The sequence below is a fragment of the Wenxinia marina DSM 24838 genome (genome assembly GCF_000379485.1).
GTDB classification, from domain to species: domain Bacteria; phylum Pseudomonadota; class Alphaproteobacteria; order Rhodobacterales; family Rhodobacteraceae; genus Wenxinia; species Wenxinia marina.
Genome location: NZ_KB902283.1, coordinates 56221 through 113891, shown reverse-complemented (window position 1 = coordinate 113891; position 57671 = coordinate 56221). Strand labels below are relative to the sequence as shown.

At 70.0% G+C, this 57671-nt stretch carries 48 protein-coding genes and 1 pseudogene (2 of these 49 only partly in view); 23 read left to right on the top strand and 26 right to left on the bottom strand.

Annotation, left to right across the window (positions count from 1 at the left end):
• The 3 genes from A37W_RS0107320 to A37W_RS0107310 all read left to right on the top strand — a co-directional run.
• Nucleotides 1-1303 carry the 3' portion of a sensor histidine kinase gene (locus A37W_RS0107320; protein WP_018302378.1) on the top strand. Its footprint begins 137 nt before the window's first position, so the window shows 1303 of its 1440 coding nt (coding positions 138-1440); its start codon lies off the left edge, out of view; its stop codon occupies nt 1301-1303.
• 38 nt (nt 1304-1341) lie between these two features.
• Nucleotides 1342-1962 carry an autoinducer binding domain-containing protein gene (locus tag A37W_RS0107315; RefSeq protein ID WP_018302377.1) on the top strand — a complete coding sequence of 207 codons (621 nt, stop codon included), beginning with the start codon at nt 1342-1344 and terminating at the stop codon, nt 1960-1962.
• Between the two features lie 214 nt (nt 1963-2176).
• On the top strand, nt 2177-3265 hold the full coding sequence (locus A37W_RS0107310; protein WP_018302376.1) for a TRAP transporter substrate-binding protein: 1089 nt from the start codon (nt 2177-2179) through the stop codon (nt 3263-3265).
• A gap of 78 nt (nt 3266-3343) precedes the next feature.
• Here A37W_RS0107310 and A37W_RS0107305 read toward each other — a convergent pair whose 3' ends face one another.
• From A37W_RS0107305 to A37W_RS0107275, 7 genes are all read right to left on the bottom strand, one after another.
• Nucleotides 3344-4726: a TRAP transporter large permease gene (locus A37W_RS0107305; RefSeq protein ID WP_018302375.1), complete on the bottom strand. Its 1383-nt coding sequence runs from the start codon at nt 4724-4726 to the stop codon at nt 3344-3346.
• Nucleotides 4726-5292, bottom strand: coding sequence for a TRAP transporter small permease subunit (locus A37W_RS0107300; protein ID WP_018302374.1), 567 nt, complete (start codon nt 5290-5292; stop codon nt 4726-4728). The genes A37W_RS0107305 and A37W_RS0107300 overlap by 1 nt, the downstream gene beginning before the upstream one ends.
• A gap of 232 nt (nt 5293-5524) precedes the next feature.
• Nucleotides 5525-6556, bottom strand: coding sequence for an ABC transporter substrate-binding protein (locus A37W_RS0107295; RefSeq protein ID WP_018302373.1), 1032 nt, complete (start codon nt 6554-6556; stop codon nt 5525-5527).
• Nucleotides 6557-6595: 39 nt separating this feature from the next.
• Complete coding sequence (locus A37W_RS0107290; RefSeq protein ID WP_026198347.1) at nt 6596-7402, bottom strand: ABC transporter permease; 807 nt, start codon at nt 7400-7402, stop codon at nt 6596-6598.
• Entirely contained in the window at nt 7395-8294 is a 900-nt protein-coding gene (locus tag A37W_RS0107285; RefSeq protein WP_018302371.1) for an ABC transporter permease, read from the bottom strand. The genes A37W_RS0107290 and A37W_RS0107285 overlap by 8 nt, the downstream gene beginning before the upstream one ends.
• Nucleotides 8295-8298: 4 nt before the next feature.
• Nucleotides 8299-9408 (bottom strand): ABC transporter ATP-binding protein, encoded by a 1110-nt coding sequence (locus A37W_RS0107280; RefSeq protein WP_018302370.1) that lies wholly within the window; start codon nt 9406-9408, stop codon nt 8299-8301.
• A gap of 66 nt (nt 9409-9474) precedes the next feature.
• Nucleotides 9475-11151: an amidohydrolase gene (locus A37W_RS0107275; protein WP_018302369.1), complete on the bottom strand. Its 1677-nt coding sequence runs from the start codon at nt 11149-11151 to the stop codon at nt 9475-9477.
• Between the two features lie 206 nt (nt 11152-11357).
• On the opposite strand from A37W_RS0107275, the gene A37W_RS0107270 reads away from it, so the two are divergent.
• A complete protein-coding gene (locus A37W_RS0107270) occupies nt 11358-11627 on the top strand; it encodes a DUF1289 domain-containing protein (RefSeq protein ID WP_018302368.1) in 270 nt (89 codons plus the stop codon).
• A gap of 83 nt (nt 11628-11710) precedes the next feature.
• Here the strand turns inward: A37W_RS0107270 and A37W_RS21170 are convergent, their stop codons facing one another.
• Entirely contained in the window at nt 11711-12520 is an 810-nt protein-coding gene (locus A37W_RS21170; protein WP_018302367.1) for a helix-turn-helix domain-containing protein, read from the bottom strand.
• 140 nt (nt 12521-12660) lie between these two features.
• Between A37W_RS21170 and A37W_RS21165 the strand changes: the two genes are divergently transcribed.
• The 5 genes from A37W_RS21165 to A37W_RS0107240 all read left to right on the top strand — a co-directional run bounded on the left by A37W_RS21165 (nt 12661) and on the right by A37W_RS0107240 (nt 19594).
• Nucleotides 12661-14211: an ABC transporter substrate-binding protein gene (locus tag A37W_RS21165; protein WP_157236469.1), complete on the top strand. Its 1551-nt coding sequence runs from the start codon at nt 12661-12663 to the stop codon at nt 14209-14211.
• Between the two features lie 69 nt (nt 14212-14280).
• Complete coding sequence (locus tag A37W_RS0107255) at nt 14281-15225, top strand: ABC transporter permease (protein WP_018302365.1); 945 nt, start codon at nt 14281-14283, stop codon at nt 15223-15225.
• A gap of 4 nt (nt 15226-15229) precedes the next feature.
• A complete protein-coding gene (locus A37W_RS0107250; protein WP_018302364.1) occupies nt 15230-16108 on the top strand; it encodes an ABC transporter permease in 879 nt (292 codons plus the stop codon).
• On the top strand, nt 16109-18163 hold the full coding sequence (locus tag A37W_RS21160; RefSeq protein WP_018302363.1) for a dipeptide ABC transporter ATP-binding protein: 2055 nt from the start codon (nt 16109-16111) through the stop codon (nt 18161-18163).
• A gap of 6 nt (nt 18164-18169) precedes the next feature.
• Nucleotides 18170-19594, top strand: a complete 1425-nt coding sequence (locus A37W_RS0107240) for a C69 family dipeptidase (RefSeq protein WP_018302362.1) — start codon at nt 18170-18172, stop codon at nt 19592-19594.
• Between the two features lie 50 nt (nt 19595-19644).
• Here the strand turns inward: A37W_RS0107240 and A37W_RS0107235 are convergent, their stop codons facing one another.
• Both A37W_RS0107235 and A37W_RS0107230 read right to left on the bottom strand, forming a co-directional pair.
• A complete protein-coding gene (locus A37W_RS0107235; protein ID WP_026198345.1) occupies nt 19645-20118 on the bottom strand; it encodes a DUF427 domain-containing protein in 474 nt (157 codons plus the stop codon).
• Nucleotides 20119-20204: 86 nt separating this feature from the next.
• Nucleotides 20205-21227 carry a substrate-binding domain-containing protein gene (locus A37W_RS0107230; RefSeq protein WP_018302360.1) on the bottom strand — a complete coding sequence of 341 codons (1023 nt, stop codon included), beginning with the start codon at nt 21225-21227 and terminating at the stop codon, nt 20205-20207.
• 117 nt (nt 21228-21344) lie between these two features.
• Here A37W_RS0107230 and A37W_RS0107225 point away from each other — a divergent pair, with 117 nt between their 5' ends.
• The 9 genes from A37W_RS0107225 to A37W_RS0107185 all read left to right on the top strand — a co-directional run bounded on the left by A37W_RS0107225 (nt 21345) and on the right by A37W_RS0107185 (nt 32365).
• On the top strand, nt 21345-22376 hold the full coding sequence (locus A37W_RS0107225; RefSeq protein ID WP_018302359.1) for a Gfo/Idh/MocA family protein: 1032 nt from the start codon (nt 21345-21347) through the stop codon (nt 22374-22376).
• Nucleotides 22373-23305, top strand: a complete 933-nt coding sequence (locus A37W_RS0107220; protein ID WP_018302358.1) for a sugar phosphate isomerase/epimerase family protein — start codon at nt 22373-22375, stop codon at nt 23303-23305. Before A37W_RS0107225 ends, A37W_RS0107220 begins: the two co-directional genes overlap by 4 nt.
• A gap of 79 nt (nt 23306-23384) precedes the next feature.
• The gene (locus A37W_RS0107215) at nt 23385-24392 is read left to right on the top strand and encodes a LacI family DNA-binding transcriptional regulator (protein ID WP_018302357.1); all 1008 of its coding nucleotides are present in this window, start codon (nt 23385-23387) and stop codon (nt 24390-24392) included.
• A gap of 126 nt (nt 24393-24518) precedes the next feature.
• On the top strand, nt 24519-25745 hold the full coding sequence (locus tag A37W_RS0107210) for an ABC transporter substrate-binding protein (RefSeq protein WP_018302356.1): 1227 nt from the start codon (nt 24519-24521) through the stop codon (nt 25743-25745).
• A 124-nt stretch (nt 25746-25869) separates the two neighbouring features.
• Nucleotides 25870-26772, top strand: a complete 903-nt coding sequence (locus A37W_RS0107205; protein ID WP_018302355.1) for a carbohydrate ABC transporter permease — start codon at nt 25870-25872, stop codon at nt 26770-26772.
• A complete protein-coding gene (locus tag A37W_RS0107200) occupies nt 26769-27596 on the top strand; it encodes a carbohydrate ABC transporter permease (protein ID WP_018302354.1) in 828 nt (275 codons plus the stop codon). The genes A37W_RS0107205 and A37W_RS0107200 overlap by 4 nt, the downstream gene beginning before the upstream one ends.
• Nucleotides 27593-28657 (top strand): ABC transporter ATP-binding protein, encoded by a 1065-nt coding sequence (locus A37W_RS0107195; RefSeq protein WP_018302353.1) that lies wholly within the window; start codon nt 27593-27595, stop codon nt 28655-28657. Before A37W_RS0107200 ends, A37W_RS0107195 begins: the two co-directional genes overlap by 4 nt.
• A gap of 25 nt (nt 28658-28682) precedes the next feature.
• Complete coding sequence (locus A37W_RS0107190; RefSeq protein WP_018302352.1) at nt 28683-30593, top strand: glycoside hydrolase family 127 protein; 1911 nt, start codon at nt 28683-28685, stop codon at nt 30591-30593.
• 218 nt (nt 30594-30811) lie between these two features.
• A complete protein-coding gene (locus A37W_RS0107185) occupies nt 30812-32365 on the top strand; it encodes a CehA/McbA family metallohydrolase domain-containing protein (protein WP_018302351.1) in 1554 nt (517 codons plus the stop codon).
• Here the strand turns inward: A37W_RS0107185 and A37W_RS0107180 are convergent.
• The 8 genes from A37W_RS0107180 to A37W_RS0107145 all read right to left on the bottom strand — a co-directional run bounded on the left by A37W_RS0107180 (nt 32358) and on the right by A37W_RS0107145 (nt 43174).
• Nucleotides 32358-33314: a formylglycine-generating enzyme family protein gene (locus A37W_RS0107180; protein ID WP_018302350.1), complete on the bottom strand. Its 957-nt coding sequence runs from the start codon at nt 33312-33314 to the stop codon at nt 32358-32360. The genes A37W_RS0107185 and A37W_RS0107180 overlap by 8 nt on opposite strands.
• On the bottom strand, nt 33311-35131 hold the full coding sequence (locus A37W_RS0107175; protein ID WP_018302349.1) for a sulfatase-like hydrolase/transferase: 1821 nt from the start codon (nt 35129-35131) through the stop codon (nt 33311-33313). Before A37W_RS0107175 ends, A37W_RS0107180 begins: the two co-directional genes overlap by 4 nt.
• Nucleotides 35128-37185 carry an ABC transporter ATP-binding protein gene (locus A37W_RS21155; protein ID WP_018302348.1) on the bottom strand — a complete coding sequence of 686 codons (2058 nt, stop codon included), beginning with the start codon at nt 37183-37185 and terminating at the stop codon, nt 35128-35130. Before A37W_RS21155 ends, A37W_RS0107175 begins: the two co-directional genes overlap by 4 nt.
• Nucleotides 37185-38069: an ABC transporter permease gene (locus A37W_RS0107165; protein WP_018302347.1), complete on the bottom strand. Its 885-nt coding sequence runs from the start codon at nt 38067-38069 to the stop codon at nt 37185-37187. Before A37W_RS0107165 ends, A37W_RS21155 begins: the two co-directional genes overlap by 1 nt.
• Nucleotides 38069-39016, bottom strand: coding sequence for an ABC transporter permease (locus A37W_RS0107160; protein WP_018302346.1), 948 nt, complete (start codon nt 39014-39016; stop codon nt 38069-38071). The genes A37W_RS0107165 and A37W_RS0107160 overlap by 1 nt, the downstream gene beginning before the upstream one ends.
• The gene (locus A37W_RS0107155; protein WP_018302345.1) at nt 39016-40563 is read right to left on the bottom strand and encodes an ABC transporter substrate-binding protein; all 1548 of its coding nucleotides are present in this window, start codon (nt 40561-40563) and stop codon (nt 39016-39018) included. The genes A37W_RS0107160 and A37W_RS0107155 overlap by 1 nt, the downstream gene beginning before the upstream one ends.
• Before the next feature lie 88 nt (nt 40564-40651).
• Complete coding sequence (locus A37W_RS0107150; RefSeq protein WP_018302344.1) at nt 40652-41881, bottom strand: hypothetical protein; 1230 nt, start codon at nt 41879-41881, stop codon at nt 40652-40654.
• A 144-nt stretch (nt 41882-42025) separates the two neighbouring features.
• A complete protein-coding gene (locus tag A37W_RS0107145; protein ID WP_018302343.1) occupies nt 42026-43174 on the bottom strand; it encodes an ROK family transcriptional regulator in 1149 nt (382 codons plus the stop codon).
• Between the two features lie 155 nt (nt 43175-43329).
• On the opposite strand from A37W_RS0107145, the gene A37W_RS0107140 reads away from it, so the two are divergent.
• The 4 genes from A37W_RS0107140 to A37W_RS0107125 all read left to right on the top strand — a co-directional run bounded on the left by A37W_RS0107140 (nt 43330) and on the right by A37W_RS0107125 (nt 48072).
• Complete coding sequence (locus A37W_RS0107140; protein ID WP_018302342.1) at nt 43330-44304, top strand: extracellular solute-binding protein; 975 nt, start codon at nt 43330-43332, stop codon at nt 44302-44304.
• 65 nt (nt 44305-44369) lie between these two features.
• A complete protein-coding gene (locus A37W_RS0107135) occupies nt 44370-45455 on the top strand; it encodes an ABC transporter ATP-binding protein (RefSeq protein ID WP_018302341.1) in 1086 nt (361 codons plus the stop codon).
• Complete coding sequence (locus tag A37W_RS0107130) at nt 45452-47113, top strand: ABC transporter permease (protein WP_018302340.1); 1662 nt, start codon at nt 45452-45454, stop codon at nt 47111-47113. The genes A37W_RS0107135 and A37W_RS0107130 overlap by 4 nt, the downstream gene beginning before the upstream one ends.
• A gap of 8 nt (nt 47114-47121) precedes the next feature.
• Complete coding sequence (locus tag A37W_RS0107125) at nt 47122-48072, top strand: hypothetical protein (RefSeq protein WP_018302339.1); 951 nt, start codon at nt 47122-47124, stop codon at nt 48070-48072.
• Nucleotides 48073-48133: 61 nt separating this feature from the next.
• On the opposite strand, the gene A37W_RS0107120 is transcribed toward A37W_RS0107125, so the two are convergent.
• From A37W_RS0107120 to A37W_RS0107095, 6 genes are all read right to left on the bottom strand, one after another.
• A complete protein-coding gene (locus A37W_RS0107120; RefSeq protein ID WP_018302338.1) occupies nt 48134-49558 on the bottom strand; it encodes a gamma-aminobutyraldehyde dehydrogenase in 1425 nt (474 codons plus the stop codon).
• Between the two features lie 21 nt (nt 49559-49579).
• Nucleotides 49580-50383 carry an ABC transporter permease gene (locus A37W_RS0107115; RefSeq protein WP_026198342.1) on the bottom strand — a complete coding sequence of 268 codons (804 nt, stop codon included), beginning with the start codon at nt 50381-50383 and terminating at the stop codon, nt 49580-49582.
• 128 nt (nt 50384-50511) lie between these two features.
• A complete protein-coding gene (locus A37W_RS0107110; protein ID WP_018302336.1) occupies nt 50512-51420 on the bottom strand; it encodes an ABC transporter permease in 909 nt (302 codons plus the stop codon).
• On the bottom strand, nt 51413-52408 hold the full coding sequence (locus A37W_RS0107105; protein WP_018302335.1) for an ABC transporter ATP-binding protein: 996 nt from the start codon (nt 52406-52408) through the stop codon (nt 51413-51415). The genes A37W_RS0107110 and A37W_RS0107105 overlap by 8 nt, the downstream gene beginning before the upstream one ends.
• Nucleotides 52398-53561, bottom strand: coding sequence for an ABC transporter substrate-binding protein (locus A37W_RS0107100; protein WP_018302334.1), 1164 nt, complete (start codon nt 53559-53561; stop codon nt 52398-52400). The genes A37W_RS0107105 and A37W_RS0107100 overlap by 11 nt, the downstream gene beginning before the upstream one ends.
• Nucleotides 53562-53662: 101 nt before the next feature.
• Nucleotides 53663-54571 (bottom strand): LysR family transcriptional regulator, encoded by a 909-nt coding sequence (locus A37W_RS0107095; RefSeq protein WP_018302333.1) that lies wholly within the window; start codon nt 54569-54571, stop codon nt 53663-53665.
• A 274-nt stretch (nt 54572-54845) separates the two neighbouring features.
• Between A37W_RS0107095 and A37W_RS0107090 the strand changes: the two genes are divergently transcribed.
• Nucleotides 54846-55724, top strand: a complete 879-nt coding sequence (locus A37W_RS0107090; protein WP_018302332.1) for a hypothetical protein — start codon at nt 54846-54848, stop codon at nt 55722-55724.
• Nucleotides 55725-55934: 210 nt separating this feature from the next.
• On the opposite strand, the pseudogene A37W_RS21150 reads toward A37W_RS0107090, so the two are convergent.
• Both A37W_RS21150 and A37W_RS0107080 read right to left on the bottom strand, forming a co-directional pair.
• Nucleotides 55935-56285 (bottom strand): annotated as a pseudogene (locus A37W_RS21150) (sulfate transporter subunit); the annotation flags it as partial.
• A gap of 85 nt (nt 56286-56370) precedes the next feature.
• A protein-coding gene (locus A37W_RS0107080) for an NAD(P)/FAD-dependent oxidoreductase (protein WP_018302330.1) crosses the window boundary here: on the bottom strand, nt 56371-57671 show its 3' portion. Its footprint extends 4 nt past the window's final position; 1301 of the gene's 1305 nt are visible here — the last part of the coding sequence; its start codon lies beyond the right edge, outside the window; it ends in the stop codon at nt 56371-56373.

The window sequence follows — 57671 nt, the reverse complement described above, 5'->3', positions numbered from 1 at the left end:
GGTCCTCGCGGCCGCGTACTTCGACACGCTGGTCGCGCTGCTCTGCTACGTCTTCGTCCTGTTCACGGAATTCCTGGACGAGCGGCTGGGGCGGTTCGCGAGGTCCTGGGACGGCGAGGATCCCGTCATGGGGCGGCGGATCCTGAGACGGATCGCCTTCAACACGGTCCTCAGCGCGATCGGCGTCTGCTCCTTCGTCATCAGCATCGCCATCCAGCAGACGTCCGGGGGGCATTTCACGCCCCTGTTCATCCTGTTCTCCGCATCGCTCTTCGCGGCGATGTACAACAGCCAGATACTGAGCATCCTGATCCTGCGCCTGTCGATCTACCTCGCGGGATTCGTGTTCGTCGCCTTCCTCGACGTCTTTCGCTATGCCCCGCCCCTGAAATCGACGGTCTGGCTGGAATTCTTCACGATCATCTTCGTCATCTACTTCCTGATCGACATCTCGTGGAAGTTCTACCTCGGCTACCGGCGCAACCTCGAGCAGATGAAGCTGGTCGAGAAGGAGGCCGAGCTGGCCCGCGCCGCGCTCGCGGTGAAGTCGCAGTTCGTCTCGGTCGTCAGCCACGAGCTCCGGACCCCGCTGACGTCGATCAAGGGGTCGATCGACCTCATCAATTCCGGCGCCGTGGGAGAGCTTCCGCAGAAGGCGCGCTCGCTGCTCGAGATCGCCGGTCGAAACAGCCACCGGCTGGCCCTGCTGATCGACGACCTGCTCGACCTGCAGAAGATGGAAGCCGGCGAGATGTCGTTCCGATTCGAGCCTCTCGACGTGCACGCGACGATTCACGAGGCCATCGAATCAACCTCCGGCTTCGCGACGAAGCTGGGCATCCATGTGCAGACCGAGCTGGAGGCGCCCGGATGCACGATCATGGGCGATCGCAACAGGTTGGTGCAGGCGCTGCAGAACCTGCTGTCGAACGCCATGAAGTTCTCGAACGAGGGCGGGACCGTGACGGTGAGTGCCAGGCCCATCGGATCGCGGGTGCGCGTCTCCGTCAGGGACAGGGGGGTGGGCATTCCCGAGGGCGCCGAGGACCGGGTCTTCGGCAAGTTCACCCAGGTCGATTCGTCCGAAAAGCGGAAGGTGGGCGGCACCGGCCTCGGTCTCAACATCACCAAGCAGATCGCCGAGCGTCACGACGCCACGATCGAGTACGAGAGCGAGTTGGGGACGGGCACCGTCTTCTACATGGAGTTCAACCGAGTGACCGGCAGCGAAGCTCCCGAAGAGGTCCCCGTCAGGCCGCAGCCTGCGCGGTTGACAGTCGCAAGCGCAGTCGGAACACAATGAGTGTGCGCCCCTCGTTCCAGCAATCCGGATCCGGCCCCGTGAGCGGCGAGCCGGAGAACCTGAACATCCAGGCCGAGCTGGCACGGCTCGAGCCCTATGCGGAGGCCGGCTACTACCTGGCCCTGCATTTCCGCTTCACGTCGCCTCTGATGTTCTTCCAGACATTCGACCAGGCATGGATCCGGCACTATGCCGAGGAAGGCTACGTCCTGCGCGATCCCATGGTCGCCTGGTCCTACGCCAACTCTGGAGCGACGCGGTGGAGCGACGGAGAGATCGCCGACCCTTACGGCATCATCGACCAGGCGCGGTCCTTCGGCCTCAAGCACGGGGTCACCATCTCCTGCGGGCCCGTCCAGTCGCGCACCGTGTGCTCGGTCGCGCATTCGAACCGGGAATTCACGGACGACGAGATCGCCGAGATGCGGACCATCGTGAGCGACCTGCACTCGCTCACCGAACCGAAGAGCCAGATGACCAAGGCGCAGATCGAGGCGTTGAGGCTGATCGCAGACGGGCATCGCCACGCCGCTGCGGCCCACATGCTCGGGATCTCGGAGTCGGCGCTGAAGGTCCGCCTGTCGTCCGCGCGGCAGCGGCTGATGGCGCGAACCACCCCCGAGGCCATACAGCGCGCCAAGAGCCTGAACGTGCTCTAAGACGGCCCGCCCGCGTCACTCGTGTACTGCCCTAGCGGAGTGTGCCGGCTCACGGCCCGGCCGGCGATTGCCTGTGCGTCCGGGAAGCGGGGCGTCGCCCGATGACGGCCTGCCCGTGGCGGCTGGACTTACCTCGCCGTGGTTGGTTAGGTCCAGCTGATCTCGGGCGGATGTCGCGGCGAGACGAAGTCGGTCTAAATGAGGGAGGAATATCATGGACAGACGCTCATTCATCAGGAGCTCTGCGCTGGCAGGGGCGGGCGCGGCCGCTCTGGCGGCGCCGGCGGTGGCGCAGGGCAACATGACCTGGCGCATGGTCACCACCTGGCCGAAGAACTTCCCCGGCCTCGGCGTCGGCGCGCAGCGCCTGGCCGACCGGATCACCGCCGCCTCGGGCGGCCGGCTGACCGTTCAGGTCTACGCCGCGGGCGAGCTGGTGCCGCCGCTGCAGTCGCTCGACGCCGTCATCGACGGCACCGCCGAGATGAGCCACGGCGCCGCCTACTACTGGCAGAACAAGTCGACCGCGCTGTCGTTCTTCACCGGCGTGCCCTACGGCATGACCTCGCGCGAGCTGACGGGCTGGGTCCGTCACATGGGCGGGCAGGAGATCTGGGACGAGATCTACGACCAGTTCGGCGTGCAGGGCTTCCTCTCGGGCGACACCGGCACCCAGGCCGGCGGCTGGTTCCGCAACGAGCTGACCGGCGTCGCCGACGTCCAGGGCCTGCGGTTCCGCACCCCCGGCCTCGGCGGCCGCGTGTGGGAGCAGCTGGGCGCCACCGTCACCAACATGGCGGCGGGCGAGATCTTCCAGGCGCTCCAGTCGGGCACGCTGGATGCGGCCGAGTTCGTGGGGCCGTACAACGACCTCGCGCTCGGCTTCTACCAGGTGGCGAAGAACTACTACTTTCCCTCCTTCGTCGAGCCCGGCCTCGCGACCGAGCTGGTGGTGGACAAGGCCAAGTACCAGGCGCTGCCGGACGACCTGCAGGCGATCATCCGCGATGTCAGCCAGGCCGAGTACGACATGGTCGCCGCGGACTTCGCCGCGAACGATCCGCGCGCGCTCCAGACGCTGATCAACGAGCATGGCGTGAACGTGCAGCAGTTCCCGGACGAGATCCTTCAGGCCGGCGCGGAGGCCGCGAAGTCGGTCCTGACCGAGCTGCGGGAGTCGAGCGACCCGCTCACCCAGCGCACGGCCGAGAGCTTCATCGAGGCGCTGAACATCATGCGCGTCCGTACCGAGGACACCGACAACGCCTTCGTCCGGGCGCGGGAGCAGTACTTCCAGATCTGATCCGCCGGGATCCGGAACACGGCGAGGGCCGGAGCGAAAGCTCCGGCCCTTGTTCGTTTCAGGAAAGGAGCGCCGGACTCAGAGCCGCGGCAGCCAGGTCACGATCTGCGGGAAGACGAACAGCAGCGCGATCGCCACGATCTGCAGCAGCACGAACGGGATGATGCCGCGGTAGATCGCCGAGGTCGGCAGGTCGTCCGGCGCCACGCCGCGCAGGTAGAACAGCGCGAACCCGAACGGCGGCGTCAGGAAGCTCGTCTGCAGGTTCACGCCGACGATGACGCCCAGCCAGACCGGATCGACGTCGAGCGCCAGCAGGATCGGCGCGGTGATCGGGATCACGATGAAGATGATCTCGAACGTGTCGAGGATGAAGCCCAGGACGAACATGATCGCCATGACCATCAGCACCGCCGCGGTCGTCCCGCCCGGCAGGCTCGACAGGAACGTGTGCACGAGGTTGTCGCCGCCCATCAGGCGGAACACGATGGAGAAGACCGAGGCCCCGAACAGGATGATGAACACCATCGAGGTGATCGTCGCCGTCGCGACGACGGTCTCCCGCAGGACCCGGAACGACATCCGCCAACGCAGCGCGGCCAGCACCATCGACCCGACGGCGCCGACCGAGGCCGCCTCGGTCGGGGTGGCGACGCCGCCGAGGATGGAGCCGAGCACCGCCAGGATCAGGACCAACGGCGGAATCAGCGCCACCGCCACCTCGCGCACGAGGCCCCGGCGCTCCTCCGGCGGGACCGGGGTGGCGGGACAGGAGGTGGGGTCGGTGATCGCCTTGAAGATCACGTAGAGGGTGTAGAGGCCGACCAGCAGGATGCCCGGCAGCAACGCCCCGGCGAACAGGTCGCCGACCGAAACGGGCACCGGGGCGAAGTTGCCCTTCTCCATCTGGACCTGGGCGTTGATGCCGGACAGCATGTCGCCCATGAAGATCAGCACCGTGGACGGCGGGATGATCTGGCCCAGCGTGCCCGAGGCGCAGATCACGCCGGTGGCGAGCCGCGGGTCGTAGCCGGCGCGCAGCATCGCCGGCAGCGAGATCAGGCCCATCGTCACCACGGTCGCACCGACGACGCCGGTCGACGCGGCGAGCAGGGCCCCGACGACCACGACCGAGAGCCCGAGGCCTCCGCGCAGGTTGCCGAACAGCTTGCTCATCGTCAGCAGCAGCTGCTCGGCGATGCGCGACCGCTCCAGCATGACGCCCATGAAGATGAACAGCGGCACCGCGACCAGCACCTCGTTCGACATGAACCCGATGTAGCGGTTGGGCAGGCTGCCGAAGTTCGACGGGTCGAAGACCCCGGCCCAGTATCCGACCAGCCCGAACATCAGCGACACGCCGGCGAGCGTGAACGCGACGGGAAAGCCGAGCATCAGAAAGCCGATGATGCCGAAGAACATGAGCCCCGCGAGGAGCTCTCCAAGGAGAACCGGATCCATCAGTGCGCCGCCTCGGCGCCGCCGCGGGAGCGGTAGCGCAACCCCTCGGGCAGCAGATCCTCGCGTCCGGTCAGCACCAGCACGGATCGCAGCGCGATGGCGATCCCCTGCAGCGCGACGAGGACCGCGAAGACGATGATGAAGGATTTCAGGACGTAGAGAGCGGGCATGCCGCCGACGTTGGACGACCCCTCGAAATAGCTCCACGAGCGGCGGACGAACGGCATCGAGTAGGCGAACACGATCCAGGTGAAGGGCAGCAGGAAGAGGACGACGCCGATCAGGTCGATCGTCGCCTTCCGGCGGACACTCGCCGGACGGTAGAAGATGTCGACGCGGACGTGGTCGTCCCGCAGCAGCGCGAAGCCCGCCACCGCGGTGAACATGGCCCCGTTCAGCCAGACGTAGAGGTCCTGCATCCACAGGTAGCTGACCGAGAAGACGTAACGCTGCACCACAACGGTGAAGCAGACGACGACGATGCCGAGGGCCAGCCACGAGAAGACGTGTCCGATCACCCTGTTGATCGTTGCAATGACCCGGATGGCCGCGGCGATGGCGCGCATGCCCGAAGTTCCTCCCCTTCCGATGCCTGCGCACTTCGCACGATTTCCGGTGCCGGACAATATCGGCCCGATCGGGAGCCGATCTCTCGGTCTGTCGAGCCCTGGGTGACGCCCGGGGCCGCGAGGGGGCCGCTGCCGGAAGATCGTGACGTGAGCTCCGCCAGGTCGGCGACGCGCCCTCCGGTTTCGGAGGGGCACGGCGCCGGGCTCCCGGGGGAGCCCGGCACGCGCGTTACTGGAGCAGCTCGGTCCAGATCTGCGTATGGATGTCGGTCACGTCCTGCGAGCAGGGCTCGCTGAACCGGCCGGCAGAGACGAGGTCCTCGGGCACCACGATCTCGGGCGCGTTGCGCATCTCCTCATCCATGAACTCGGCCGAGCCCTCGACGCCGTTGGCGTACCGGGCGAACTCCGAGATCAGCGCAGCATTCTCGGGCTGGAGGATGAAGTTGACGAACTGCATCGCGTTCTCGGGGTTCTGCGCGTCGGACAGGACGGCGACGTTGTCCATCCAGACCGGATAGCCGGTGCGCGGATAGCCGTAGACGAGGTCGGGGTTCTCGAGCCGGGCCCGCATCGTGGCGCCGTTCCAGTAGATGCCGGCCTCGAGGTCGCCCTGCGCGTAGGCGTCGATCGTCCCGTAATCGAGCGCCAGCCAGTCGGGCTTGGCCTCCATCAGCATGTCGCGGACCTTGCGGAGCAGCTCGGTGTCGGTCGTGCAGCGATCCTCGCCGCCGGCGTAGTAGACGGCGATCGACATCACGTCGACCATCTCGGGGATCACGTTGATCCCCCCTGCAAGCTCTTCCGGCGGGTCGAAGATCAGGCCGGCATCGTTCGGGTCGCCGTCGTAGACCGAGCTGTTCACGATGAGGCCGGTCGTCCCCCAGGCCCACGGCACGGTGTATTCCCGGCCCGGGTCGAAGGCGACGTCCTGCCACTGCGGCGAGATGTTGCCGCGGTCGGTGACGATTTCGGGGTCGAGCGGCTGGATCAGTCCCTCCTCGACGAAGGTCTGCACGTAGGTGTTCGACGGCACGACGATGTCGAACCCGTGCCCGCCCTGGCGGATCCGGGCCAGCGCGGTGTCGTTGCTGTCGTAGTCGGTGATCGTGACCTCGATCCCGGTCTCCTCGGTGAACTTCTCGATCAGCTCGGGGCTCGTGTAGTTGCCCCAGTTGTAGATGTTGAGAACCTCCTGCGCCTGGGCGGCTCCGGCCGTGGCCATGAGCGCGCCCGAGAGGAGTGCGAGTGTCGTCTTCATCCGGATAGTCTCCCTGTTGGTCTGTTCTTGGTCGTCCGGTCAGGCTCCGCGTCGCCGCGACACCAGGAAGAAGGCTGTCACGACGACCAGCGACAAGGCAAGGAAGAGCGAGGCGATGGCGTTCATCTCGGGCGTGACCGCCCGCCGAAGCTGGCCCAGCATGTAGGTGGGCAGGGTATCCTGCCCGGCGGATTTCACGAATTCGGTGATGACCACCGTGTCGAGCGAGATCACGAAGCCCAGCATGAAGCCGGCGGCGATGCCGGGGACGAGAAGGGGCAGGGTGATGTGCCGGAAGGCCTGCACCGGGCTGGCGTAGAGGTCGGCCGCCGCGCGTTCGAGGTTGAGGTCCAGCGTCTCGAGCCGGGCGCGGATCGGCAGGTAGGCGAAGGGGATGCAGAAGGCGGTGTGCGCCGCCACGAGATAGCCCATCCCCATGTACCCGGTCGCCACCTTGATCGAGGCCACGAAGATGAGGAGCGCGATGCCGGTGACGACCTCCGGCACCATGAGCGGCTGGTTGACCAGCGCGTAGATCAGCGTCTGCCCCCGGAACCGGCCGACCCGCGTGGTCCCCAGCGCTGCCAGCGTGGCGAGGACCGTCGCGATCCCCGCCGCCGCGATGGCGAGCCAGAGAGAGCGGATCGAGACGTCCTGCACCTGTTCGTTCGCGAAGGCGGCCCGGTACCACTGCAGCGAAAAGCCCTCCCACTCCGCCTGGGACCGGCCGGCGTTGAACGAGAAGGTGACGAGGATCAGGATCGGCACGTACAGCAGGACGATCGTCAGGATGGCGATCGCGCCGAAGCCGGGAATCCGGCGCACCTCGAAGCTCCGCCTAGCCATTGCGCTGCTCCGGTTCCGCGTTGGCCCACCGCAGGTAGAGGACGAGCGCGGCCACGACGACGATGAGCAGGAGCATCGCCATGGCCGAGCCGAGCGGCCAGTTCCGCCCCTGCCCGAACTGCAGCTCGATCAGGTTGCCGAGCATCATCGTCCGCCCCCCGCCCAGCACCCGCGGCGTCACGTAGGCCCCGATGGCCGGGATGAAGACGAGGATCGACCCCGCGACGAAGCCGGGCTTGACCAACGGGAAGATGACGTGGCGCAGCACCTGCAGCCGCCCGCCGTACAGATCGTACCCTGCCTCGACCAGCCGCATGTCGAGCTTGTCCATCGCGGCATAGAGCGGCAGCACCATCAGCGGCAGGAACACGTAGGCCATGCCGACGAGCACGGCGAAATCGGTGTACATCATCTGGATCGGTTCGCCGATAACGCCGAGCCGGAGCAGGAGGGAATTGATCGTCCCGGTGTTCCGGATCAGCTCCTGTATGGCGAAGGTCCGGACGAGGAGGTTCGTCCAGAACGGGATCGTGATGAGGAACAGCCACAGCGCCCGCCGGTGCGGCGCCCGGGTCGCGATGAACCAGGCCGTGGGAAAGCCGAGGATCGCGCAGATCGCCGTCGTCTGCAGCGACAGCGAGACCGACCGCCAGAACACGACCAGGTGCGCCTCGTTCCAGGTGACGACCTCGGGGTCGAAGATGTCGCGCTTGAAGAACAGCCGGAACCAGGCGTCGGTCGAGGGCTCCCACGCGACGCCGCCCATGTTGCCGGGCGACAGGAACGAGTAGACGAGGACGATGACGAGCGGCCCCGAGGCGGCCAGGACGAGCACCAGCAGCGCCGGGGCGGACAGCAGCCAGTTCCAGAGCGTGCCGCCTCTGCGCCGCATGCCGTCAGTCCTTCAGCACGCGAAGGACGCCGTCGCCGAGCGCCAGCCCGATCCGGTCGCCGGGGGAGGGGTCGGCCAGCTCCCCCGCGTTCTGCCGCCGCAGCACGAAGTCCTGCCCGTCGGTCAGCCGGGCGTGGACATGCGTGTCGGTGCCGAAGAACACGCTGGACGTCACCTCGCCCTGCATCTCGCCCTCGCCCGGGGGCACGAGGCGCGCCTGCTCGGGCCGGATGACGACGGTGACCTTCGCCCCCGGCGCGGGACGGGCCCCCTCGGGCAGGCGGGCCGGCGCGGTCCGGCCGCCCGGTAGTTCGACCTGGGCAGCGCCCGCTTCGACCGAGACGACCGGAACGGTCAGGAAGTTGGTGTCGCCGATGAAGTCCGCGACGAACCGCTCGGTCGGCGCGTGGTAGATCTCGTGCGGGGTGCCCCGCTGCAGGATGCGGCCGGCGCTCATCACGGCAATCCGGTCGGACATCGTCAGCGCCTCTTCCTGGTCATGGGTGACGAAGACGAAGGTGATGCCGGTCTCGGCCTGCAGCCGCTTCAGCTCTCCCTGCATCTCCTTGCGGAGCTTGAGGTCGAGCGCGCTCAGCGGCTCGTCGAGGAGAAGGACCCGCGGATGCGGCGCCAGCGCGCGGGCGAGGGCGACGCGCTGCTGCTGTCCGCCCGACAGTTCGGCGGGCCGCCGCTGGGCCAGCTCCTCCATCCGCACGAGGCGCAGCATCTCGGCCGTCGTGGCCGCCACCTCGGTCCGCGACCGGCCCAGCATCCGCAGGCCGAAGCCGATGTTCTGCGCGACGGTCATGTGCGGGAACAGGGCGTAGTTCTGGAAGACCGTATTCACCTGCCGCTTGTTGGGGCCGAGATGCGCGACCTCCTCGCCCGAGATCCGGACCGATCCCTCGGTCGGGTTCTCGAACCCCGCGATCACGCGCAGCAGGGTGGTCTTGCCGCAGCCCGAGGGCCCCAGGAGGGTGAAGAACTCGCCGCTCCGGATCGTCAGGTCGATCCCCGTGAGCGCGCGGAACGCGCCCGCACCCTGCCCGTAGACCTTGTCGAGGCCGACGATCTCGATCGCGTCCGTCGCGGTGCCGTCCGAGCCGTCCTTCACGCTGCCTCCCGCCCATCGTCACGTCCCAGTCAGGCCCAAGCCCGGCCGCGGATCAAGCCTCTTGCGTCAGGCGGACGCCTCGGCGGCGCTGTCCCAGACGATCCGGCCGCCGCAGATCGTCATCGCGACGGACATGCCGCCGATTTCGGCAGGCGCCGTTTCCTCGATGTCGCCGTCGAGGATGACGAGGTCGGCGAGATGGCCGGGGCGCAGCATGCCCTTGCGGTCCTCCGTATGCTCGGCGAACGCACCGCCGATCGTGTAGCCGGCGAGGACGTCCATCAGCGCCAGCCGCTCGTCCCCGGCCCCGTCGAAGACGGGTCGGGTCAGCGCGGCCTGGATGCAGCGCAGCGGGTTCACGTCGGCGACCGGCCAGTCCGTCGCGAAGGCGAGGCGGACACCCGCCTCGGCGAGGGTCCGGTAGAGATACGCGTCGCCCCACCGCCCCCGCCCGATGACGTCGAGCGTCGGCTGCAGCGGGAAGTCGAGCGCGCCGGGGACGTGGCAGGGCTGGAGCGAGCCGATCACCCCCATCTCGACCATCCGGGGGATATCGGCCCTGTCGATCATCTCGATATGCTCGACCCGGTGCCGGCTGTCCCGCGGGCCGTTCGCGCCCCGTGCCGCCGCATAGCCGTCGAGCACCCGCCGCACGGCGCCGTCGCCGATGGCGTGGACCGCGATCTGCAGGCCCCTGCGGTCGGCCTCGATGCAGGCGGCCGCGAAGGCCTCCGGCGTGAACAGCGGCTCGCCCCGCCATCCGGGCCGGCCGGGATAGTCGTCCAGCCGCACCGCGGTGCCGCTGTCGATCACCCCGTCCATGAACATCTTGACGAAGCCCGAGGACAGCCAGTCGTCATTCCAGTCCCGCGCCATGCCGCTCGCGATCTCCAGATCCGGCGGCTCGCGGTGGTTGCGGTAGTGGAACGGCACGCGGACCCGGGCCGTGAGGTCGCCGCGGTCGCGCAGTTCGCTCAGCACCTCGAGCGTGTAGCGGTTGCCGTCCATGTTCACGAGGCTCGTCAGGCCGTGCCGTGCGCAGTGCCGCAGGCCGCGCGCCATGTGCTCGCAATCCTCGAGAAGCTGGTCGCGGGTGGGCGCCGGGTCCGGCTCGCCCCCCGTCGCGATCCCGGCCTGGACCCGCTGCCCGCCCGACAGCGCCAGGACCGGCGCCTTGGCCTCGAACTCGCGCAGCTCGCCGGTGGCGATGCCGTCCTCGCCCATGACGATCTCGTTGCCGGGGCCGAGCCGGCGCCCCTCCAGGATGCCGGCGGCCCGGAGCGCCGCGGTGTTCGCCCAGCCGGTATGGTGGTCCGCCGCGATCAGCAGGACGGGCCGGTCCGGCAGGATGGCGTCGAGGTCGTGACGGGTCAGCGCCCGCCCGTAGATCGCGTAGTCGCAGCCCTGTCCGGTCAGCAGGGCAAGGTCGGGGTGCGCTTCGGCGAAGGCGCGCAGCGCCCGGCCGAGCGCCTCGGGGCCCTCCACGCCCAGCAGCTGCAGATGCGACAGCTCTGCCCCGCCCATGAAGAGATGCAGATGGCTCTCGACGAACCCGGGCAGCACGGTCGCGCCGCCCGCGTCGACGATCCGGCAGGAGGGCCCCGCAAGGGCCGCGACCTCGGCGTCCGAGCCGCAGGCGATGACGCGGTCGCCCGCCAGCGCCACCGCCTCGGCCCGCGGCGCGGCCGCGTCCATGGTGAGCACGCGCCCGTTCCTGACGACGATCGTCGCGACACGGTCCATCCGGCGCACCCTCCTCTGTTGGCATGACGGCCTCCCCGGGCGGGGTGGCCAGGGCGAAGTCTGACCCTCATCCGGGGAGGGGTCCAGCGCCGTTCGTCCTGTCGAGGCGTCCGCCACGGCCAATCGGTACGGGCCGCGCTAGCCGGACCGGTTCGGCCGCCGACCGTCGGGACCTATGTACGGGACGGAAGGAGGGCCCAGAGGCCATGGCCAAGGTTCAGAGCCCCTGCATCGGTGTCTGCAAGTTCAGGCGCCCCGGACCCGCCGGGACGCACTGCATCGGCTGCTCGATGACAAGGGAGCAGAAGAAGATCGCCAAGACGCTGAAGAAGGGCGCCGCCGCCGAGGCCTTCGTCGCCCTTGTGATCGCTCAGCAAAGCGTCATGGGCGGCTATCGCCACTGGCGCGCGGCCTATCTGAAACGATCGCTGAAGAAGGGCCGGCGGGTGGCGGAGGTGGTGCGCGGCGCGGGGTGACGCAGGCCCGGTGCCCCGGGACGCTCCGGAATGGATTGATGATTGCGACAGCTGCCTACGGTCGCGCCACCCGCGGCGGCGCGTCAGGGCTCCTCGATGTCCAGGACGCACGAGTCGCCGGTCATCCGGTTGTCGATCGCCGCCACGATGTCGCGGCGCAGCGCCGGGTCGTCCGGACGAAAGAGGCCGGTCTGGCGCAGGCCCTTGCGCAGGTCGATGTCCGCGCCGAGATACTCGAGCGCCACGCGCGAGGCGCCGGGTCTGCGGCCGCGGCGGGTCGGGCCGCCGGTCTGGATGCCGACGATGACGTCCAGCCGCGAGCGATAGACCGGGTACAGCGTCATCTGGGTGACCGAGTTGGTGGCGACCGTCTCGTATTCGAACGCCTGCAGGCGGTCCGCGAGTTGGAACAGGATGCCTTCGTACTTGTTCGTCCGCGTCCAGCGCCCCGTGGCCGGATCGTGCAGGATCTCGAGGTTCTTGAAGTAGCCGCGTCCCTCGCGGATCACGACCCGCAGGAGCGAGCGGATCACGTAGCCCTTGTTGCCGAACGAATAGAAGTACCGGAAGTAGTAGCCGGCGTACCGGTCCACCGGCGACGCGTGCGCCAGCACCTTCTCGATATGGCGCAACGGCAGGTCGAGCCGCGACGGCGCCTGCGGCGCGCGCCGCAGGCCGATCAACCGCTCGAACCGGGCCTCGTCCATCAGCATCTCGGACTCGGTGACGCCGAAGAAGTCGCAGATGCGGCGCATGTTGTGCCGGGACGGATAGGCTCCGCCGCTGAGATACTTGTTGAATTGCTGGCGGTTGATCCCCATCCGCCTGCACACCTCCGAGATCGAGCGGTAGTGGCCGCAGGCCAGCGCGAGGTTGGCGGAGAATTCGGACATGCCCCTATCGCATAGTGAAGCTCTTTCGGTGTCAAGTCGCGCAAGACAGCGAAATGGACGGCGCTGCCGGGCTGTTTCATCGTTCCGGGAACAGAAGGAGGCGCCGAAGACGCCTTTCCACCCCAGCAGGAGCGATGACGGTGCGACGGACGATCACGACGAGACGGACATTCCTGGCCTCCGGCGCCGCGCTCGGGGCGATCGGACTGGTGCCCGGCGGGGCAGGCATGGTGCGGGCGCAGGAGGGCCGCGTGCTCAACCTGCGGCTCGAAGGCGACAACGCGATCCTCGATCCGGGCTACATGATCGGCGGAACGGAGGTCGAGGCGCAGAAGCAGTGCCTGCCGTTCCTGGCCGAGTACGTCCGCGACGGCGACACGTTCAGCTGGCAACCGACTCCCTACGTCACGCGGCTGGAATACGCCGACGACACGCACCTTGAGTTCGAGCTGGCCGAGGGCCTGGTCTGGTCGGGCGGCAACGGCACGGTCAGCGCGTCCGACGTGGCCTATTCCTACGCCCGGATGAAGGACAGTGAGTGGTCGGGCTACTTCGACGCGCTCGAGACGGTCGAGGTGACGGGCGAGCGGACCGGCGTCCTCGTCCTCAACAAGCCCTTCGCGCCGTTCATCATGGTCACGCTCTGCCACGGGCCGGGCGCCATCGTCTGCGAGAAGGCGACCGAGGCGGTCGGCGGGCGCTTCACCACCGAGTTTCCGGCGATCTGCGGCCCCTACACCTACAGCCAGACCCCGGGCCAGCGCGCGGTGTTCGAGCGCAACCCCGAATGGACCGGCCCCGCGCCGGGCTTCGACCGCGTCGTCGCCCACGTCATCACCGAGGTGCAGGCCGCCGAACTGGCCTACGAGGCGGGGGAGATCGACTGCACCGAGCTCGGCCCCGACAGCCTCGCCCGCTATACCGAGACGCTGCCGCCGAATACCGCGATCACCACCGCGGGCGAGCTGCAGTATCTGTGGATGGGCATGAACACCCAGCACGAGAAGTTGCAGGACATCCGCGTCCGCCGGGCGATCCAGCACGCGGTCGACGTCGACTCGATCCTCGCCGGCGCGTTCGCCGGCACCTCGCCCAAGTCCTACGGCATCGTCGCGCCAGGCCTCCTCGGCAAGCGCAACGAGACGTCCTACAGCTACGATCCCGCCTACGCGCGCCAGCTGATGGACGAGGCCGGCGTCACGGGGCTGGAGCTGACGCTGCGCACCCTGAACTGGCAGGAGCGGCTGCTGACCGCGCAGATCATCCAGGCCAACCTCGCCGCCATCGGCATCACGGTGAACATCCTGCCGATGGAGAGCGGGCCGTTCTGGGAGATGGGCATGGAAGAGGCCGGGGACACCTGGCAGGACCTGCAGCTGTGGCTGATGCGCTTCGCGACGGTGCCCGACCCCTACGAAGCCACGCAATGGTTCGTATCTGAGCAGGTCGGCATCTGGAACTGGGAGCGGTGGACCGACGAGGAGTACGACCGCCTCTACGAAGAGGGCCTGTCCGAGAACGATCCGGCGAAGCGCGAGGAGATCTACCTGCGAATGCAGCAGATCATGGAGGATACCGGCGCCTACGTCTGGATCAGCCACGACCCCGAGGTCTACGCGCACCGCGCCGACATCGAGATCAACGCCGCTCCGTCGGGCGAGCTGGACTACCACCGCTTCGAGCCCGTCTGAGGATCAGGGTCCCCGCCCGCCGCGGGACGGGGACCCGGCCGCCGCGCAGCGTCGCACCGATCGGATCGCATGGCCTTCTACTTCGTGAAACGTCTGGGCCTGTCCGCGCTCGTCGTCGGGACGGTGCTGCTCGTGCTGTTCTCGCTGCTGCACATGATCCCGGGCAACCCGGCGATCCTGGCGCTGGGGACGCGGGCGACGCCCGAGGCGATCGCGGAATATACCGCGCGCATGCGTCTCGACGAGCCGGTCTGGGTGCAGTTCGTCCATTTCGTCAGCCAGGCCCTGCGGGGCGATCTCGGGGCCGATGTCTTCTCGAACCGCCCGGTGACGGCGGTGATCGGCGACCGGATCGGGTTTTCGCTGGCGCTGATCCTCACCGGAATGGGCTGGGCGGTGCTCCTCGGCGTCCCGCTCGGCTGTCTCGCCGCGGTCCGGCCGCGCAGCTGGGTCGACCGCGTCACCGGCATCCTGTCCGTCGGCACGATCGCGGTGCCCTCGTTCCTCGTCGCGATCTGGTCGCTGCTCCTGTTCTCGCTCCAGCTGCACTGGCTGCCGGCCATCGGCGCGGGCGAGCCGGGGGATCTGTCCGACCAGCTGTCGCACCTGATCCTGCCGGCCTTCGCCATCGGCCTCGGCTGGGTCGGCTACCTGGCCCGGATGGTCCGCGCCTCCATGCTCGAGGTGCTGGGAGAGCCCTACATCCGCTCGGCCCGCGCCTTCGGCCTGCCGCCGCGCCGCATCGTGGGCGGCTACGCCCTGCGCGTCGCCATCCTGCCGACGATCACGCTCATCGGCATGGGCTTCGGCGGGCTGATCTCGTCGGCGGTGTTCGCCGAGATCATCTTCGCGCGGCCCGGCGTCGGGAAGATGATCTTCGACGCGGTCTCGGACCGCAACTTCCCCCTCGTCCAGGGCGGGGTGCTGGTGGCGACGGCGTTCTACATCCTCGTCGTCCTCGTCTCCGACCTCGTCATCGCATGGCTCGATCCCCGTGTCCGCTCCTCCCTCTGACGCCGTGCCCCTTTCTCCCGTCGCCGACGCCGGCGCGCGCCGCGACCGACGCGACCGGCTGCGCCGCTTCCTGTCGGACTGGCAGGCGGTGGTCGGGCTGGCGCTGGTCATCCTGTTCGTGGCGAGCGCCGTCTTCGCGCCGTGGATCGCGCCCTACGACCCGAACGCGATGGATATCCCCGCCCGCATGTCGGGGCCGAGCTGGGCGCACCTCGCCGGAACCGACCAGCTGGGACGGGACACCTTCTCGCGCATCCTCCACGGCGGGCGCGTCGCGTTGCTCATCGCCGCGATCGGGGTGTCGGTGTCGCTGGTGGTCGGCCTGATCCTCGGCATGATCGCGGGGTTCGGGCCGCGCTGGCTGGACAGCCTGCTGCTTCTCGTCTTCGACGGCGTCCGGTCCTTCCCGTCGATCATCCTCGCGCTCGCGACCGTGGCGCTGACGGGACCGAGCCTGACCGTCGTCCTGGCCATCGTCATCATCACGTCGATCCCCGGCTACGCCCGCGTCGCGCGGACCGCGACCCTCGCGTTGCGCCATGCCGAGTTCATCCTCGCCGAGCGGTCGCTGGGTGCGGGGACGACGCGGATCCTCCTCCATCACATGATGCCGAACGTGATCGGCCCCCTGCTGATCCTCGCCGCGATGGACGTGCCGGTCGTCGTGTCGATCGAAGCGGGCCTCAGCTTTCTCGGCATCGGCGTGCTGCCGCCGCGGTCGAGCTGGGGGACGATCCTGAACGAGGGCTACCTTCTGATCCGCGACGCGCCCTGGATGGTGGTGGCGGGCGGCATCCCCCTGATCCTGACGACGCTCGGCTTCACCTTCCTCGGCGAGGCGCTGCGCGACACGTTCGATCCCCGCATGGGGCGCGAGCGCTAGATGGACGACACGATCCTCGACGTCAGCGGGCTGTCGCTCGACTTCCGGACCGGGCGCGGCCGCATCCGGGCCCTGCGCGACGTGTCCTTTCCGGTCCGGCGGGGCCGCATCCTCGGCATCGTCGGCGAGAGCGGATCGGGCAAGAGCACCGTTCTGTGGTCGATCCTCGGCCTGCTCGCCCGCAACGCCGAGGTGACGTCAGGGCGCATCGCGTTCCAGGGACGGGATCTCCTCGGCCTGGACGACGAGGCGCTCAGGGCGATCCGGGGAGAGAAAATCAGCGTCGTCTTTCAGGACCCGATGACGTCGCAGATCCCGGTCCTGCCCTACGCGCGCCAGTTCTCGGACATCCTGTACCGCCGGTCTATGTCGCGGGCCGAGAAGCGGGACGCGGCGGTGGAGCTGCTGCGCCGGGTGGGCATCCCCGACCCCGAGGACCGGATCGACGCCTATCCGCACCAGTTCTCGGGCGGGATGCGGCAGCGGGCGGCGATCGCGATGTCGATGCTGACCGGGCCGAACCTGCTGCTGGCCGACGAGCCGACGACCGCGCTCGACGTGACGATGGAAGCGCAGATGATCGACCTGATGCGCGACCTGCGCGCGGCGTTCGATACCACCATCGTCGTCGTCTCCCACAACCTCGGCCTCATCGCCGAGATGTGCGACGACGTGGTCGTCATGTACGCGGGCGAGGTGGTCGAGACGGGCGAGGTCCGCGACATCTTCCACAACGCCCGCCACCCCTACACCCGCGCGCTCCTCGAATGCGATCCCGCACGGGTGGAGCGGACGGGCGGCCGGCTGCCGGTGATCCCGGGTGACATTCCCGATCTCTCGGCGTCGCTGACGGGCTGCATCTTCGCCGCGCGCTGCCCGCGCGCGATGCCGATCTGCCGCACCGAGACCCCGCCCGACGTGGCACGGGGGACGGGACACGCCAGGTGCCACCTGCTGGAGGGGCCGGGCGCCGACCCGGACTGGCCGCCGCCCGCCGGCGTGGTCGCGGTCGGACGGACCGACCCTCCGCCGGCGGCCGTTCGGCCGAAGCGCTCGGGCGAGCCGCTGCTGGAGGTGCGGGGCCTCAACGTCCGCTTCGGCACGATGGGGCCGATCCGCGCCCGCATCCGCGGCGTGCGCGACCCGTTCGTCGACGCCGTCCTCGACGTCGACCTCTCCGTCGCGCCCGGCGAGACGCTGGCCCTCGTCGGCGAGAGCGGCTCGGGCAAGTCGACGCTGGGCCGGGCGATCCTGAACCTGCTGCCGGTGAACCGCGGTTCGGTCAGCTTCGACGGGCAGAGCGTCGAGAACCGCCCCGAGCGGCGGTTCAAGCCGCTGCGGCGGGACATGGCGATGATGTTCCAGGACCCGGTCGGCTCGCTCTCGCCGCGCAAGTCGGTCCGCGCCCTCATCACGGAGCCGCTGGTGATCCACGGGGCAGGGGGCCGCGACCTGAACGCCGAGGCGGAACGGCTGGCCGACATGGTGCGCCTGCCGCGCAACTTCCTGTCACGCTACCCGCACGAGCTGTCGGGCGGGCAGGCCCGGCGCGTCGGCGTGGCGCGGGCGCTCTCGCTGAACCCCCGGCTCATCATTGCGGACGAGCCGACCGCCGGCCTCGACGTGTCGGTGCAGGGCGAGATCCTGAACCTGATGGCGGATCTCCAGGCCGAGCACGGGCTCGGCTACCTCATCATCACCCACAACCTGCCGGTGGTGCGGCACATCGCGGACCGCATCGCGATCATGTATCTCGGCCGGATGGTGGAGGAGGGGCCGGCGGCCGAGGTGTTCGCCGCGCCGGCCCACCCCTACACCCACGCCCTCGTGAGCGGCGTGCCCTACCCGGACCCCGACCGCCGCCGCCCGCCCTCCAGCGCAATTTCGGGAGAGGTCCCGAGCCTGCTGCGCCGTCCGCCCGGCTGCGACTTCGCCCCGCGCTGCCCCTTCGCCCGCCCGGCCTGCCGCGAGGCCAAGCCGCCGACCGTCCACCTCTCGCCCGAGCGCCGGCATGCCTGCCTGTTCCCGCTCGTGCCTCCCGAAAGACAGAACTGAGCAGTCATGAGTTACGGAATCTACATCGGCCGCAATCACAGTGCGGACGGCCACGCCTGGCTAGCCGGCTACGGGGACGAGCCGTCGAGCCACTGGCTGGAGATCGTCGACCGGGCCGAACACCCGGAGGGCGCGACGATCACCGTCGGCGTCGGCCCGGACAGCGACATGCCCGGCCGCCGGACCGAGATTCCGCAGGCGCGGCACACCGCGCGCCACATGCGGGTCAGCTACAGCTACTACCTGGGCGTGCCGGCGCCGATCACCAACGGCGGCCTCAACGAGCACGGGGTGGCGGTCCGCGACATCTGGTCGACGTCCTCGGACGCGCTGATCGCGATGACGCCGAAGGACCAGACCGGCCCCAACTACTCCGACCTCGCCCGCATCGTGGTGGAGCGGGCGAAGACCGCCCGCGAGGGCGTGGATCTCATCGCCGCGCTGATCGCCGAGCATGGCTATTCCTGCTACGGCGGCAATTCCCACATCATCGCCGATCCCGACGAGGCGTGGGTCGTGATCCAGTTCTCCGGCGGCCTCGGCCTGTGGGTGGCCGAGCGGCTGGGCCCCGACTCGATCCGCGCTTCGCGGCCCGGCTATATCGGTGTCGTGCCGACCGAGCCGGACGAGACGTTCCTCTACCCGCCGCACTTCATCCGGACCGCCGTCGAGCACGGCTGGTACGACCCGGCCGGCGGGGCGCCGTTCGACGTCAACGCGATCTACGGCGACGGCAAGGGGCGGTGGGACGGCATGGCGTGGATCGAGGCGGAGATGCGCGCCCGGGCGGCCGCCGCGCCCCTGACCTTCGCCGACGTCGCTTGGGCGATCCAGACCGAGGTGCTGACCGGCGACACCGCCGGCTACGGTCAGGTCGTGCCGCTGGTGCACCCGGCCCACGACGACCTGCGGACGATGTGGCACGCGCCGGTCGGCCCGGTGACTGCGCCCCTCGTGCCCGTCTTCCTCGGCCAGACCGAGGTTCCGGACGCCTACGCCCAGCACCGCTACCTGACGACGGGCGAGTCGCACCGCTTCCTCGACCGCCGCAAGGAACCGAAGTCCCCCGAGGTCGTCAGCCACGTGCCGCAGGGCATCGAGGTTTCCGACAGCGCGGTATACGAGTTCAAGCGGCTGATGCACCTGGCCTTCCAGGACGACGCCCTCCTCCGCGAGGTCTGGGACCACTGGCGCGGGATGGAGGCCGACCTCGCCGCCGATCTTCCCGCGGTGCTGCGCAGCGCCGAACTCCTCCTCGACGCCGGCGAGGCCACGCTGGCGCGGCGCCTTCTCACCCGCGAGAGCGGCGCCTGGCTGTCGCGCGCGCTGGACGACTGCCACGCGCTCGTCGCGTCGGGTTACGTCCGGCTTCGCCAGAAAGGCAGGCTCAACCGGGCCGGAAAACCCCTGTCCCCGGCGCAGCGCTGGTAGCTGGCTCCCGGGGATGTCCTTGCCTCCCCGATGCCATGGGGGCGGTCGCGTCACCAATGCTCCGTCCCCTGCGCGCCCTTGGGCCGGCCCGTGAGGTTCGCCGTGACCCATCCGCCGTAGAAGTCGCCGTCCTGCGGCAGGACCGGCATGTCGCCGACGAAGCACGCCTCCATGAGGCCGGGATAGAAGGCCAGATGACCGGCGAGATCGGCGAAGCGCGCCGACGGGGACTCGTAGCTCCATGCCGCGCGGCGGGCCGTCACGCCGCCTGAGGTGACGTCGAAGTACCGCGCCACGCCCTTCCACTCGCAGACGCTGCCGCCGGCTGCGGGGTCGAGCCGCGCCCGCACGTCCGCGCGCGGGACGTAGTAGGTCGGCGGATGGTGCGTCTCGAGGACGCGGGGCGCGCGGTCCGTCTCGGCCACCGTCTCGCCGCCGAGTCGGACCACAAGGCGATGGGGGACGGGCTCCAGCCGGGGCGGGCGGGGATAGTCCTGGACGTTCTCGGGGGGCAGGTCGGTCATGGGCGGAAGATAGGCGGCCACCGCACAGGATCGACGGCCCCCAGGAGCCAGGATCGTCGCGAGACGCCCTTCCGCCGCCGGGCCGGTCACTCCGCCGGCGGCGGCCGGACCGAGGCGGCGGGCACGTAGTCCATCGGCCAGACCAGCCTGACGGGATCGGCGGGGCTGACCGCCAGCCCGAGCGCGGCCTCGCCGACCGCCGTCCCGAGCGCCCGCAGATCGAGGGCGAAGCCGGCAAGTTCGGGGCGCAGGAAGCCCAGCTGCGGATTCCGCCGGAAGCCGATGACCGACAGGTCGCGCCCCGGCTCCAGCCCCGCCTCGCCGAGGCGGGCGTAGACGCCCGGCGCCATCATCTCGCTCACCAGCAGCAGCGCCGTCGGGCGGGGATCCATCCCGAGCACCGCCTCCGCGGCCTGCCGCCCGCCGTTCTCGCTGACCGAAAGGCGCAGCATCAGCCCCTCGTGCTCTTCCAGCCCGTGCCGCCGGATCGCGGCGCGATAGCCGTCCATCCAGACGTGGGCGAGGTTCACCTCCTTGCGCGGCGCGACCAGCGCGATGCGGCGATGGCCGAGCGCCGCGAGTTCGGCCACCGCGCGATCGGCGACGCCCTCGAAGTCGAGGTCGATCCACGGCCAATCGCCCGGCGTCCCGCTGCGGCCGAGGGCGAGGAACGGCATCCCTTCCTCGACCAGCATGGCGATCCGGGGGTCCTGCCGCCGCGTCGCGGTGATGACGAGGGCGTCGACCATGCGGCGGCCGACCTGCCGGCGCAGGAACTCGATCGGGTCGTCGGCGCTGCGGCAGGGCAGGAGAACGAGGTCGGTGCCGGCCGCCGAGAACGTCTCCTGCATGGCGTCGATGAGCTGCATGAAGAACGCGTCGCCGGCGAGCGAGGCCGGGCTGCCCGTCTCCAGCACCAGGCCGATCGTGCTGGTCCGGCCCTGCCGCAGCGCGCGGCCGGAATGATTGGGGCGATAGCCCAGTTCGCGCGCCGCCGCGAGGACCCGCTTGCGGGTCGCCGGGCTGACGTCGGCCTTGTCGTTCAGCGCCCGCGAGACGGTGCCGATCGACAGGTCGAGGTGGCGGGCGAGGGCCTTGATGCCGGTCACGCGGGCTCCGTCGTAAACGTTTCCAGAAATGCTTTGACACGCTGCGGACCGCTTGGGTAGCGTCGTAAACGTTTCCGGTGAGTCGAGGAGGACGGCCGGAGCAGGGAGGATACCGTTATGACGCGCGCCGTGATGGCGGGCTGCGGGCAGATGTCCGCGGGGTGGCTGCGCGCCATCCGCGAGACGCCTGCGCTTGCCGACAAGGTCGAGATCGCCGGGTTCGTCGACCTCTCCGCCGGTGCCGCCGAGGCGCGGGCGACCGAGTGGGGGCATGGGGCGAAGGCGGGCACCGACCTCGCCGCGATGCTCGGAGAGACGCGCCCCGACGTCGTGTTCGACATCGTGGTCCCGCCCGCCCGCCTGTCGGTGGTCGAGACCGCCTTCGCCCATGGCTGCGACGTCCTCAGCGAGAAGCCGATGGCGAACAGCCTGGACGAGGCGCGGCGCCTCCTGTCCCTGGCGAAGGAGCAGGGGCGGCTGCACGCCATCGTCCAGAACCGCCGTCACCTGCCAGGCATCCGGCAGGTCCGCGCCCTGATCGAGAGCGGCGAGCTGGGCGAGATCGCCGCCATCCACGCCGACTTCTTCCTCGGCCCGCATTTCGGCGGTTTCCGCGAGGAGATGGAGCACGTCCTCCTCCTCGACATGGCGATCCACACCTTCGACGCTGCCCGCTTCCTCGCCCCGTCCGAGCCGACCCGCGTCTACGCGCAGGAAAGCAACCCCAAGGGGTCGTGGTTCGCCCACGGCGCCAGCGCCAACGTCCTGTTCGACTGCGCTGACGGGTCGTGCATCACCTATCGCGGCTCGTGGGTGGCCGAGGGCGCGCCGACCTCGTGGGAGGCGTCCTGGCGGATCGTCGGCACGAAGGGCTCGATCCTCTGGGACGGCAACCTCGGGATCGAGGGTGCGGTCCGGGACGGCGACGAGGGCTTCTTCCGCGAGGTCCGGCCGGTGCGCCTGCCGCCGGTGCCGGACCTGCCGGCTGAGCAGCATGCGGGCGTGATCCTCGACTTCCTGACCGCCCGGGACGAGGGGCGCGATCCCCTGTCCGTAAACCACGACAACATCAGGAGCCTCGCCATGACGTTCGGCGCGATCCGCAGCGCCGAGACCGGCGCCCCCGTCCAGATCGGAGACACCGCATGAGCGACCCCGCCAAGTCCATCCGCATCGGCACCATGGTCAGCGCCTCCGGCGGCGAGGCCGCGGACCGGATCGCCGAGATCGCGGACCTCGGCTTCGAGAGCTTCGAGCCGTTCTTCTGGCAGACCACGAATGGACAGGACCTGGCCGAGCTGGGCAAACGCTGCCTCGATTCCATCGGCGACCGCGACATCACGATCTCCACCCTCGGCATGTTCGGCAATCCGCTGGAGGACGAGGCGCTGGATCGCGACACGCTTCAGGGCTGGAAGGACTGCATCGACAACGCCCACCATTTCGGCGCGACCTGCGTCGCCGGCTTCACCGGCCGCCTGCGGGGCAAGCCGCTCCCCGACAGCCTGCCGCGCTACCGGGAGGTGTGGAGCGAACTGGCGAAGCGGGCCGCCGACAAGGGCGTGCGGATCGCCTTCGAGAACTGCGCCATGGACGGCAACTGGCAGACCGGCGACTGGAACATCGCCCACAACCCCGACGCGTGGGAGCTGATGTTCAACGAGACGCCGGACGACAATCTCGGCCTCGAATGGGAGCCGTGCCACCAGCTGGTCTACCTGATCGACCCGCTGCCGCAGATACGGAAATGGGCGCCGAAGATCTTCCACGTCCACGGCAAGGACGCGACCGTGCGGTGGGAGGTGATCCGCGAGCACGGCATCTTCGGGAAGGAGCCGTTCGTCTGGATGCGGACCCCCGGCTTCGGCGACAGCAACTGGACCGACATCATCTCCGAGCTGCGGCTGGCTGGCTATTCGGGCGCCATCGACATCGAGGGCTGGCACGACCCGGTCTACCGCGACGCGCTGGAGATGATGGGCCAGATCCACGCGCTGGAGCATCTGAAACGGTGCCGCGGCGGGTCCTTCGTCAACGTCTCCGCCCAGTATGGCGGCGGCGATCCGTCGCTGGCCTGACATGTCGTTCCACTGGCCGTTGACACGAATCGAGAAAACGGTTTTTCTTGCTGGGAAATCGGTTTCTCATAGGCGTTCAATGGCCTCCGCCCCGACCCGTGTCCGCCTCTCCGACGTCGCCGCGGCGGCCGAGGTCAGCGTGGCGACGGCGTCCAAGGCGCTGAACGGCACCGGCCGGATGACGGACGAGACGCGCGACCGGGTTCGGCAGGCGGCCGAGGCGCTGGGCTTCCGGCCGAACGCGATGGCCCGCGCGCTCAGCTCGCAGCGCAGCCTGACCGTCGGCCTCATCACCAACGACAGCTACGGGCGTTTCACCCTGCCGGTGATGTCGGGCCTGTCGGCGGCGCTGGTGGACGAGGGCATCTCGGTCCTGATGTGCAACGTCGAGGACGATCCCGACAGCGCCCGCCGCCACCTCGACACGATGCTGGACAAGCAGGTGGACGGCCTCGTCGTGACCGGGCGGCGGATCGACACGGCCCTGCCGCTCGACCTGTCGGGCGTGACGATCCCGGTCGTCTACGCCTTCACCAAGGGGCCGGACGACGCCGTGACCCTGACAGCCGACGACGCGCAGGGGGCGGGGCTGGCGACCGAGTGGCTGGGCTCCCTCGGCCGCGGGCGCCTCGCCCACGTCACCGGACCCGAGGAGTTCGCGGCCGCGCGCCTGCGCGCCGGGGCATTCGCCGCTGTGGCGGGGCCGGGCGCGCCGGTGCTGCACGGCGACTGGTCCGAGGCGTGGGGGCACGAGGCGGTGGCCCGGCTCTGGGCCGCCGGCGACGGGCCCGACGGCATCTTCTGCGGCAGCGACCAGATCGCGCGAGGCGTCGTCGATGCCCTGCGCGAGCGGGGCGTGGACGTGCCGGGGCAGGTCTCCGTCGTCGGATTCGACAACTGGCAGATCGTGGCCGCCGCCACGCGTCCGCCGCTCACCACCGTCGACATGGGCCTGAACGGGATCGGCCGCGAAGCCGGCCGCCTCGTCCGCGCCCTGGTCGAGGGAGAGGCCGTGGCGCCCGGCGTGCGGCGGCTGCCCTGCCGCCTGGTCGTGCGCGGCAGCTGCGGAGGCACGCCGCCGGCCTGACGGCCGAGAGACATCCCCGGGACCCGGGCGAACCCGGGCGCGGGATCACCGCCGGCCACGGGGAAGAGGAGCCCCGCCCGGCATCACGAGAGGCGGCCCGAGGGGGGCCGCGATTGGGAGGACGACATGAGAACCAACCTGACGACCCTGCTGGGCGGCGCCGTCTCGGCCCTCGCCCTGTCCGGCGCGGCCCTCGCGCAGGAGGACGTGACGATCACCGTCTGGTCGATCGACGGCGCCAACCAGGTCGGCCCGTCCGACACCTTCTCGGCCGATTTCAACGAGCTGGATAACGGGATCACCATCGACTACCGGGTGCTGCAGTTCGACGAGATCGTGAACGAGACGCTGCGCGCCTACGCCACCGGCAACGCGCCCGACATCGTCAGCCTCGACAACCCGGACTTCGCGCTGTTCTCCAGCCGGGGCGCGTTCCTCGACATCACCGACATGGTCGCCGAAAGCGACGTCATCAATCCGGACGTCTATTTCGAGGGGCCGCTCAACTCGGTCATGTGGGACGGCCGCCTGTACGGCGTGGGCAAGTACACCGACACGATCGGCGTGTTCTACAACGCCGACATGCTGGAAGAGGCCGGGCTCGAACCGCCGCAGACCTGGGCCGAGTTCGAGGCCGCCGCCCGCGCGATGGCCGATCCCGAGAACGGCGTCTACGGCGCGACCCTGTCCGCGCGCGGCAACGAGGAGGGGACGTTCCAGTTCCTGCCCGTGATCCAGATGTCCGGCGGCTCCTACGAGAACGTCAACACCGAGGGCGCCCGCGAGTGGCTGACCATGGTGAAGGGCATGATCGACGACGGCGTGATGAGCCAGGACGTGCTCACCCTCGGCCAGTGGGACTCCACCGGCACCTTCAACTCGGGCGACGCCGCGATGGCGATCTCGGGCCCGTGGGAGATCGACCGCATGGTCGAGGACGCCGACTTCGACTGGGGTGTGACGCTGCTGCCGACCTTCGAGGAGGGCGACGAGCGCTCGTCGGCGCTGGGCGGCTTCAACCTCGGGATCCTGTCGACGACGGAGCACCCGGAGGAGGCGTTCCAGGTGCTGGAATACTTCGTCAGCCAGGACCACCGTCTGTTCCCCGAGTTCGGCTACCTGCCGACGCGCGGCGACATCGAACTGCCGGAAAGCGGCATCCCCGAGAAGGACGCCGCCCTCGCCGTGTTCCAGGAGCAGCTGCAGTACGCCCAGCCGCGCGGCCCGCACCCGGACTGGCAGCAGATCTCCAAGGCGATCTACGACGCCGAGCAGGCGGCCCTCACCGGCCAGATGACGCCGGACGAGGCGCTGTCCCAGGCGCAGGCCACGATCGACGGCATCCTGAACTGAGCGGCCGACAGGGGCGGCGGCGCGAAACTCTCCCGGGCCGCGCCTCCGCCCCTTGGCCGACAGACCCCGGACCGGCCTCCGGTCCGGGGACCCCATTCCGCCCGCCCGCTCCCGAGAGGACGCCATGCGCCGCATCCTGTCCAGCATCACCGACGGCAAGGGGTTCGACCTCGTGCTGGTCGGGGTGACGATGATCTTCCTGCTCGCCCTCGCGGGCCTGCCGCTGGTCTACAACGTCCTGCTCTCCTTCCAGGAGGTGGACATGTTCAACCTCGCCGCCTTCCAGCGGCCGTGGGCGGGGCTGGAGAACTACCGCGAGGTGATATCGCAGCCCGAATTCGGGCTGGTGATGAAGAACACCGGCATCTTCGTCTTCGGCTCCATCGCCGGGCAGTTCGTCCTCGGCTTCGCGCTGGCGATCTTCTTCATGGTGAAGTTCCCCTTCGCCTCGACCATCCGGGGCGTGTTCCTCGTCTCGTGGGTGATGCCCGGTCTCGTCGTGGGCGCGATCTGGGGTCTGATCCTGGCCGGCGACTACGGCGTGCTGAACGCGATCCTGCAGAGCCTCGGGATCATCGACGGGACGGTGTTCTGGAAATCCGACCCGCGGCTGTCGATCTGGGCCGTCACCATCGCCAACATCTGGCTCGGCCTCGCCTTCAACATGATGCTGCTCAGCGTCGGCCTCGCCGCGATCCCGCGCGACCTCTACGAGGCGGCCGAGCTCGACGGCGCGAACGGCCTCCAGCGCTTCGCCACGATCACGGTGCCGATGATGCGCTCGACCATCGGGGCGGTGCTGGCGCTCGGCCTCATCTACACGCTGCAGCAGTTCGACCTCTTCCCGGCGATCACCGAAGGCGGGCCGGCCAACAGCTCCACCGTGGCGCAGTACTGGGCGTGGCAGTGGTCGTTCCGCATCTTCGACTTCGCCAAGGGCGCGACGGTCAGCGTGATGATGCTGATCTTCGTCCTCGTCGCCTCGATCGTCTACGTCTGGTCGACCCGGGCGGAGGTGCGCGGATGACCCGAGTGCCCGTGCCCCGCCTCCTGCTCGCGCTCGCGCTGGTGCTGGCGGCGATCTACCTCTTCCCGCTCTACTGGATGTACGTGACCTCGCTGAAGGGCGGGTCCGAGATCTTCGCCAACCCGCCCACCTTCTGGCCGCGCGACCCCAACCCCGCGATCTATCCCGAGACGTGGGAGCGGCGGACGATGGGGACGTTCCTGTGGAACTCGGTCGTCATCGGCTCGGGCGTCACCGCGCTCACGGTGCTGCTGGGGACCGGCTGCGCCTACGTCCTCGCCCGCTATCGCAGCGCCTGGATCGACGTGGCGCTGTTCGTGATCCTGATGCTGCAGGTGCTGCCGGCGAGCGTGATGATCACGCCGATCTACGTCGGCTTCAACCAGCTGGGCCTGCTCGCCTACCCGCGCTTCGCCGTGATCCTCGCTGCGGCGGCCAAGTCGATCCCGTTCTACATCGTCCTCGTGCGCGCCACCTTCATGAACGTGCCGCGGGAGCTGGAGGAGGCGGCGCTCGTCGACGGCAATTCCCGCTGGGGCGCGTTCTTCTTCATCGTGCTGCCGCTGGCGCGCAACGGCATCCTCGTCCTCGCAATCCTGACCTTCATGCAGGCCTTCGGGGAGTACATCTATTCGAAGTCGATCATCACGACCCCGGCCTACCAGCCGGCCTCGGTCGGCCTGTCGGGCTTCCTCGGCCCCAACGCGACCGACTGGAACGGGATCATGGCCTACTCGGCGATCTACGTGACCCCCATCGTCGCGATCTTCGTCCTCCTGCAACGCCGGATCGTCGCCGGCCTCACCTCGGGAGCGCTCAAGTGACCCCCCAGATCGAGATTTCCCACGTCGAGAAGCACTACGGCGCCTTCCACGCGCTGAAGGACATCGACCTGACAATCCCCAAGGGGTCGTTCGTCGCCCTCGTCGGTCCGTCGGGCTGCGGCAAGTCCACGCTCCTGCGCTCCATCGCGGGGCTGGAGAGCATCACCTCGGGCGACCTGCGCATCGCGGGCGAGCGGATGAACGAGATGCCGCCGCGCAAGCGGGACGTGGCGATGGTGTTCCAGTCCTACGCGCTCTACCCGCACATGAACGTGCTGGGAAACCTCACCTATTCCCTGCGGTTCAAGGGCGTGGCGAAGGCCGACGCGCGGGAGAAGGCGAACCGGGTCGCCAGCACCATCGGGCTGGAGAAGCTGCTGGACCGCTACCCGCGCGAGCTGTCGGGCGGCCAGCGCCAGCGCGTCGCCATGGGCCGCGCGATCATCCGCGAGCCGAAGGCGTTCCTGTTCGACGAGCCGCTGTCCAACCTCGACGCCGCGCTGCGCGTGCACATGCGGATGGAGGTTCGGGCCCTGCACGACCGTCTGGGCGCCACGTCCGTCTACGTCACCCACGACCAGATCGAGGCGATGACGATGGCCGACCACGTCGTCGTCATGCGCGACGGCCGGATCGAGCAGCAGGGCTCGCCGCTCACCCTCTACGACACGCCCGCCAACCGCTTCGTCGCGGGCTTCATCGGCTCGCCGGCGATGAACTTCGTGGACGGTCACGGCAGCGAGGACGGGCACTCCGTCCGCCTCGACGCGCTGCCCGGCGCGCCTGTCCTGCCGCTGGACCGCCGGGTCGAGCCGGGTCGTCCCGTCGTGGCGGGCCTGCGGCCCGAACACCTGTTCTCGGGCGGCGAGACGCAATTCTCGGTCCCGATCCGCGTGGTCGAGAGCACCGGCTCCATCGCCTATTACACCACCGACACCGATCCCGAGCTGATGCTGGTGGAGCAGGGCCGCGGCAAGCTGCGCTCCGGCGACAGCGCCGCGCTGTCCATCGCGCCCGGCGACATCCACCTCTTCGATCCGATGACCGGCCTCGCGCTCTGACGCGTCCCGGCAGAAAGGCCAAGACATGCGCACCTACCACTCCGTCCCCTTCTCGGACGTCACGATCACCGGCGACTTCTGGCGCGAGCGTCTGGACACCGTGCTGGAGAAGACCATCCTGTCCCAGCTGAAGAAACTGGAGGAGAGCGGCATCCGCGGCTCGATCAAGCTGCCGAAGCCGGTGCCGCCGCTGACCATCCCCCGACAGCCGAGCGGCTTCACCGTCCAGTATTTCTGGGACAGCGACATCGGCAAGTGGATCGAGGCCGCCGCCTACGCCCTGTCGCACCGCCACGACGCCGCGATCGAGGCCGAGGTCGAGGCGATGATCGACGACCTGGAGGCGGCCCAGCAGCCCGACGGCTACCTCAACTGCTTCTACACCGAACGCGAGCCGGAGAACCGCTGGACCAACCTGCGCGACAACCACGAGATGTACAACGCGGGCCACCTGCTGGAGGGCGCGGTGGCCTACTACCACGCCACCGGCCGCGACCGCTTCCTGACCATCATGGAGCGGTACATGGACCACATCGCCGCGACCTTCGGGCGGGGCGAGGGGCAGAAGCGCGGCTATCCCGGCCACCAGGAGATCGAGCTGGCGCTGATCCGTGCGTTCCATGCGACGGGCAAGGAGAAGTTCCGCGATCTGGCCACCTACTTCATCGACGAGCGCGGCAATACCGACGGGGTGGAGCACTACTTCACGCAGGAGGCGAAGGCGCGCGGCGCGGACCCGGCGAAGTACCATTTCGCCGCGTCGGGCATGTACGAGTATTCCCAGGCCCACATCCCCGTCCGCCAGCAGACCAAGGTCGTCGGACACGCGGTGCGGGCGATGTACATGTACGCCGCCATGGCCGACCTCGCCGCCGAGCACGACGACGCGGGCCTCAAGGCCGCCTGCGAGGCGCTCTGGAAGGACGCGACCGAAAAGCGGATGTACGTCACCGGCGGCTTTGGCCCCTCGGCCCACAACGAGGGCTTCACCAAGGATTACGATCTGCCCAACGACACCGCCTATGCCGAGACCTGCGCCTCCGTCGCGATGGTGTTCTGGGCGGCGCGGATGCTGAACCTCGACCTCGACGGGCAGTACGCCGACATGCTGGAGCTGGCGCTCTACAACACCTGCCTCGCAGGGCTCAGCTGCGACGGGACCCACTACTTCTACGACAACAAGCTGGAAAGCGACGGCTCGCACGATCGCTGGGCCTGGCACATGTGCCCCTGCTGCACGATGAACGTCAGCCGCCTCGTCGCCTCGGTCGCGGGCTATTTCTACGGGCGCAGCGAGGACGAGATCGCCGTCCATCTCTACGGCGGCGCGACCGCCACGCTTCCGGTCGCGGGCGGGCGCGTCACGCTGGAGGAGACGTCGGACTATCCGCGGGACGGCCGCGTCCGGATCGCCGTGACGCCGGACGGGGCACGGCCCTTCACCCTGTCGCTGCGCATCCCGGCCTGGTGCGACGGCGCCGCGGCCAGCCTCAACGGCGAGGCCGTGGAGGTGACGACCGAGCGCGGCTACCTCAAGATCCGCCGCGACTGGTCGGCGGGCGACGTGGTGGAACTGGACCTGCCGCTCGTCCCCGGGCGCCTCTACGCCCACCCCGACGTCACCCGCGACGCCGGGCGCGTGGCGCTGCGCCGCGGGCCGCTGGTCTATTGCGCCGAGCAGCACGACAACGACGCCCCCGTCCTGCGCCTGCGCCTGCCCGAGGACGCGCCGCTGACGGATCGTCGCGCGCCCGACCTGCTGGGCGGCACCGTCCTCATCGACGCCCCCGCCCGGGCGGAGGAAGACGGCCCGTGGGCCCACGCCCTCTACCGCAGCCGCCGCGCGCCGGAGACAGAGACCACCCTCACCGCCGTGCCCTACTACCTGTGGTGCAATCGCGGCGCGAACCCGATGCAGGTCTGGCTGCTGGAATGACGGTCTTCCGGGTGGAGGCCTGCCTGCGTCGCTCCTTCGCGACCGTGGAGCGCCGTTGGCGGGCGACGCGGACGTGCGGTTCGTGGGATCGATCGGTCATCGTTCCCCGTCGCCGCGCGTGAGAAGTCCCCGCCCGGTTGCCGGGGGCGGCATTTCATGCGCTCCTGTCCGCCGAGGACACACTTTCCAGCCCGCCATCATCATTGACAGACCAGCCCATGCCCTACCGCTTTCCGTCGGCCGACCTGCCCTTGGCCGAGCGACTGGGGCTGACGCCCCGGCTCGGCGACATCCATAACCATTGCGGCCTGTCCTACGGCCACGGAAGCCTGGAGGACGCCCTGGCGCGGGCCGCGGTGCAGCTCGACTTCGTCTCGGTGACCGGGCACGCGCACTGGCCCGACATGCCGGTGGACGATCCCGAGGTCGCCCATATCGTCGCCTTCCACGTCGAGGGCTTCGCCCGGCTCGCGGAACGTTGGCCGGGGCATTACGAGACGCTTCGCGCGGCGGACGGGAACGCCCTCGCGGTGTTCCCCGGGTACGAGATCCACTCGGCAGAGCATGGCGACTACACCGTCGTCTATCGCGACCTCGACGGCACGCCGATGCACCTCGCCGACAGCCCTGCCGAGCTGCGCGACGCCCTGGAGCGGCACCTGCCGGGCCGGGCCTTCGCCTTTCCGCACCACATCGGCTACCGCCACGGCGCACGCGGCATCAACTGGAGCACCTTCGACCCCGCGCTGTCGCCGGTGGTCGAGATGATGTCGATGCATGGCTGCGCCGAGGCGAGCGACACCGCGCTGCCCTACCTGCATTCGATGGGTCCGCTGGACGGGGCCGGCACGATGCGGCACGGGCTGGCCCTCGGCCACGTCTTCGGTGTGGTCGGCAACACCGACCATCACAGCGCCTTTCCGGGCTCCTACGGCCACGGCCGGACCGTCGCCTACGCGCGGGGGGCCGGGCGGGGGGCGACGTGGGACGCCCTGACCGGGCGTCGGACGACGGCGCTGACGGGGGCGAACATCCACCTGCTGGCCGCGATCGGCGACGTGGTCCAGGGCGGGATCGTCGCCCCTGCGTCGGAGGCCTTCCTCGACATCGAGGCGGCCGCCGGCGGCCCGATCGAAACGCTCGACGTGATCCGGGGCGGGCGCCTCGTCCATCGCATCACCCCGGCGCTGGAGCCGGCGCCGGTCGCGCCACCGGGCAGGACCGTCTTCTTTCTCGAGATGGGATGGGGGCCGCGCGGCGGCGCGCACCGATGGGAGGGCGAGATCGCGGTGGAGGGCGCGCGACTCCTGGGGGTCGAGCCGCGCTTCCGGGGGCGCGTCGAACTGGCGCTGCCTGAAGAGGAGGGGCGCGACGATCCGGTGCCATGGATCGAGGCCGAGGGTGCGCGCGTGCGGTTCGGAGTCGTCGCCCGAGGCAATCCCACGACCTCGACCAGCGCCACCCAGGGCGTTGCCCTCCACCTCGACGCCGACCCCGGCGGGCGGGTGCGGCTCACCCTGTGCGGCCAACAGATCGACGTGCCGTTCGAGCGGCTGCGCCAGGGCGCCCTCTCCGGCAACCTCGGGCCCATCGACAGCCCCGCCTGGCGGCTGCACCGGATGCCGGCGGTGGAGGAGCTGCAGTGGAGCGGCCGGGTCCCGCTCGGTCCTCTGACGGAGGGCGAGACGCTCTACCTGCGGCTGCGCCAGTCCTGCGGCCAGATGGCCTGGACCTCGCCGATCTTCTGCCGCAGCGACGCGGCGGTCACCTGACGATCGCCGTCTCCGGCCAGACCACGCGAAAGCCGGTATGGGACAGGGTGCTTTCCGGCGCGTTGCCGATGCGCGCCGCGATCCTGTAGCGGTCGCAGTAGGAGGCGTGGCAGAGGAAGGAGCCGCCCTTGGCGACGCGATGCCCGCGTTGCGCCCGCGCCCGCTCCCGCGCGCCACGCTTGAGCGAGCCGATCCGGAACGGGTCCGCCGTCCATTCCCAGACGTTCCCGACGACGTTGTAGAGACCGTAGCCGTTCGAATCGAAGGATCGGGCGGGCGCGGTTCCGGCGTATCCGTCGGCGCCGGTGTCCCGATGCGGAAACTCGCCCTGCCAGATGTTGCAGGGGTGGACGCCGTCCGCCTCGGGCAACGCGTCCCCCCAGGGATGGCGCACGTCGCCCAGTCCGCCCCGGGCGGCGTGCTCCCACTCCGCTTCCGTGGGGAGCCGCCCGCCGGCCCAGGCGGCATAGGCGCGGGCGTCGTGCCACGAGACGTGGACGACCGGGTGATCGGGCCGCCACGCGGCTCCTTCCGTGCCCGGTCCGGCGACATCGCGCCAGGACGCGCCCTCGACCGCGCACCACCATTCGGCGCCCTGCGCCCGACGCGTCGGCCCCAGCTCCGGCGGGACGTGGGCGTGGAACACGAAGGACCACCCGAAGCGCTCCGCCTCCGTCATGTGGCCCGTCGCCGCGACGAAGTCGGCGAACTCGGCGTTCGTGACCGCGCCGGCGCCGATCCGGAACGGGGCGAGGCGGGCGGTGCGCAGCGGTCCCTCGCCGTCGGCCGGGATCGAGGGGCGGTCCGTGCCGATGAGCGCGCGGCCGCCGGGAATGGAGATGGCGGACGCAGCAAGGCGGAGGGCGGCGGCGTCGTCGAGGCCCGGCATGGTGCGCGCGCCGCCCGGCCGCGTCGCGACGGGCGCGCAGCAGGCGCCGCCCGCGGTCATTCCGTCGCCGGCGGGTCTTCCGGCAGGATATGGGGAAACCCGGGTCCCAGCAGGTCGAAGCGGAACAGCGCCATGTCCGGCGTGTAGGTGCCGTCCAGACGCCGCTCCAGATAGGCGGCGGCGCCGCGGACGTACTCGTCGGGGCCGACCGCGAGGCGGCTGGCGAGGGGCAGCGTGATGTCCGGGAAGAGGGGCAGGCAGGTCAGCGCCTCGAGCGCCGACAGCGCGAGGATCGGATCGTCCGCCGCCGCCGCGTCGGTCAGCCACCGGACCGCCGCCTCGGCATCGCCGGCGTGGCCCCACGCCTCGGCGAGGGCGATGCGGACCACGGGATCGCGTTCGGCGTCCAGGGCGGCGCCGAGGTCGATCGCCGGGGCCTCGCCCTCGACCGCGAGCATCAGCAGGCCCTGCGCCGCCCAGTAGCGCCGCGCCGCGCAGTCGGAGGCCAGCTCTTCCTGCAGATCCGGGATCTTGGCCGGGTCCCGCCGGATCGCCAGCCCCGCGAGGTCCATGAGGTCCTTCAGACGCGCCTCCGGCCACTCCGCCGCCTCCGCTGCGGCGGCGCTCCCCTCCGGCACCAGCCCGAGATCCCGGACCGCCAGCATGTGCGCGTCCAGCGCCCCGCGCATGTCCCGCAGCACGGCCTCGTGGCCGGCCTCTCCCGCGAGATCCCGGATCGCGTCGGGATCGGCGTCCATGTCGTACAGCTCCTCGGCCGGCTTCCGGCTCCAGAACCGCGCCTGCACGGGATCCAGCGTCCCTTCGAGATGGGCCGCCTCGTAATCCTGGTAGTGCGCGCCGAGCCAGGCGAACGCGTAGTGCTGTCCCCACGGGCGATGCGGCGCGTAGTTGCGGATGTAGCGGTAGCGCCGGCCGCGGGCCGTGCGCGTCAGGTCGTGCCGCTCGTCCATGCGCCCCCGGCCCGAGAAGGCGTGGGTGCGGGGGGACGCGGCGGCTCCGAGGAACGATTGCCCATGAAGGCCGGAGGGCGGCGCCACCCCGGCCAGGGCGGCCAGCGTCGGCAGGATGTCGACCAGCGACACGGGATCGCCGACGTGGGTGCCGGGCTCGGCCGGGACGAGGTGCCGCCACCGCTCCGGCACCCGCACGATCAGCGGCACCCGGATCCCGTCGTCGTAGCAGAAGCGCTTCGAGCGGGGCAGGGGCGAGGCGTGGTCGGAGTGGTAGAGGACGATGGTGTCATCGGCCAGACCGGCCTCCTCCATCTCGCGCAGGCGCGCGCCGAGCGCCGCGTCCACCTGCGCGATGCGGTTGTAGTAGCGCGACAGGCTCTGCCGCATGCCGGGGGTGTCCGGCAGGTGAGGGGGCAGGGTGACATCCTGAGGCCGCACCGGCCCCTCCTGCTCGCGGAAGACGCAGCTCTCGTGGGTGATCATCGAGTTGAAGACGGCGAGGAAGGGCGCGCCTTCGGGCCGCTTCTTCCAGTGCGCGTCCGTGCCGCAGGCGTCCCAGATCACGGCGGGGTCGACGTCGCAGTTGTAGTCCGTCTTCTCGTTGTTCGTGCAGTAGTAGCCCGCCTCCCGCATCATCGCCGGGTAGGTCGGCGTCCCCGCCGGCAGGTGGGCGTTGGCCCGCATGTTCTCGGCCGGGGGCAGGCTCTCGGCATGGCGGCCGGTGAGGATGGCGAAGCGCGAGGGTGCGCAGACCGGCGATGTGCTGCAGGCGGCGTCCCACGTCACGCCCTCCGCCGCGAGGCGGTCGAGGTGGGGCGTCCGGGCCAGCGGGTCGCCGTAGGCGCCGAGGCGGGGCGGGCAATCCTCGCTCACCAGCCACAGGATGTTGGGGCGGTCGGTCACGTCTTGGTCTCCTCGGCCAGTCGCGCGGCCTCGCCGCTGAAGTGGCAGGCGGCCCGGTGGCGGCCGTCGCCGGCGAGCGCGGGGTCCGTCTCGATGCAGATCCGGCGCTCGGGGTGGACCAGCGGACCGATCGGACAGCGTGTGCGGAAGCGGCAGCCCGACGGCGGGTTGCGGGGATCGGGCGGATCGCCCCCGAGCACCGTCTTGCGGCCCATCGCGCCCGGATCGGGCCGCGGCCGCGGCGTCGAGGACATGAGCGCGGCGGTATAGGGATGGCGCGGGCGCGCGTAGATCTCCTCGGCCGGTCCTTCCTCGACGATGCGGCCGAGATACATGACCGCCACCCGGTCCGACAGGTGCCGGACGACGGCGAGATCGTGGGCGATGAAGAGGAGCGCGAGGCCCAGGCGGTCGCGCAGGTCGGCGAGGATGTTGATCACCTGCGCCTGGATCGACACGTCGAGGGCCGAGACCGGCTCGTCGCAGATCAGCACCCGCGGCTCCACCGCCAGCGCCCGGGCGATGCCGATCCGCTGCCGCTGCCCGCCCGAGAAGGCGCGGGGGTAGCGGCCCAGGTAGCCGCGGTCGAGGCCGACCATCTCCATCAGCCTCTGGCATTCCGCCTCGCGCTCCGCCGCCGGCAGGCCGCGCTGCTCCAGCGCCTCGGACAGGATCTGGCGGATCGTGAGGCGGGGATTGAGCGAGGCGTAGGGGTCCTGGAAGACGTACTGGACCGTCTTGCGTACGTGCGCCGCGGCTGCGTCGTCGAACGCGGTGACGTCCCGTCCGTCCACGAGGATGCGCCCGCCCGAGAGGGGGTTCACGCCGACGACGGCGCGCGAGACCGTGGTCTTGCCGCAGCCGGATTCGCCGACGAGACCGACCGTCTCGCCGGGGAAGACCTCCAGCGACACGCCGTCCACCGCGTAGAAGGGCGGTTCGCGCCGCAGCAGCCGGCGACGGGAGCCGAAATCGACGCGCAGATCCTCCAGCTGAAGGATCGGGGCGCGTCCGAACGAGCGCCCCGCCGCGGCGTCGACCTCGCCGCGCTCCGCCGGTTCCGGCGGCAGCCGCCCCTCGCGCTGGGCGACGTGGCACGCGGCCTCGCTCTGCGGCCGCTCGGGAATCGGCGAGAGCGCCGGGACGGTGCGCCGGCAGACCTCCTCCGCCAAAGCGCAGCGCGGATGGAACGCGCAGCCCGGCGGCAGGTGCGACAGGTCGGGCGTCGCGCCGGGAATCGCCGGAAGGCGGGAGAGCCGGTCCCCCCCGATCTGCGGCATCGAGCGCAGCAGCGCGCGCGTGTAGGGATGCTGCGGCGCGTCGAAGATGTCGGCGACGGCGCCCCGCTCCACCACCCGCCCGCCGTACATGACGATCACGTCGTCGCACAGCTCGGCCACCACGCCCATGTCGTGGGTAATCATGATGACGGTCACGCCCAGCCGCGCCCGCAGCTCCACCAGCAGGCGCAGGACCTGCGCCTGGATCGTCACGTCGAGCGCCGTGGTCGGCTCGTCCGCGATGATGAGCGGGGCGGAGTTGGCGAGCGCGATGGCGATCACGACCCGCTGCCGCATGCCGCCCGAGAACTGGTGCGGGTACTCGTCGATCCGGCTCTCCGGGTCGGGGATGCCGACCTGCCGCAGAAGCTCCAGCGCGCGGGCCCGCGCGTCGCGGGCGGACATGCCGTGGACCGTCAGCGCCTCCTCGATCTGCCAGCCGACGGTCTTGACCGGGTTCAGCGCCGCCTGCGGGTCCTGGAACACCATCGCCAGATCATGCCCGCGCAGGCGCCGCAGCTCGCGCTCGGGCAGGCCGACGAGGCTTCGGCCCGCGAGGCTTATGTCGCCGCCCGTGACGCGGCCGCCCTCGGGCAGCATGCCCATCACCGACTTCGCGGTCATCGACTTGCCGGATCCGGACTCGCCGACGATGCCGAGGATGCGGCCGCGTGCGACGTCGAACGAGACGTCGTGCAGCACCCGAAGGGGCTGCTGCGCCGACCCGAACTCGACCGAGAGGTCCCGGACGGACAGCAGGATGTCGTCCGCCATCACGTGCGCTTCGCGTTGAGGACCGCGGCGTTCAGCGCGTCGGCGATCAGGTTGAAGGCCAGCGCCAGCAGCAGCAGCATGATGATCGGCCCCGCCGTGTACATCGGCTGGGCATAGACGTAGCGGATGCCGACGTTCAGCAGCGTCCCCAGCGACGGCGTGGGCGGCTGGATGCCGAGGCCGACGATCGACAGCGCCGCCTCGGCAAAGATGCCCGCGATCATCGACAGCGACGCCTGCACCAGCAGCGGGTCCAGCGTGTTCGGCAGGATGTGCCGCGTCATCACCTTGCGCTTCGGCACGCCGAGGACCTGCGCGGCGAGGACGTATTCGCGGGTCTGCTCGGTCAGCAGCGCACCCCGGGCCAGCCGGCCGAACTGCGGCAGCGAGAAGACGAGGATCGTGATCGCGAGCGCGAGCCAGCCGGCGCCGATCGCGACGACGATGCAGATGCCGAGGACGAGGCTGGGAAAGCCGAGGATGATGTCGAAGATGCGCTGGCAGACCTCTCCGAGCCGCCGCGAGACGGCGCCCGACAGGCCCATGAGGATCCCCAGCGCCATCGCCAGCGGCACGGCGACGAGCACGAGGCTGAGCGAGATGCGCAGCGCGTAGATGCAGCGCACGAAGATGTCGCGCCCGTACTCGTCCGTCCCGAAGGGGTGGATGAGGCTGGGAGGCTGGAAGTTCTCGCGCGTCTGCATGTCGACGCCGCCGGGGAAGATCACCGGCGCCAGCAACGCGGCGAGCAGCATGACGAGGAGCAGGCCGCCGCCGATCATGCCCCGCGGCGTACGGAACGCGCCGAGATAGCGGGCCGTCCCGGCACTGATCCGCGGCCGGCGGCCGGCGGGGTGGTGCGGATGGGTGTCGTTCGCGCTCATCAGCCGTCCAGCCGGATGCGGGGGTCGAGGGCGGCGAGCAGGATCTCGGACGCGAAATGCACGAGGACCGCGATCACCACGGCGAAGAGGACGATGATCTGCACCACCTCGTAGTCCCGGGACGAGATCGAGGTGACGGCGAGCATGCCGAGGCCCTGCCGCGCGAAGATCGCCTCGATCACCACGGCGCCCGCGAGGATCTCGCCGATGCGGATGCCCGTCGCGATCACGGCGGTGCCGAGCGAGTTGCGCAGCACGTGGCTGAGGAGGATGCGGCGCGGCGGCACGCCCTTGGCCACGGCGAGGTCCACGAACTCCTCCTGCCGGACCTGCGCCATGCGGGCATCGACGAGGCGCGCGATCATCGCCGCCTGCGGCAGGGCCAGCGCGAAGGCCGGCATGATGAGATAGGAGAAGCCCCGCACCGGATCGTCGAAGACCGACACCTCGCCGGTGATCGGCATCAGCCGCCAGGTGATGCCGAAGATCAGGATCAGGATCAGCCCGGTCACATGCGGCGGCGTCGCCAGCAGCACGCTGATCGCCCCGTCGAGCAGGGCGCGCGGCGCTCCCTTGCGGGTGATCCCGGCGAGAATCCCGAGGCCGAGGCCCATCACGATCATCAGCGCCGTCGCCGTCACCGCCAGCTCCAGCGTGCTGCCGAGGCGCGCGCCGATCAGCTGCGCGACCGGGCGGTTCGAGATGAGCGAGGTGCCGAGGTCGCCGGTCGCCACCTGGCCGACCCACTCGGCGAACTGGACGGGCAGCGGCCGGTCGAGGCCCATCTGCTCGCGGATCGCCTGCACCTGTTCGGCCGTGGCGTCGGACCCGGCGACGACCTGCGCCGGATCGCCTCCCCCCAGCCGGGGCAGGAGGAAGGCGATCACGGCGGTCACCACCAGCATCAAGGCCACCGAGGGCAGCCTCTTCGCCAGGAAGTGCAGCATCAGCCGAGCCAGGCCTGACCGAGCTGCAGGTAGCCCACGTTGTAGAATTCGAGGCCGTGGACCTGCGGCGTCTTGAGGTGCAGCGGCGTCGTCTTGACGAGGACGTGGCTGAACGCCTCGTCCAGCATGAACTCCGCCAGCTCGCCGAGGGCGGCCGCGTAGGCCTCCTCGTCCTGCGCCGCCTGCAGCGCGTCCTTCAGCTGACGATACTCGGGCGGGTCGAACTTCGACGGATTGTTCGGCCGGAGCGCCGGCAGCGCGTCGACCAGCGTGGCGGCCGAGAAGCCCTGCAGTCCGTGGATCTGCATGAAGACGGGGCCGAGCTCGCCCGCCGTCTGGCCCTGGTCGAAGGCCGCCGTCTCCAGCACCTGGCCGACCGGGTTGAGGCCCACATCGCGCAGGTTGTTCTGCACGATCTCGTACACCGCCGGCACCGCCCCGAAGCCGATCACCTGCATCGGCACGTCGGCCCCCTCGGCCCCGGCCTCGGCAATCAGCTCGCGCGCGCGGTCGGGGTCGTAGGAATAATGGTTGTTGATCTCGTCGGTCGATCCCGGCTCGTTGGTGCGCCACCAGACGTCCGCCGTCTCGCCCGCGCCGTCGAAGACCTGGTCGATGATCCGCTCGCGGTCGATGGCGTAGCCGATCGCCTGCCGCAGCGCCTTGTTGTCGAACGGCGCGGCGTTCACGTCGATGCCGAGCGGGTAGAACGTGCCGCCCGCGCCCTCGAACACCTCGACGCTCGGATCGCCGGTGAACATGATCTGGTCCCGCGGCGTGAGGTTCAGCACCACGTCGACCTGGCCGCGGATCGCGTTCGCCATCGCGGTGGGATCGTTGATGACGTTCAGCTCCACCGCGTCGAGGTAGGGGCCCTCGCCCCAGTAGTCCTCGTTGGCGACCATGCGGACCGACGCGCCGGGCACCCATTCCTCGAACCGGAACGGACCGGTGCCGATGATCTCGCTGCCGTCCTGCAGGCCGGCGAAGGTCTCCTGGTCGACGATGACGGCGAGCTGGAACACGTCGAAGACGCGCGGCGCGACCGGCGAGTCGGAGGTGATCGTCACCTCGTGCTCGCCCGTCGCCTCGATCGAGGTCCACTGCTCCACCAGCGGGCGCATCTGCGAGGCGTTCTCGGGCACCTTCATCTGCTCGAGCGTGAAGACCACGTCGTCGGCCGTCAGCGGTCGCCCGGAATGGAAGGTCACGTCGTCCCGGATCTGGACGGTGAAGGTGAGGCCGTCCTCGCTGGAGCTCCAGTCGGTCGCCAGCATCCCCTTGGGCTGGCCGCTCTCGCCGTCGAGGACGGTGAGCGTGTCGAAGACGTTGTGGCGGAAGGCGTCGTTGCCGCCCCGGCCGGCGAGGATCGCCTGCGGCTGGATGTCGGCCGTCATGGCGATGCGCAGCGTGCCGCCCTCCTGCGGTGTCTCCTGCGCCCACAGGGCGCCGGGGGCCGCGGCCATCAGGCCGGCAAGCCCCGCGCCGGATTTCAGCAGCGACCGCCGGCTGAGCCCCTGGATACCCGTTCTCTCCCGGTTCCTCATCACACCCCGTCCTCCCTCTGGGTTTTTGATAAAGCATCTTGACCGTATCGGCGGCATCGGGATGCGTCAATCGTCCCCGGGCAGGGGGTCACGCCATGACGCGCCGCGCGGCAAGCATCGCCGGAAAGTCGGGATTGTTGGCCGAGCCGAGGATGCTCGCCGCCGCGCCGGCCGGAATGGCGGGCGCCCCGGCACGCGCCCGGAACAGCCGCGGCAGACGCCGCCGCGGATCGCCCTCGCGCATGACGACCGAGTCCGACAGCGGCAGGGCGTGGGCGATGAGGAGGTCGATCAGCCGGTCGGGCAGGAACCCGCTGATCGCGATCCCGTCGGGCCAGATCGCCGCCTCGATGAAGTTGACGAGGAACCGCATGATCGGCGCCGCCTCTTCCAGCCACGCCCGGAAATCCTGCGGCCGCTCGGCGACCCGGCGCTCCAGCTCGGTCTCCATGTCGCCCTGCGGCAGGTCGAGCCTCAGCGCACGCCGCACCCCGGCCGCCGACAGGACCGCGTTCAGCGTCCGGCCGTCCAGGATGATATGGCCGATCTCGCCGCCATGCGGCCAGACGTCCCGGCTGAGAATCCCGCGATTCACGAACGACGCGCCGAGGCCGAAGCCCGCCTGCACGTTCACGAACCGTGCATCCGCGGGCAGGTGCAGCGCCTCGATCAGCGCGGCCGATTGCGGGTTGTTGAGCGTCATGACCGGCAGTCCCGTCTCGGACGACACCCGGGCGCGGATCCGCTGGATCCCGATCCTCTCGAAGAACGAGCGGAACCACAGCGCGTCCGCCTGGGCCGGCTCGCCCAGGTCGTGGGGCGGGATGCCCGGCAACTCGATCGGCAGCGGGCCGGACAGGCCGATCCCCCAGACGTCCTTGTCGCGATGCCGCCCCAGCACGCCGCCGATCGCGTCGAGCAGCGCGTCGAGATAGCCGCCCGCATCGCCGCCGGGCGACGAGATCGCGACGGAGCCTCGATCGACGATGCCGAACGACAGGTCGACCAGGGCCCAGAGGCAGGCGTTCCACCGGAACTGCACGCCGAGCGCGTGGCCCCGCCCGGGGACGATGCGAAGATCGCGGTGCGGATTGCCCCGCCCGCGATCGTTCGTGCGGGCGACCTCTTCGATCAGCCCCATGTCGAGCAGTTCGTGCGCGATGTTCGTCATCGACTGAAGGCTGAAGGGCATCTCGCCGCCGATCTCCTTGCGGGACCGGTTCGGCTGCCGCCGGATCGCCTCGAACACCATCGTGAGGTTGCGGTGGCGCGACTCGAACGGCGCGGTGTCGCCGGAGGATCTGACGGGGACCTGCATGGCGCGAGACTACCTGCGCCGCCCGATCCGATCAACGGGATGGATCAATGTGGGTGGGCTCAGGAGATGCGGTGTCGCTCCACCCTCCGAGGCAGGAGCCGGCCCTCGTTCGTGTCGGGCGAACCGGGCGACACGGCACCGTGGTCAGCGCAGCTTGCTGACGGCGCCGGGATAGGTCGATGGATTGAAGATCTCGTGGATCGGCAGGGCCGCGGCGCCGAGCTGGGGCAGGCCGTCCTGCTCGGCCTTCAGGATCGCGGGGGGCGCGACGAAGTAGTCCTCGCCCAGGGGCTCGGCCGCGCGGACGGCCTGGATGAGGCCGTCCATCAGGCGCGGATGGAGCGTGCCGCCGATGACGATCGCCTCGGGGGCGAAGGTCCGCGCGATGACAAGGCACAGCCATTGCAGCTGGTCCGCCGCACGTTCCTCCCAGCCGCGGACCACGGGCAGCTCGAGATGATCGTCCCGCAGGTCGCTCAGCCGGTCGAGAACGATCCCCTCCGCCGCGAGCACGTCGAGAAGGTCCTGCCCCGAGGGGCGCGGCCGCGACTTGGGGAACAGCCCGCCCCACTCGGCAGCGAGGGCGTTGCGGCCGAGGTAGGGCTGCTGGTCCACGATGGCCGCCCCGCCGATGCCGTAGGACAGCCAGACGTGGCAGAAGTTGCTGAGGCCCCGGCAGGCGCCGTGGTAGAGTTCGGCCATGCAGGCGGCCTTGGCGTCGTTCATGTGCCGGACCGGCATCCCGAACCAGGGCGACAGGTCCCGCTCGACGTTGACCTCCGGCCAGTCGCGGAACTGGCGGATGCGGGCGACGCGGGTCGGGTCGCCGCTGTACTGGCCGGGATAGCTGACCCCGCAGCCCGCCATCCGGCGGGGGTCGATGCCGGTCCGCTCCATCAGGCGCGCGACGCTGGCGCCGGCCTCGGTCATGAGGGCCTCGAAGCTGCGGTCGGGAACCGGCGTCTCCTCCACCGCCAGCGCGTCGCCGGCGAGATCGGCGATGCAGGTCATGATCCGGTCGGGGTCGATGTAGACGCCGGCGGTGCAGACGCCCCGGGGGTCGATGCTGAGGAGGCGCGCCGGGTAGCCCTTGCGCCCTTCGCGACTGGGGTCCGGCGCCTCGGTCAGGAGCCCCTCGGCCACCATCGGACCGGTCAGGCGCGTCACCGTCGATGGCTTGATGTCGAGCCGGCGGGCGAGGTCGGCGCGCGATTGCGGGCCATGGGTCCGGATCGCCGAGATGATGCGGCGACCGTTGTACGTCAGGCTCGAATGGGGGGGCGATCCGTCCATGGGAGAACGTTCTAGCCGTCCCGGTTGCCCGCGGAAAGTTGGGAAAACCTGTTGACTCGTCTTTTGTTCTGGAATGCAATTTAATCCGGACGCAGCCTGATGCGTCCGACGGACACGCGGGGCCCACCCGCGGAACACCCAACGGGAGGTCTGCAATGAACCTGAAATCCGCCCTGCTCGGCTCCGCCCTCGCCGCTGTCGCGTCCGGCGCGCTGGCCGAGACCGTCACGGTCTACACTGCCGTCCCCGAGAACTTCATCGACGCGCTCGTGCCGATGTTCGAGGAGACGACCGGCAACGACGTCGAGATCATCAAGGCCGGCTCCGGCGAGCTGCTGAACCGCCTCACGGCCGAGGCCGGCAGCCCGCAGGCCGACGTCCTGTGGAGCGTCGACGGCACCGTCATCGACTTCAACCCCGACCTGTTCGAGGCGTACGAGGCGGCGGGCTCCGACGCGCTTGCCGACGGCATGCGGCAGAGCGATCTGTGGACGCCGTTCACCGCCGTCGTCATGGCGTTCATCGTGAACCCCGACCAGCTCGGCGACCTGCCGGTGCCGGACAGCTGGGCGGCGCTGGCCGATCCGCAGTACGACGACATGATCTCGTCCGCGCGCGCCGACGCGTCCGGCTCGGCCTACATCCAGTTCGCCACCGTCCTGCAGGCCTTCGGCAGCGAGGAGGAGGGGCTGGAGATCTACCGCGACATGCTCGGCAACTTCGTCCTGTCCGAAAGCTCGGGCGCGGTGCCGCGCTTCGTCAACGACGGCGAACTGGCGATCGGCGTGACGCTCGAGGATGCGGCCCTGCGCTATGTCGAGGGCGGCGGTCCGGTGGAGATCGTCTACCCCTCCGAGGGCACGGCGATCGCCCCCGATGCGATGGCGCTGGTCGCCGGCGCGCCGAACGCGGACGGCGGCAAGGCGTTCATCGACTTCATGCTGTCGGCCGAGGCGCAGCAGGTGGTGGCCGAGCAGGGCCGCCGGCCCGTCCGGTCCGACGTTGAGTCGAACCCCGCGCTGGTGCCGCTCGCCGAGGTGAACTCGGTCGGCTACGACGCCGCCTGGGCCGCGGACAACCGCGAGCGGCTGGTCGAGATGTGGTCCGACATGGTCCTCGACGTCCAGTGACGCCCCCGGCCGGGCGGGTCATCGCCCGCCCGGCTCACTCTCTAAGAAACGAGCAGGCCCGCCCCATGTCCTCGGTCGAAATCACCGCCCTGCGGAAGCTCTACGGAGACGTGGTGGCCCTGTCCGACATCAACATCTCGATCCCGTCGGGGTCGTTCTACACGCTGCTCGGCCCCTCGGGCTGCGGCAAGACCACGCTGCTGCGGACCATCGCGGGCTTCCACCGGCAGGACGCGGGCAGCATCGAGGTGGCGGGTTCGCCGATCGAGGATCTGCCGGCCTACCGCCGCGACGTCGGCATGGTGTTCCAGGATTACGCGATCTTCCCGCACCTCAGCGTGCGCGACAACGTCGCGTTCGGCCTGAGGCAGCGCAAGGTCGCCTCGGCCGAGATCGCGCGGCGGGTCGAGGCGGTGCTGAAGACCGTCCAGCTGAGCCAGTTCATCGACCGGATGCCGCACGAGCTGTCCGGCGGCCAGCAGCAGCGCGTCGGCCTCGCCCGCGCCATCGTCATCGAGCCCAAGGTCCTCTTGATGGACGAGCCGCTGTCCAACCTCGACGCCAAGCTGCGCGTGGATCTCAGGGCCGAGCTGCGGCGCATCCAGCGCGAGCTGGGGATCACCACGATCTACGTCACCCATGACCAGGAGGAGGCGCTGGCCATGTCCGACACGGTCTGCGTCATGCATGGCGGGGTGATCCAGCAGGCCTCCAGCCCGCTGGAGATCTACATGGAGCCGGCGAACCGCTTCGTGGCCTCGTTCGTGGGCGCCAACAACTTCCTCGCCGTGACGCGGACCGGCGCCTCCGCCGCGCTCGCGTCCGGCGGCGTCGACCTGTCGGGCGAACTGGCGGGCACCTCGGGCGACGTGGTCGCCGCGGTCCGGCCCGAGGCGCTGCGCGTGACCGCCGGCCGGGACGAGGCGGACGCCGGCGGCCTCGCCGTTCCCGCGCGGCTGCGCGAGGTCAGCTTCGTCGGCCGCGAGATGGAGGTCTTCGGCACCACCGAGGGAGGGGAGGAGCTGAAGGCCGTGGCCCGTCCCGACCCGGCGATCGTGGACCTTCACCCGGGCAGCGAGGTCACGTTCCGCGCGCCGCGCTCGGACCTGCTGTTCTTCGAGGCAGGCGCCTCCGGCCGGCGCGTCGCATGACCGCCCGCCCGCTGCGCTCCCGCCTCGACTTCTGGACGGTCGTCACCGGCCTCGTCCTCGTCCTGCTGGCGATCCTGCTGATCCTGCCGATCCTGCGCGTGCTGATGCTGTCCTTCGTGGACGCCGACACGGGTGGCTTCACCTTCGGCAACTACGTCGAGGCGTTCACGCGGAACTACTACCTGAACGGGTTCAAGAACACGCTGTTCGTCGGCGTGATGGGCACGCTCGGCGCCAGCCTCCTCGGCATCCCGCTCGCCTTCTTCACCGCACGCTTCCACGTCCGCGGCCGCACCTGGATCTCGACCCTCGCGATCCTCGTCCTCGTCGCGCCGCCCTTCATCGGGGCCTATGCCTGGATCATGATGCTGGGCTCGAACGGGTTCATCACCAACTTCTTCGAGGCGCTTGGGATCTCCATTCCGACGATCTACGGCGCCCACGGCATCATCCTCGTCTTCACGCTGAAGTTCTTCCCCTTCGTCTTCCTGATGACGCAGACGGCGCTGAACGCGGTGAGCAAGAGCTTCGAGGACGCGGCCGAGAACCTCGGCTGCACGCCCTGGCAGCGGTTCCGCAAGATCACGCTGCCGCTGGTCTTCCCGGCGATCTCGACGGGCGCGATCATCTGCTTCGTCCTGTCCATCGCCGATTTCGGAACGCCGGCGATCCTCGGCCGCGGCTTCCGGACGCTGTCGACCATCGCCTACGCCGCCTACAGGTCCGAGCTCGGCGGGCTGCCGACGATGGCAGTCACGATCTCGATCATCATGATGGCGATCTCGATGCTGGCGCTGGTGGCGCAGCGGCGCATCCTCGCCCGCCGGCGCTACGCCTCGTCGCTGACGAACCTGCCGGTGAAGGTAAGGCTGACCGGCTGGCGGAACGTGGCCATGCATCTGTTCTGCCACGGCGTCGTGCTGATCGCGATGCTGCCGACCATCGTCGTCGTCTACACCTCGTTCCTCGACACGAACGGGCCCGTCTTCACCGGCGGCTTCGGGCTGGAAAGCTATCGCCGCATCCTCGACGACGCGCCGACCGCCATCGCCAACAGCTTCCTCTTCGCCTTCGCGGCCGTGGTCCTGATCACCGCCGTCTCGGCGCTGGTCTCCTACGTCATCGTCCGGCGCGAGACCGCGGCGGCGGGGTCGATCGACTTCCTGATGATGGTGCCCTACCTCGTGCCGGGCGTGGTGATGGCGATCGGCTTCGTCACCACCTTCCGGTCCGGATCGTTCAACCTGATCGGCACGGCGGGCCTGCTGATCCTGATCTATTTCATCCGGCGTCTGCCCTATGGCGTCCGCTCCACCACCTCCAGCCTGCGGCAGATCAAGCCGAGCCTCGAGGAGGCGGCCGTGAACCTCGGCGCACCGCCGCTGAAGGCGTTCCTCAAGGTGACGATCCCGCTGATCGTGCCCGGCCTCGTCGTCGGCTCGCTGATGAGCTTCATCACCGCGATCAACGAGCTGTCCTCCACCCTCATCATCTACGACAGCGGCACGATCACCATGCCGGTCCGCATCTACCTCGCGGTGCTCGACGGCGAGTTCGGGATCGCGGCGGCGCTGTCGACCGTGCTGCTGCTTTGCACGGGCGTCTGCGTCTACGCGGTGTTCCGTTTCGCGGACAACCGCGACTCGGCCTTCGTCTGAGGCGCGCCATGAGGATCGAGGTCCTGAGCGTCTCGAAGTACCGCGACGGCGTCCGCGTGGGCGACGACGTGCCGCTGGTGATGCCGGGGGCGGTGTTCGGCGTGTTCGACGGGGCGACGGATCCCCGCGGCACCGTCGTGGACGGGGTTGGCGCCGGTCGCCTCGCCGCCCTGACCGCGGCCGCGGCGATGGCGGAGCTTGCCGCCGACCCCGCCGCCCGCGAGCTGCCGGTGCAGGACATCCTCGGCCGCGTGACCGAGGCGCTGGCACGGCGTTGCGCGCCGCTCGGCCTGCCGATCCCGCCCTCGACCACGCTGGCCGTCGCGCTGGACTGCGGCGCCGACTGGCGGTTCATAGGTCTCGGCGACACCGGCATCCGGATCAACGGGGACGAGGTGATCCGCTACGAGAAGCCGATCGACGCCGTCTCGACCCGGGCCCGCGTCGCGGTGTTCCATCAGCTGGCGACGGCGCAGCGGGACGCGGACGAGGTGGAGAGCGCGGCCCGCCGGGCGATCCTCCTCGGCCTCGACCTCGCCGTCGCAGAGGGCGTCCTCGGCGAGGACGACGCCCGGCGCATCATCGCCTCGACGGTCGAGCAGACGGGCTTGCAAGGCGCTCCGGACGTGGTCGAACGGTTCCTGCGGGGCGGGATCAAGACGCAGTACGTCCTCGGAAACGACCCGCGCAGTCCGCTGGGCTTCGACACGCTGAACGGAACGGCGCCGGTCCGCGGCGACTTCACCGACCTGCGTCGGCCGAAGGACCGGGTCCGCAGCATCGAGATCTTCACCGACGGCTATCCTGACCTGCCGGCGGACGTATCCGCCGCCGCGTGGGAGGCGGCTTTCGACAGGGCGGAGACCGAGGACCCCCACAAGGTCGGCCGGTTCGCGACGGTCAAGGGATCGACCTCGTCGGAGTTCTTCGACGACAGGACCGTGATCGTCCTGAGCTGACGGGCCGCGGGGCGAATACGTCCCGCGGCGTTCTCGGCGGCGTGGCGCCGGGCCTCGGGGATCAATGCGCGATCATGACGTGGCGGACGGCGGTGTAGTCCTCGAGCGCGTAGATCGACATGTCCTTGCCGTAGCCGGACTGCTTCAGCCCGCCGTGGGGCATCTCGTTCACCAGCATGAAGTGCGTGTTCACCCAGGTGCAGCCGTATTGCAGCGCGGCGGTGGCCGCCATCGCCTTGCCGATGTCCTGCGTCCAGACCGACGAGGCGAGGCCGTAGGGCGAGTCGTTGGCCCAGTCGATGACGGCATCGTCGTCGGTGAAGCGGGTCACGCTGACGACGGGGCCGAACACCTCGCGCTGCACGATCTCGTCCGCCTGATGCGCGCCGGCCACGACGGTCGGCGTGTAGTAGAAGCCCGACCCCCCGGCCGGGGCGCCACCGGTCGTGATCTCGATGTGCTTCAGCTCGGCCGCCCGCTCGACGAAGCTGGCGACGCGGTCGCGCTGACGGGGCGAGATCAGCGGCGGGATCTCGTTGGCGCCGTCGTCGGACTGGTCGTAGACGATGCTGCCGGCGGCGGCCGTCAGGTCAGCGACGAAATTGTCGTAGATGCTGGCATGGGCGTAGACGCGGGAGGCCGCGGTGCAGTCCTGCCCGGCATTGTAGAAGCTGAACGCCTTCAGCCCCTCGACCGTGCGGGCGAGGTCGGCGTCGCCGTAGACGATGACCGGAGCCTTGCCGCCCAGTTCCAGGTGCGTGCGCTTCACCCCCTTGGACGCGGCGCCGAGGATCTTCTTGCCGGTCGCCACGTCCCCGGTGATCGAGATCATGTCGACGCCCGGATGATTCACCAGCGCGTCGCCGACGCTGCCGCCCTGGCCGACGATCACGTTGACGACGCCCTCGGGCAGGATGTCGGCCAGGATCCGGGCGAAGGCCAGCGACGTCAGCGGCGTCTGCTCGCTGGGTTTCAGCACCACGGTGTTGCCACCGGCCAGCGCGGGGGCCAGCTTCCACGTCATCATCATCAACGGGTAGTTCCATGGCGCGATCGAGGCGACGACGCCGATCGGGTCGCGGCGGATCATGCTGGTGTGGCCCTCGAGGTACTCCCCCGCGACGGGGCCGTGCATGTTGCGCACCGCGCCCGCGAAGAACCGGAAGCAGTCGGCGATGGCCGGGATCTCGTCACCGGACACCGCGCCCAGCGGCTTGCCGCAGTTCAGCGCCTCCAGCCGGGCCAGCTCCTCGGCGTTCGCCTCCACCGCGTCGGCGATGGCCAGCAGCTTGGCCGACCGCTCGCCCGGTGTGGTGCGCGACCAGCCGGGAAAGGCGGCGCGCGCGGCGCGGACCGCCCGGTCGATCTGGTCGGTGCTGGCCTCGGGCATCTTGAGGATCGTCTCGCCGGTGCGCGGGTTGAGGACGGTCTCCTCGCGCTCCGTCCCGGCCTCGAAGGCGCCGCCGATCAGCATGTCCGTCTGCATCTTGCTCACTCCCGTTGAAGGTCACTTGCCCTGGCCGGCCACCGTCTCGGTGCCGCGGGTCAGGTAGTAGGCGCCGAGGATCGGCAGGAACGTCACCAGCACGACGACCATCGCGACCACGTTGGTCACCGGCCGCTGGCGCGGGCGGACCAGCTCCTCCAGCATCCAGATCGGCAGGGTCTGCTGCTGCCCGGCGGTGAAGGTGGTCACGATCACCTCGTCGAAGGACAGCGCGAAGGCGAGCATCCCGCCGGCCAGCAGGGCGGTGGCGATGTTCGGCAGGATCACGTGCCGGAACGTCTGGAAGTAGGTCGCGCCGAGGTCCATCGACGCCTCGATCAGGCTGCCCGAGGTGCGCCGGAACCGCGCCACGGCGTTGTTGTAGACCACGACGATGCAGAAGGTCGCGTGGCCGAGGACGATGGTCCAGAAGCTGAACGGGATGTCGGCGAGGCTGAAGGCCGAGCGCAGCGAGATGCCGGTGATGATGCCGGGCAGGGCGATCGGCAGGATCACCAGGAGCGAGACCGCCTCGCGCCCGAAGAAGCGGGACCGCGCCACCGCCGCGGCGCAGAGCGTCCCGAGGACCAGCGCGATCAGCGTCGACACGGCGGCGACCCGCAGCGACAGGCCCAGCGCCTCCCACACGTCGGGCCGGTTCCAGGTCACGCCGAACCATTGCAGCGTCAGGCCCGGCGGCGGCCACTGGTACGACCGGTCCTCGGTGGTGAAGGCGTAGACGAAGATCAGCAGGATCGGCAGGTGCAGGAACAGCAGCCCCGCCACAGCCGCGATCTTCAGCCCCAGAGTTGCCTCAGAGCGCATGACGGCCCTCCGCGCACCCAAGCGACCGGTCCGCCCGGCGGCACGCCGGGCAGCCCCCGACCGCCCCCCCGGGCGGGGGCTTCACCCCCACCCGCGGCCGGGGGCAGCCCTCTGCGCATCCGACGACCCTACAGCGCATCGAACGCCCCCATCCGCCGCGCGACCGTAAGGTAGACCGCCATGACGAGGATCGGCACGACCGCGAAGGCGGCGGCCAGCGGGATGTTCCCGGCCGTCCCCTGGAACTGGTAGACCGCCTGTCCGATCATCCGCGCCGAGGTGCCGACGATCTGCGGGATGATGTAGTCGCCCATCGTCAGCGAGAAGGTGAAGATCGACCCCGCGACGATTCCCGGCAGCGCCAGCGGCAGGATCACCGAGCGCAGCGTCTGGCCCGGCCGGGCGCCGAGGTCGGCGCTCGCCTCCAGCATCGAGGGCGGCACCCGCTCCAGCGCGGCCTGCACCGGCAGGATCATGTAGGGCAGCCAGACGTAGAGGAAGACGAGGAACGTGCCGGTCCAGCTGACCGACAGGGATTTGCCGCCGACGCCGGGGAGGGCGAGCCAGGCGTCAAGCAGCCAGGTCAGGTGCAGCTTGGCGAAGATCCAGCCGAGGATGCCCTCCTTGGCGAGGATCAGCTTCCACGAGTAGACCTTGACCAGGTAGCTCGACCACAGAGGCAGCATGATCCCGAGGTAGAACACCGCCTTCCACGGCCCCCGCGCATAGCGGGCGGCGTAGTAGGCGATGGGGAAGGCGACGATGGCCGCGGCGACCGTGACGGCGGCGGACATCAGGATCGTGCGGACGATGATGTCGAGGTTCGAGGCGCGGAACAGCTCGCCATAGGTCTTGAGCGTCAGCTCGTAGGTCACCAACCCCGAGAACTCGTCGATCGAGAAGAAGCTCTGCGCCAGCAGCGCGAAGAGCGAGCCGAGATAGACGATGCCCAGCCACAGGAGCGGTGGCGCGAGCAGCAGCGCCAGCAGCAGCCGGGGCCGCCGCCAGAACAGGTCCGAGGCGCGGGCCTCAGCCATGCGCCCCCTCCATCACGTGCAGCGCCGCGGGATCCCAGCCGAGGCGCACCTCCTCGCCGACCTCCGGCACCGCGTGCCCCTTGGGCACCAGCGCGGTCAGCTCCGTCCCGTCCGCGTCGAGCTCCACCCGCGTGGCGGAGCCGAGGAAGGCGCGCTCGGTGACGCGGGCCCGCATCTCGCCGGTCCCGAGGCGGATCGCCTCCGGCCGCAGGCTTCCCGGCGCGGCGCGGCCGGTGAGGCGGGCGACCATCGCCGCCGGCAGCACGTTCGAGGCGCCGACGAAATCGGCGACGAAGGGCGTCTCGGGGCGGTCGTACACGGCCTCCGGGCTGCCCACCTGCTGCACCCGGCCCTTGTCGAAGACGGCGATGCGGTCGGACATCGACAGCGCCTCGCCCTGGTCGTGGGTGACGAAGACGAAGGTGATCCCGAGCCGGCGCTGCAGCGCCTTCAGCTCCCCCTGCATCTGTTCGCGCAACTTGAGGTCGAGCGCGCCCAGCGGCTCGTCCAGCAGCAGGACCTGCGGCTGCAGCACCAGCGCGCGGGCCAGCGCCACGCGCTGCCGCTGGCCGCCCGACAACTCCGCCGGCTTGCGCATCCCGTAGCCGCCGAGGGCGACCATCTCCAGCGCCTCGCCCGCCTTGCGGCGCCGCGCGGCGCGGCCTTCGCCCGCGATCATCAGGCCGTAGGCCACGTTGTCCTCGACGCTGAGATGCGGAAACAGCGCATAGTCCTGAAAGACCGTGTTCACCGGGCGCCGGTAGGGGGGCAGGCCCGTCGCGTCCTTCCCGAACAGCGCGATGGTGCCCGTGGTCGGCCTCTCAAAGCCCGCGATCAGCCGCAGGCACGTCGTCTTGCCGGACCCCGAGGGGCCGAGGAGGGCGAAGAACTCGCCCTCCCCGATGTCGAGCGTGAGGTCGTCCACCGCCCGGACCGGCCCGTAGTGCCGGGCGACCGAGCGGAAGGCGACGGCCGGCTCAGCGGCCACCGATAACCCCGATATAGTCCGACACCCAGCGGTAGTAGGGCACGCACTCGCCGTTCTGGCTCTCGCAGTCGCTGACCGGCGTGGTCCAGAACCGCACCCGGTCGAAATCGTCGAGGCCGTTGGCGGTGCAGCCCTCGGCGGTCTGCATTCCGCTGCCGTCGGTGCAGGCGGCCAGCACGGCGGGGTTGGCGCCGAACCAGACCGACAGGTCGGACATCAGGTTGGAGCTGAGCGTGTGCTCCATCCACATGTAGGCGCAGTTCGGATGTTCGGCCTCGGCATGCAGCATCGTGGTGTCGGCCCAGCCGGTCACGCCCTCTTCGGGAATGGTGGAGGCGACCGGCACGCCGTCGGCCAGCAGCAGGTTGACCTGGAACGGCCAGGAGCCCGAGGCCGCCATGCCCTCGTTCTTGAAGTCGTCGATCTGGATGAAGGCGTCGTGCCAGTAGCGGCTGACCAGCGTGCGCTGGGTGCGCAGCAGGTCGAGCGCGGCGTCGTACTGCTCCTGGTTCAGCTCGTAGGGCGAGACGATGCCGAGGTCGGGCTGATGCGTCATCAGGTAGAGCGCGGCGTCGGCGATGTGGATCGGCCCGTCGTAGGCCTGCACCCGGCCCTGGTTCGGCTGGCCGTCCGGCAGGTCCATCGGCTCGAACACCACGTTCCACGAGGTGGGGGCCTGGTCGCCGAACACCTCGGTGTTGTAGAGCAGCACGTTCGGGCCCCACATGTAGGGCACACCGTAATGCACGCCGTCGACCGTGTGCCACGGCGCGTCCTTCAGTCGGTCGTCGACACTGGACCAGCTGGGGATGAGGTCGGTGTTGATCGGCTGCACCCGGTCGCCCGCGATCATCCGCAGGGAGGCGTCGCCGGAGGCGGTGACGAGGTCGAAGCCGCCCTCGTTCATCAGCGCCACCATCTCGTCCGAGGTGTTGGCGGTCTTGATCTCGACCATGCAGCCGGTCGCCTCCTCGAAGCCGGTCACCCAGTCGAAGTTCGGATCGGTCTCGCCCCGCTCGATGTAGCCCGGCCAGGCGACGATGGAGACGGCGCCCTCGCCCTCGCCGAGTTCGGTCATCTGGGCGGCGGCGGTCTGGGCGGTCAGCAGGGCCGCGGCCGCGGTGGCCGTGGCGAACGTCAGTCGGTGCGTCATGGAAGGTCCCCCGGATCAGGTTGCGCTCCGGGCAGTCTCCGCTGCGTCACCCGTCCTTGGCCATTTCAATAATCGGCAGGGTGTTATCGGTGTTTCCGATATCAACGAAGCCGCGGCGCATGGAAGCTCTGCGCCATGGCGAGGAAGGCCCGGGCCGAGGGAGTGATCCGCGCGCCCCGCCGCCAGACCAGCCCGACCTGCACCACCGGCAGCGTGCCCGAGACGTCCCGGCTCTCGATCCGGTCGCCCTCCAGCGACCAGGGCCGGTAGATCAGGTCGGGCAGCAGGGCGATCCCGGCGCCGCTGGCGCACAGCGAGCGCACCGCCTCGACCGATCGCGTGCGGAACGCCACCCGCGGCTTGTCCGCGAAGCTGGACATCAGGCGCAGCGCCTCGGCCCGCATCTCGTCGATGTCGAGGACGATGTGCGGCTCGCCCACGAGGTCCTGCAAGGCAATGCTTTCCTTCTGCGTCAGCGGATGGCCGAGCGGCAGCCACAGCCGGTAGGGCGAGACGGCGAGGATCTCGGTATGCAGCCCCTGCCGGTCCTGCGCGGCGGGCACGACCATCAGGGCGAGGTCCAGCTCGCCGCCGATCAGCAGGTGCTCGAGATATTCGCCGGTATCCTCGACCGCCGTCACCTCCACCCCCGGCTGGGCGCGGCGGAAGCGGGACAGCAGGTCGCTGAGGACGTAGCCCGACGTCATCGAGGTCACGCCGAGCGCCAGGGTCCCGGTCCCGACGTTGTCCCGGCCCGAGAGGGTCATTTCGGCGTTCGCCGCCTCGGTCAGGATCGCCTTGGCGTGCCGCAGGAAGACGTGCCCGTGGTAGGTCAGCTCCATTCCGCGGTGCCGCCGCTCCATCAGCCGGACGCCCAGCCGGGCCTCGAGGTCCTTCAGCGCCTCGGTCACAGCGCTCTGCGAGATCGACAGCTCCGCCGCCGCGCGGCTCACGGTGCCGTACTCGGCGACGCCGACGAAGTAGCGGGCCTGCTTGATGGTGAACGACATGCCGCCCCGGAGGCGCTGCGGAAAAACCGTGGCGAGAGTGGCAGAGCGCTCCGGTCTCGGCAATGCCGCGCCGCCACCGGCCCGCCGACGGCGATCGGGCGTTTCGTTCGGGGAAACGCTGAGTTCCGAACGACCGGCGCGTTTCTTCTTTCCCCGGGGTCAGGACTCCGACATGTTTATGGCTGGATCGTGACCCGGGGGGGCGCGGTCCAAGGGGGGTGCGCTGTGCGGGGCCGAATTGGCGACACCGCCGGCCGGTATCGGAGGAAGCCAGATGTCCAAGATCTTCACGTATGAGCAGCAGGGCCTGTCCTATACGGTCACCGTCTACGAGGATCCCGACAATCCCGGCCACTTCCTGGCGGACATCGCCGTCCTGGAAGGCGCGATGGACGTGAACGCCATCTACTACGGCGACGACGACTTCTCCGGGACCAGTGCGGGCCTGAAGGGTCCGCTGAACATGAACGGCGCCAAGCTCGACGGCGAGAACGTGCAGTGGGACGACGCGGTCAAGCTCAGCGATCCCGGGCTCGGGCCCGAGGGCGCGGACAAGGAGACCTACCTGTCCAGCGGCGAGCACCTGACGGTCGACCTGAACATCGACAGCCTCGACGACATCGACGTCTTCGGGATCCGGGCGACGTCGACCACGACGCCCGAGGGCTCCATCAAGGACGTCAGCGACGAGCCCGAGGAGCCCGAGGAGCCCGACGAGCCGACCTTCGACAAGGTCGGCTTCGGCGTCGACATCGGAGAGAACGGCGGGATCGACAACGGCGTCTTCCTCCGGGCAGAGGATCTGCCGGACGGTCAGGACGCGACGTTCGAGAACTACGTGTCCCTGTACGAGAGCGAATTCGGGGACGATGAGGATTACAGCATCCCGAACCTCGAATCCGTCATCTTCTACGAAATCGATGAGGGGGGGAGCCCGCATGAGCTCTTCCGCATCGACGCCCCCGAGGGCGGGTTCGCCGACGGCGACGCGTTGATCGAGGCGTACGACGACGCGATCAGTGCCGGCGCCCTGGACGGACTCGAGGACGACAGCTCCTCGCTCATGGCGAGCCTGGAACTTGATGAAGACGCGGAATTCGACCTCGGCGACTTGGACGAGGATCATTCGGAAGACGCCGAGATGGTGTTCTAGGGGCGCCACGCTCCTCGCCCGCGCAGTTGCGCCAGACCCTCGGCCGTTCTCGCCATCGAGGTCGACCGAGGTGAGCGCGGCGCCGGCGCACCTTCGCGCAGAGGGCACCGCCCGTGCCGGCCGCCTGACCTCTCAGGCGGTTCAAGAGCCGCCGGACCGTCGCCGGCTTGGTCTACTGGATTAGCCGCTCCACCCCCTCCACCGCGCCGGATACGCCTCCGCGGCGGCCCGCTGCTCGTCGCCCTCGCTGTTCGCCTTGACCAGCGCCACCGGCGGCTCGGTCAGGATCGGGACCGAGGGGACGACGATGTCGAACTGGTCCTCGCCCATCTCGGCCAGCGCGAGGAACGCCTCGTTCTCCCACGTCACGAGGACGTCGCCGACGCCGCGCTGCGTGAAGGTCGTGGTCGAGCCGCGGGCCCCGGTGTCGAGGACGGGGACGTGGGCGACGAACTCGGCGAAATATGCGCGCGCCGTCTCCTCACTGCTGCCCTCCTGCCGCAGCGCCCAGGCCCAGGCGGCCAGCACGTTCCAGCGGGCCCCGCCCGAAGTCTCGCAGTTCGCGCTGGAGCGGGTGAAGTCCGTGACCGTCCTGCCGATCGACACCGAGACGGCCTGACACGGTCGGCCGTCGTCCCGCGACGGACTAGATCCCCAGCCGGTCCCGCAGGGCGTACCACGTCATCGCCAGCGTCAGGAGCGGCGCCCGGAACGCGCTGCCGCCCGGAAACCGCGGCACCGGCAGCTGCGCCATCACGTCGAACCGCCCGGCCTGGCCGAGCACTGCCTCGGCCATCACCCGCCCGGCAAACCCGGACAGCGCCACGCCGTGGCCCGAGAAGCCGGCGCCGGACATCACGTTCTCCCCCAGCCGGGCGAGGTGGGGCAGGCGGGTCATCGTGATGCCCAGCGTGCCGCCCCAGGTATGATCGACGCGCACCCCGTCGAGCTGCGGGAAGAGCGACGTCATCCGCTTCACCAGCGCGGTCGAGATGTCGGCCGGAAAGCCGAGGGAGTAGCTTTCGCGTCCGCCGAACAGGAACCGGCGGTCTTCGGAGAAGCGATAGTAGTTCACCACGAACTTGGAATCCGCGACGGCGATGTCCTCGGCGAGGACCTCGTGCCAGCGGTCGGGCAACGGCTCGGTCGCGGCGATGAAGGAATTGATCGGCATCACCCGCGCGTTCACCGGCGGCGCGAGGTTCGGCAGGTAGCCGTTGCCGGCGACGATCACGTGGTCCGCGGTCACCGTGCCGCGGGCGGTGGACACCCGGGCCGGAATGCCGGTATCGACCCGCGTCACCTCGCTCCGCTCGTGAATGGTCGCGCCCGCCGCCTCGGCCGCACGGGCTAGTGCGAGCGCGTAGCGCAGGGGGTGGATATGTGCCGCGCCGCGGTCGATCGTGCCGCCCTGATAGAGCGGGCTCCGGACGATCTCGCGAAATCCGTCGGCGTCGTGGACCTCGATCCTGTCGTAATCGTAGCGCGTCGCGAGATGCTCGGCCTCGCGGGCGTCCTCCTGCGCCTCGGCCGCGCTGTAGGCGCCGTGGGCCACGCCGGGGCGCCACTCCGCCTCCGGCGCCTCGCGCTCGCAGAACAGGCGCAGCTGCGCGCGGGCGTCCTCGGCCGCGTCCCAGAGGGCGCGGGCGGTCCCCTCGCCGAGGCGCGCCTCCAGCCAGGTCTGCGGCTTGTTGTAGCCCATGCCGACCTGCCCGCCGTTCCGCCCCGATGCGCCGAAGCCGGCGCGGTGGGCGTCGAGGACGATCACTTTGAGGCCGGCGCGGGCGGCGGTCAGGGCGGCCCAGAGGCCGGTATAGCCGGCGCCGACGACGCACAGGTCGGCGCGGGCGTCGCCCTCCAGCGGCGGCCGCTCGGGCGGCAGGTTGGTGCTGGCGGCGTACCAGGAGGGCGGGTAGGCGCCGGGCCGGTCGTTGCGGTAGAGAGGGT

Bases quoted from the DNA above. Each gene is read 5' to 3' on its own strand.
- A37W_RS0107210 (WP_018302356.1), top strand. From the start codon at position 24,519: ATGAGAACCAACCTGACGACCCTGCTGGGCGGCGCCGTCTCGGCCCTC.
- A37W_RS0107180 (WP_018302350.1), bottom strand. From the start codon at position 33,314: ATGACCGCGGGCGGCGCCTGCTGCGCGCCCGTCGCGACGCGGCCGGGC.
- A37W_RS0107095 (WP_018302333.1), bottom strand. From the start codon at position 54,571: ATGTCGTTCACCATCAAGCAGGCCCGCTACTTCGTCGGCGTCGCCGAG.
- A37W_RS0107220 (WP_018302358.1), top strand. From the start codon at position 22,373: ATGAGCGACCCCGCCAAGTCCATCCGCATCGGCACCATGGTCAGCGCC.
- A37W_RS0107255 (WP_018302365.1), top strand. From the start codon at position 14,281: ATGGCCTTCTACTTCGTGAAACGTCTGGGCCTGTCCGCGCTCGTCGTC.
- A37W_RS0107305 (WP_018302375.1), bottom strand. From the start codon at position 4,726: ATGGATCCGGTTCTCCTTGGAGAGCTCCTCGCGGGGCTCATGTTCTTC.
- A37W_RS0107090 (WP_018302332.1), top strand. From the start codon at position 54,846: ATGTCCAAGATCTTCACGTATGAGCAGCAGGGCCTGTCCTATACGGTC.
- A37W_RS0107155 (WP_018302345.1), bottom strand. From the start codon at position 40,563: ATGAGGAACCGGGAGAGAACGGGTATCCAGGGGCTCAGCCGGCGGTCG.
- A37W_RS0107285 (WP_018302371.1), bottom strand. From the start codon at position 8,294: ATGCGGCGCAGAGGCGGCACGCTCTGGAACTGGCTGCTGTCCGCCCCG.
- A37W_RS0107225 (WP_018302359.1), top strand. From the start codon at position 21,345: ATGACGCGCGCCGTGATGGCGGGCTGCGGGCAGATGTCCGCGGGGTGG.
- A37W_RS0107295 (WP_018302373.1), bottom strand. From the start codon at position 6,556: ATGAAGACGACACTCGCACTCCTCTCGGGCGCGCTCATGGCCACGGCC.
- A37W_RS21155 (WP_018302348.1), bottom strand. From the start codon at position 37,185: ATGGCGGACGACATCCTGCTGTCCGTCCGGGACCTCTCGGTCGAGTTC.
- A37W_RS0107310 (WP_018302376.1), top strand. From the start codon at position 2,177: ATGGACAGACGCTCATTCATCAGGAGCTCTGCGCTGGCAGGGGCGGGC.
- A37W_RS0107235 (WP_026198345.1), bottom strand. From the start codon at position 20,118: ATGACCGACCTGCCCCCCGAGAACGTCCAGGACTATCCCCGCCCGCCC.
- A37W_RS0107150 (WP_018302344.1), bottom strand. From the start codon at position 41,881: ATGCAGGTCCCCGTCAGATCCTCCGGCGACACCGCGCCGTTCGAGTCG.
- A37W_RS0107275 (WP_018302369.1), bottom strand. From the start codon at position 11,151: ATGGACCGTGTCGCGACGATCGTCGTCAGGAACGGGCGCGTGCTCACC.
- A37W_RS0107135 (WP_018302341.1), top strand. From the start codon at position 44,370: ATGTCCTCGGTCGAAATCACCGCCCTGCGGAAGCTCTACGGAGACGTG.
- A37W_RS0107300 (WP_018302374.1), bottom strand. From the start codon at position 5,292: ATGCGCGCCATCGCCGCGGCCATCCGGGTCATTGCAACGATCAACAGG.
- A37W_RS0107200 (WP_018302354.1), top strand. From the start codon at position 26,769: ATGACCCGAGTGCCCGTGCCCCGCCTCCTGCTCGCGCTCGCGCTGGTG.
- A37W_RS0107120 (WP_018302338.1), bottom strand. From the start codon at position 49,558: ATGCAGACGGACATGCTGATCGGCGGCGCCTTCGAGGCCGGGACGGAG.
- A37W_RS0107110 (WP_018302336.1), bottom strand. From the start codon at position 51,420: ATGGCTGAGGCCCGCGCCTCGGACCTGTTCTGGCGGCGGCCCCGGCTG.
- A37W_RS0107130 (WP_018302340.1), top strand. From the start codon at position 45,452: ATGACCGCCCGCCCGCTGCGCTCCCGCCTCGACTTCTGGACGGTCGTC.
- A37W_RS21170 (WP_018302367.1), bottom strand. From the start codon at position 12,520: ATGTCCGAATTCTCCGCCAACCTCGCGCTGGCCTGCGGCCACTACCGC.
- A37W_RS0107240 (WP_018302362.1), top strand. From the start codon at position 18,170: ATGAGTTACGGAATCTACATCGGCCGCAATCACAGTGCGGACGGCCAC.
- A37W_RS0107140 (WP_018302342.1), top strand. From the start codon at position 43,330: ATGAACCTGAAATCCGCCCTGCTCGGCTCCGCCCTCGCCGCTGTCGCG.
- A37W_RS0107270 (WP_018302368.1), top strand. From the start codon at position 11,358: ATGGCCAAGGTTCAGAGCCCCTGCATCGGTGTCTGCAAGTTCAGGCGC.
- A37W_RS0107215 (WP_018302357.1), top strand. From the start codon at position 23,385: ATGGCCTCCGCCCCGACCCGTGTCCGCCTCTCCGACGTCGCCGCGGCG.
- A37W_RS0107125 (WP_018302339.1), top strand. From the start codon at position 47,122: ATGAGGATCGAGGTCCTGAGCGTCTCGAAGTACCGCGACGGCGTCCGC.
- A37W_RS0107185 (WP_018302351.1), top strand. From the start codon at position 30,812: ATGCCCTACCGCTTTCCGTCGGCCGACCTGCCCTTGGCCGAGCGACTG.
- A37W_RS0107290 (WP_026198347.1), bottom strand. From the start codon at position 7,402: ATGGCTAGGCGGAGCTTCGAGGTGCGCCGGATTCCCGGCTTCGGCGCG.
- A37W_RS0107205 (WP_018302355.1), top strand. From the start codon at position 25,870: ATGCGCCGCATCCTGTCCAGCATCACCGACGGCAAGGGGTTCGACCTC.
- A37W_RS0107190 (WP_018302352.1), top strand. From the start codon at position 28,683: ATGCGCACCTACCACTCCGTCCCCTTCTCGGACGTCACGATCACCGGC.
- A37W_RS0107100 (WP_018302334.1), bottom strand. From the start codon at position 53,561: ATGACGCACCGACTGACGTTCGCCACGGCCACCGCGGCCGCGGCCCTG.
- A37W_RS0107115 (WP_026198342.1), bottom strand. From the start codon at position 50,383: ATGCGCTCTGAGGCAACTCTGGGGCTGAAGATCGCGGCTGTGGCGGGG.
- A37W_RS0107145 (WP_018302343.1), bottom strand. From the start codon at position 43,174: ATGGACGGATCGCCCCCCCATTCGAGCCTGACGTACAACGGTCGCCGC.
- A37W_RS21160 (WP_018302363.1), top strand. From the start codon at position 16,109: ATGGACGACACGATCCTCGACGTCAGCGGGCTGTCGCTCGACTTCCGG.
- A37W_RS0107165 (WP_018302347.1), bottom strand. From the start codon at position 38,069: ATGAGCGCGAACGACACCCATCCGCACCACCCCGCCGGCCGCCGGCCG.
- A37W_RS0107160 (WP_018302346.1), bottom strand. From the start codon at position 39,016: ATGCTGCACTTCCTGGCGAAGAGGCTGCCCTCGGTGGCCTTGATGCTG.